This is a genomic window from Streptococcus sp. 22.1, assembly GCF_016648645.1.
GTDB lineage: Bacteria > Bacillota > Bacilli > Lactobacillales > Streptococcaceae > Streptococcus.
The window spans coordinates 1-53,437 of record NZ_JACLQK010000016.1; the positions used below are offsets into that span (position 1 = coordinate 1).

A 53,437-nucleotide genomic window follows, 5' to 3' on the forward strand; every position below is an offset into this window, starting at 1 on the left:
TCTTCATAAGTCAATTTCATAATAAAAACACCCCAAAAGTTAGATTTTTTCTGTCTAACTTTTGGGGTGCAGTTCATCTGAGTCTTTTTTTGCTTTAGGCTGGTTTAAGTTGAGTTTGCTATTCTATGGTTAAGAAAAAAGATACAGGAGTCAGACTATGGTTAAAAAGCGTTTTTTTTATAGGATTTAATGGTATTCTTCTAGCCTTATTTCTAGATATTTGTCTTTTAATTATCATTCGTACAGTGGATCATCACGGCCATTTTCAATCAGCAACAGATAAATGGGAAACTTTGCTTTATGTTTTAGGAATTTATTTTAGTTTTCTCCTTTTTGAAGTAATTTTTTATCTTATTCTGAAACACCGTAGAAATAAACAAGTTTTGGAACAGGTCTTATAAAGGCCTGTCTTTTTGTGTTCAGTGGTAGTGACATTTATGTCACTATTTTTTTGAAAAGGGAGAACTTATAATGACCTTATACCCAAATCCACTAGGTCTCCAAGACGACTAAATCTTTGTATAGTCCAAGTGGTTATTGCTGTATTTATTTTTGAAAAGAAAGGAGAAATAAGAATGCGAACTAAGGCATATGGTGAAGAGCTCAATGCTGAAACCTTAGAAAATGTTACAGGGGGTGGTTTTGTATCTAAACCTCAAACCTTACCTGAACGATTGGGTTGGAACAAATGGTGGTTGAAAAGAAGACCTCCTTATGGCGATTAGAAGTTACCATGAGTACCAAATATGGGAAAGAGAAATATGGATAAACAGAAGAATAATCTTATTAGAAGTTTAAGCATTGTTATCGTGATCGTCTGGCTATTTATTGTGATCATAAATGCTACACTAAGTTTCACCGAAGGCGTTGCCTTTATTGACCATTGTCTCGTTTGGTCAACTTTTTCACTAGCTTTTTCTTTGTTTGCGCTTAGAGTAGCGAGTAAGGATAAGGAGAAATGATTTTCTCTGCTGATTATTATAGTCTTAGGTTGAGTTTATTTGCTTAGCCTTTTCTTTTTATCTTTAATCCTATGGAATAGTGACATCTATGTCACTATTTTTTATTTCGTTAAGCTCTTATAATGAAGTCATAGCTTGGACTTAGTTGTTAAAGTGCTAATTAAATAGAAAAAGGAGAGAAACATGGTAATTAGTGTCATGGTACCCTTGCTTTTGTTAATGGGTAAAAAGTAAGATGTCACACGGTAAACAAATAAGGAGAATACATGAAGAAAATACAATTTATTTTGATGGCGAGTTTTGTTTTAGGTACTTGCCAGTTGGCGGTGCTTAGTGGAGCAGCGGATGAGTTAGATGTTAAGGAATCTACAGTCGAATTATCCAATAATTCTGTTGAGAATGGTGAAGTAGAGAATGTGGAAGTTTCTTCTGAAACAGCTTCTCAACAGGTAGCTGAGAAAGTTGAATCTATTAGTGAGACAAAGGAAAATTCGCTTCCTCAATCATTACAGACAGGAGTGGTTGAGACAGAAGTAAGGTCCGAAGAGATCTCGGTTGAAACTTATGAAAAGAATCTTGAAAACCTGAAGCCAGTCTCTTATAGTGATGTCACAAATATGTTGACTGAAGATGGCGGGGACCATATCCTTTATGTTGGCCGGCCAACCTGCTACTATTGTCGTCAAAATTCTCCGGTTTTGAAGGATTTCAATACCCTGATTGATGGTCAGCTTCTTTATTACAATACAGATTCAGATCAGTTGGACCGTGAGTCTCGTAAAATACTATTTGATAAGTTAGGAATTCCAGGGACTCCAAGTGTCATTCGTCTCAAAAATGGTCAATTGGTTTCTGGCTATCTTGGCAGTGCTCCAGATGCCCGAGCTATTTATCAGGCTGTTTTCAAGGAAGAAACTGAGAAAACAGAGGCACCAGAGGGAACAGAAGTAGTAGAGAAGGTGGAAAATCCCTTACCTGAGTCCCCTTCTGAAGATACTATCAAGGATAGTGATAAGGATGTAATTAATCATACTGAAGGGTCTGTTACTAGCCTAATGTCTCAAATTAAGCAAGTTTTTAGGAATCTAACAGATCTGCTTATAAGTCTTTTAGGGAAATTTATCTAACAGACTATTTTCTAAGTTGGAGAATAAAAGAATTTATCAAATATGATTTCATCTGACTTGGTCTAAGGTCATTTCTTCGTGTATCATAAGCGATTGGGCTAGTTATTTAAACAAAGAAAGGTAAATACATGACAGTACTAGCGGTGAAAGGCTTAACCTATAGTTTTGGAAAGCAAACCGTTTTGGATAATATCTCGTTCACGTTAGAGAAGGGGGATATTGCTGGTTTGATTGGTAATAATGGTGCAGGGAAGACGACCCTGATGAAACTAGTTTCGGGTATCTTGGCAGGACCCAAGGATATTATTGACTTAAAAACAAAAACAGTAGGAGCCTTGATTGAAGCTCCAGCCCTATATCCCAATATGACTGTTGAAGCTAACCTTAAATTTTATTGTAAATTGTACAGTAAAGATTACGCGTTGATTGACCGTTATAAAGACGAGTTGGAGGTGGCGGCCTATATTAAACGCAAAGCTTCCAAATTGTCTTTGGGAATGAAGCAACGTGTGGGTTTGTTTATCGCCTTAATTGCTTCAGATGAACTCATCCTTCTTGATGAGCCTACAAATGGTTTGGATCCTAATGGAATCAACAGTCTCCTCACATTAATTAAAAAGTTAGCTAAAAACCATGGTCTAACCTTTATTATCTCAAGTCATATCCTGTCTAATCTTGAACAGGTTTGTACGAAAAATTATTTGTTGAAGAATCATAAGCTGATTTACTTAGATGACAGTGATAATGTCAAATATAAGATTTATACTGAGGATTTAAGTTTGAAGTCATTAATGACCCTACTCAAATTAAATGGTATATCTTTTGAACGACAAAAGCATGACATCTTAGTCAAAGGGTTGGCAGCTGTTAAGCAGGTTATGGATCGGGAGGGGATTCCTTTTACTTATGAAAAAGAAGGATTAAGTGAGGTGCTATTCAATGAAAAGTAAATTGAGAACGGTATTTTTAAAGCAGGAATGTATGACAAGAAGCGTCTTTATTTGTCTTGGATTGGTAGCATTGATTGGTGCAATTGTCATCTTTTGTGATGGCTATAAGGGAGCTTACCTTGGGGCATCTGCGATTATTGCCAGTTATTCTTTTATCGTGGATATCGTCTTTGCTTATCTAGCAGTATCTAGTCTTGGACGAGAATTTCAGAATCGAACAATTAATATGATTCGGGTATCTTCCTTATCTGGATGTGAGGTCATTCTTCGAAAACTCTTAAGTTTCCTTGTGTTGTCTATAGTCGCCGCGACTATTTTGGTTTTAGAGTTAGCTTTTTATAAGTATTCTGTGCAACATGTGGAATTTCCTTTGTGGGATTATATCAGAAACATCTATATTGATTTTCTACTCTATGGAGCCTTTATTTATATGATTTCCTCTTTGCTTGTCTTGTTTGTGAAGAATACCTTAACGGCCTTTGTAACGGCTTACTTTGGAGTAACAGGAATGACTTTCTTCACGCTCTATTTGGCTAGTTTAGGGGATATCATGACTAAGCTGATGACTTATGTGCCATTTAGTTTTATGCGAGCAGTCTTTACTAGTGGTCAAGGGTTCTTTAATCTTCGCGAAGCCTTTGTTTTGTTTGTTTGGACTTTGGTTTTGCTCCTTTTTATGCCAACTATCTACGAAAAGCGAGCCTTTGTATAATGCTAATAAACTCAGAGTTTCATCTGGCTTTTTCTTTATGACATCAAAAAAACAATCTAAAATGTCAATTTAATCCTTTAAAGTCTGAAAATTTGGTATAATTAACCTAAAATACCAAAGGAGTAATTCATAATGCAACGTAGACTTGAACGATTTGATGCCAAACTTTCCCAATCAGGCCTTGATGCCTTGTTGGTGACAGGACAAAAAAATATCTATTATTTAACAGATTTCTGGGGGACAAATGCGACTGTCTTCATTACTAAGAATCGTCGCCTCTTCTTAACGGATTCACGTTATACCCTCATTGCCAAACAATCTGTGCATGGCTTTGATATTATCGAAAGTAAGGATCCACTTAAGGATATTGTTAAAATTATCGAGGCTGATAACCTTGAAACAATCGGTTTTGATAATCAGGTGTCATTTGCTTACTACCAAGGTCTTCAAGCGATTTTTGAAGGCTACACTTTGTCACCACAAAGCAACTTCATGGAAGAGTTGCGTATGATCAAGGACGAAAAAGAATTGGCAACTATCCGTAAGGCTTGTTCTATCTCAGACCGTGCCTTTACAGATGTGCTTGATTTCATTAAACCAGGTCAAACAACAGAGCTACAAGTAGCAAACTTCTTAGATTTCCGTATGCGCGAGTACGGAGCTTCAGGGATTTCCTTTGAGTCTATCATTGCTTCAGGCTACCGTTCAGCTATGCCTCACGGGGTTGCTTCAGAAAAGGTTATTCAATCTGGTGAGACCTTGACTATGGACTTTGGTTGTTACTACAACCACTACGTTAGCGATATGACTCGTACTATCCATATTGGTGACACTACTGATGAGGAGCGTGAAATTTATGATATCGTTCTACGTTCTAATCAGGCCTTGATTGACGCGGCTAAGGCTGGCATGACACGCCGTGACTATGATAAGGTTGCGCGTGATGTTATTGTCGAAGCGGGATACGGTGATTACTTTACACATGGTATCGGACACGGTATCGGTCTTGACATTCACGAGATTCCTTACTTTGGTAATTCTGATGAAACTATCGAAGCTGGCATGGTCTTGACGGACGAGCCAGGTGTTTATTTGGCTGATAAATATGGTGTTCGTATCGAAGATGACATCATTATCACAGAGAATGGTTGTGAATTGATTACCCTTGCGCCTAAGGAATTGATTGTTCTCTAAGATTTGGAGGAATACTTTATGCCAAACCGTTTATCTTGGCAAGATTATTTTATGGCTAATGCAGAGCTGATTTCTAAGCGTTCTACGTGTGATCGTGCCTTTGTTGGGGCTGTTTTAGTCAAGGACAAGCGTATTATCGCTACAGGTTATAACGGCGGGGTTTCTGAGACTGATAACTGTAACGAAGTAGGTCACTACATGGAAGATGGTCATTGTATTCGTACGGTACACGCAGAGATGAATGCCCTTATCCAATGTGCCAAAGAGGGGATTTCTACCAAAAATACAGAGATTTATGTGACGCATTTTCCTTGTATCAACTGCACCAAAGCTCTCTTGCAAGCTGGTATCGTAAAGATTACTTACAAGGCCAATTATAGACCGCACCCATTTGCGATTGAGTTGATGGAACAAAAGGGTGTTTCTTATTTGCAACATGATGTCCCAGAGGTTCACTTAGGAATGGATGACTAGTTTGTTCTTTGAAAAAAGCCTGAGGATTGGGTTTGAATCTATAAAACATTTGAGCCATGCTGTCATTTATGGTAGAATAAACTGATAATAATTTTTTACAAAGAGGTATTTAATAATGATTGAAGCAAGTAAACTCCGTGCGGGTATGACTTTCGTAACTAACGATGGCAAATTGATCAAAGTTCTTGAAGCTAGCCACCACAAACCTGGTAAAGGTAATACAATCATGCGTATGAAATTGCGTGATGTTCGCTCAGGTTCAACTTTTGATACTAGCTACCGTCCAGAAGAAAAATTTGAACAAGCAATCATCGAAACAGTACCAGCACAATACTTGTACCAAATGGATGATACTGCATACTTCATGAACACTGAAACATATGACCAATATGAAATTCCAGTAGCCAACGTTCAAGAAGAATTGAAATTTATCCTTGAAAACTCAGAAGTAAAAATCCAATTCTACGGAACAGAAGTTATCGGTGTGCAAGTACCAACAACTGTTGAATTGACTGTTACTGAAACACAACCATCAATCAAGGGTGCAACAGTTACAGGTTCAGGTAAACCTGCAACACTTGAAACTGGTCTTGTGGTTAACGTTCCAGACTTTATCGAAGCTGGTCAAAAATTGGTTATCAACACAGCTGAAGGTACTTACGTATCACGTGCCTAAGCCCGACTAAGTCTTTCAAACCATTGGTTTGAAGGCTTTATTTTCCAAACTAACGGAAAGGAAACATGCGATGACTACAGAAAATATCGGTGAAATTGTAATTGCCCCTCGCGTGCTCGAAGTGATTACAGGTATCGCTGCAACTAAAGTGGAAGGTGTTTACGCCCTTCAAAATAAAAATGTTACGGATAGTCTCAGCAAAACAAGCTTGGGACGTGGTGTTTACCTCCGAACAGAAGAAGATGGTACTGTAAATGCTGATATCTACGTTTCACTTCAGTATGGGGTTAACGTACCAGCGGTTTCAATTGAAATTCAAAAGGCTGTTAAAGCAGCTGTCTATGATATGGCAGAAGTGGCAATTTCAGAAGTCAACGTTCACGTTGAATCTATTGTTACTGAAAAGTCACAAAAACCAGACTTGGCTGAATTGTTTAACGAGGATTTTTTGAATGACTAATATCTTTAAAGATTCACGTCGTGACCTTCGTGAGCGTGCTTTTCAAACGCTTTTTGCCCTTGAATTTGGTGGTGAAGCTCTGGAACAAGCACATTTCGCTTACACTTATGACAAGCCAATTGACGAAGAAACTGAAGTTGATGTACCAGCCTTTCTCCTTAGCCTAGTAACAGGCGTCCGTGAAGAGTTGGCTCAACTTGATAGTCAAATTGAAGAAAAATTGAAAGAAGGTTGGAGTCTCTCACGTTTGATTGTGACAGATCGTACCCTCCTTCGTTTAGGACTTTATGAAATCACGTCATTTGAAGAAACACCAGGACGTGTGGCTATCAACGAAATCATTGAAATCGCTAAAAAATATTCTTATGAAACATCTGCTAAGTTCATTAACGGTGTACTTAGTCAGTTCGTGACAGATGAAGCATAAGCAAAAGAAGTTGAACACTATTTCAACTTCTTTTTTCTACAAATTTAACAAGAAAAAAAGTCGCAAGCGGAGATTTCTTGCGACTTTTATTTATATACTACCACCGGCAATCAAATTTACTGGAAGCACGTAATCACGATTAACTGTTTTGCCTTTAATTTTCTTGAGAAGAATTTCGACACAAAGCTTAGCGATTTCATCTAAAGGTTGTTGGATGGTTGCTAGCTCTGGGTAGAAGTGACGGATAAAGGCAGTACCGTCATAACCGATGATTTTAAGGTCATCAGGGATAGAAAGTTCCAATTGTCTAACTACCTTCATAACCAAGATAGCTGTTAAATCGTCCGAAACAAAGATGCCATCTGGCTTTTCACGAGAAATGATAGATTTGATTTCTAATTCTCGTCGCATGAGAGACAAATCGTTTGGAACGGGACAGATAATACCTTTTTTGTCCAACTCATAATTAAAACCTAGTTGACGAAGTCCTGTTGGAGAATCCGAATTATCATAGCCTGTAATCATGACAATGCGTTGACAGCCAGCCTTGACCATAGCTCTTGCGGCTAACTTGCCACCTTCAAAGTTGTCAGACGAAACAATAGGAATCTTTGGGGCGAGATTACGGTCGAAGGCAACGATGGGAGCTTCAACCTTCTCATAATCCTCAATACCAAGATTGTGACTAGACGAGATGATGCCGTCACATTGGTTGGCGGCAAGCATCTCCAAATAGTCTCTCTCCTTGTTAGGATCATGCTCACTATTACAAATAATGGTTTTATAGCCTTGCTTAAAGAGTTCATCCTCAAGACGTTCAATAAGTTCGGCATAAAATACATTGGAAATATTTGGGAAAATCAAGCCAACGAGTTTGGCCGACTTTCCTTGAAGACCTCGAGCTAAATTATTAGGTTTATAGTTGAGTTCTTGCATAGCAGCGTGAACTTTGTCAATGGTCTTCTGTGAGAGGTAGCCCTTTTTGTTTATGACGCGAGAAACTGTGGTTGGGCTCACACCAGCCAGTTCGGCAACGTCAGTAAGCTTTGCGACCATAAATCACCTTAGTATTTCAAGTCGAAGTAGTGTCCAGAAACGTTCCCTGATGTCACTTTGATACCAGTTTGTTCTGCACTTGGGAAGACGCGGCTAGTGAAGACTTTTTCACCTTTGTTGAAGAAAATTTCAACGATTGAATTGTCTACAAAGATGTTTGCTGTTGCAGCTTGACCGGCATCAAGAGTACATTCACGACTTGTGCCAAAGTCAGTCGCATATTGTTCACCAGCTTTAGAACGGTCAAGGATAACTTTTCCGTTTTCAGTATCAACTGTAAGTGACAAGCCATTTCCTTCTTGGTCTGCGAAGAGGACAAGTTCTGTTTGAGTGTTAGCTTCAAAGTTAAGTTCAAGCTCGTAAGTGTTAGTTGTTGCCGTTTTTTCAGAGAAATCTTCTTGGCTAGCACGTAAGCTTGTAATGGCTTCGACTGGATATTGGTAGAGTTTGCCATCTTTAATAGACAATTCTTTAACCAAGCTCATAGCCCCTTGGTAGTCGTATTTGTCAGTTGGATAGTCCACATCTGGAAGACCGATCCAGCTGACAATAAGGGCACGACCATCTGGAGTATTAAAGCCTTGAGTTGCATATGCTTCAAATCCGTAGTCCAAGTTGATAATTGGTGTGCCATCAACGAGGGCAGGTTTTTCTGTGTCGAAATCTTGGAAAATCTTATAAGTGTTAGGGTAGATGTTACCGTAGTCAAGTTCAGCTTTATCGAGACCTTGTGGGCTATAAAGAAGAACAGGTTTGCCATCTACAAAGACAAGGTTAGGACACTCAATCATGTACTCTGACCCAGTGCCACCAAAGTCAAGATTACCAACCTCAACCCAGTTTTCGACATCATTGTCTACTGCCTTGTAAAGTTTGATATAACCTTGTTTATCGTGGTTTTGAGCACCTACGATAGCGTAGAATTGTCCCTTGTAATCGAAGATTTGAGGGTCACGGAAGTGCCCAGTAGCGTCAGCAGGTTGTTTGATAAGAACCTTGTCGAATTTTTCGATTTTGCCGTCTTTATCCATCCAAGCGCCGATTTGACGTGGGTCACGAATCCAGTTTTCATCACGAACGTTCCCAGTATAGAAGATAAAGAGTTTATCACCGATTTGATAAGCAGAACCTGAGTAGGCACCGTGGCTATCATTTTCATGGTCTGGCAAGAGTTTGACACCAGTTTCTGTAAAGTGAACCAAATCTTCAGTTTCAGTATGCACCCATTGTTTCAAACCATGAGCAGCTCCAAATGGCCAACTTTGGTAGAAAAGTTGGAACTTACCATTAAAGTAAGAAAAACCGTTTGGATCATTAAGAAGCCCTGTTTCTGGTTCGATATGGTAACTTGCACGCCAAGGTGATTTAGCGACATTTTCTCTAATCTTTGTTTTTTCTTCGTTTGTCCAATCTGCGTATGGACGGTAACGAACTTCTGTTGGTAGATTCATATTTAGTAATCTCCTAATCTATTTGTTAGTAATATAGTAAACGTTTTACCTAGAAAAATCAACGATTTATCACAAAAAATAAAAAAATATGCTAAACGGTTGACATATGGCAGAAAGATGCTAAAATAGTTATCGTAAAGAAAAGCTAAACGCTTTCATACCAAATTTTATTAAGGAGAATTTTGCAAATGGATAACAAACAAATTGCAAAAGAAGTCATCGATGCCCTCGGTGGACGTGAAAACGTCAACAGTGTTGCTCACTGTGCGACTCGTCTACGTGTGATGGTCAAAGATGAAAACAAAATCAATAAAGAAAAGGCTGAGAACATTGAAAAAGTTCAAGGTGCTTTCTTTAACTCAGGTCAATACCAAATGATTTTTGGTACAGGTACTGTTAATAAGATTTACGACGAAGTCGTTGCTCAAGGTCTTCCAACAGCATCTAAAGACGAACAAAAAGCAGAAGCTGCTAAACAAGGTAACTGGTTCCAACGTGCTATCCGTTCATTCGGTGACGTTTTCGTTCCATTGCTTCCAGCAATCGTAGCGACTGGTCTTTTCATGGGTATCCGTGGAGCAATCAATAACGATACAGTTCTTGGTTTGTTCGGTACAACATCAAAAGCTTTTGCTGCTACTGATTTCTATACTTACACAGTTGTATTGACAGATACAGCCTTCGCCTTCTTCCCAGCCTTGATTTGTTGGTCAGCCTTTAACGTATTTGGTGGTTCACCACTTCTTGGTTTGGTTCTTGGTTTGATGATGGTTAACAACGCCCTTCCTAACGCTTGGGATGTTGCATCAGGTGCTGCTAAACCAATTTACTTCTTTGATTTTATTCCAGTAGTAGGTTACCAAAACTCAGTGCTTCCAGCCTTCTTCGTAGGTTTGCTTGGTGCTAAGTTCGAGCAATGGGTTCGTAAATGGGTTCCAGACGTTCTTGACCTTCTCTTGCGTCCACTTATCGTCTTCGCAGTAATGTCAGCTTTGGCCCTCTTTATCATTGGTCCTGTCTTCCATACTGTTGAAAGCTATGTTCTTGCTGCTACAGAATGGATTCTTAACTTGCCATTTGGTCTTGCTGGTCTTGTTCTTGGTGGAGTTCACCAAGTTATCGTCGTTACAGGGGTTCACCACGTCTTTAACTTGCTTGAAGCTAACCTCATTGCTAATACTGGTAAAGACCCACTTAACGCTATCATCACAGCTGCTATGACTGCCCAAGCTGGTGCGACACTTGCAGTGGGTGTTAAAACTAAAGATGCTAAATTGAAAGCACTTGCTTTCCCTGCAACTCTTTCAGCGGTACTTGGTATCACTGAACCAGCTATCTTCGGGGTTAACCTTCGTTTCGGTAAACCATTTATCATGGGTCTTATCGCTGGTGCTGCTGGTGGTTGGTTGGCCTCAATCCTTAACCTCGCTGGTACAGGATTTGGTGTAACAATCGTTCCTGGTACTCTTCTTTACCTTAACGGTCAAGTGCTTAAGTATGTGATCATGGTACTTGTAACACTTGCTCTTGGTTTTGCTCTTACTTGGATCTTCGGTTACAAAGAGGAAGAAGTTGAAGCTCAAAAAGAAGTTGTTGCTGAAGATATTGCATCTGCAGAATCAGCTCCAGTTGCATTGCAAGCCGAAACAATCGCTGCACCACTTAAAGGTGAAGTTGTAGCTTTGGAAAATGTTAATGACCCAGTCTTCTCATCAGGAGCTATGGGTAAAGGTGCCGCTATTAAACCTTCAGGAAACCAAGTAGTCGCACCATTTGATGGTGAAGTGCAAATCGCCTTCCCAACAGGTCACGCTTACGGTCTTAAATCTGATAAAGGTGCTGAAGTGCTTATCCACATCGGTATCGACACTGTCTCACTTGACGGTAAAGGATTTGATGCTAAAGTTCAAGCAAATCAACGTATTAAAAAAGGTGATGTCTTGGCTACCTTCGATAGCTCAGTAATCACTGAAGCAGGTCTTGACGATACAACTATGGTTATCGTTACAAACACTGCAGACTTCGAAGATGTTTCATCAGTAGCGACTGGTTCAGTTGCTGAAGGTGCAGACTTCATCGCAGTTAAATAATAAGCTAGAAAAGTCGAAGCCAATTCGGCTTTTTTAGTTAAATGGCTCATAAAGAAAAGTATGAAGCAGAGTAGTCTGTACCTCCTTAAACAAGGTCTCATTTAGATTGTCTTTTGCCTAGCTTTTATTTATAATAGTATAAATAGTTATTATTGATCATAAAAGGAGATAGCTTTACCTATGGCTAAACTTTACGGAAGCTTGGAAGCTGGTGGTACAAAATTTGTTTGTGCTGTTGGTGATGAAAATTTCCAAGTCGTTGAAAAAACTCAATTCCCAACAACTACACCTTACGAAACAATTGACCGTACGATTGAATTTTTCAAACGTTATGAAGATCAATTGGCTGGAATTGCAATTGGTTCATTTGGACCAATTGATGTTGATCCAAACTCTGAAACATATGGTTTTGTGACTTCAACACCAAAACCACATTGGTCAAATGTCGACCTTCTTGGTTTGATTGCTAAAGAGTTTAATATTCCTTTCTACTTTACGACTGATGTTAACTCATCTGCTTATGGTGAGACACTTGTTCGTAAAGGTGTTAAGAGTCTTGTTTACTACACTATCGGAACTGGTATTGGAGCCGGTGCTATTCAAAATGGTGAGTTCATTGGTGGTATGGGTCACACTGAAGCTGGTCACGTATATGTACCTCTTCACCCAAATGATGTTTCCAATGAATTTAACGGAACTTGTCCATTCCACCGTGGGTGTTTGGAAGGTTTGGCTGCTGGACCATCACTCGAAGCTCGAACAGGTATTCGTGGTGAATTGATTGATCAGCACTCTGACGTTTGGGACGTCCAAGCTTACTACATTGCTCAAGCTGCTGTCCAGGCAACTGTGCTCTACCGTCCAGAAGTTATCGTCTTTGGGGGTGGTGTTATGGGACAAGAACACATGCTTCGTCGTGTCCGTGAAAAATTCACAGCTCTTTTGAATGGTTACCTTCCAGTACCAGACGTGACTGAGTATATTGTGACACCTGCTGTTTCAGGTAATGGCTCTGCGACACTTGGTAACTTTGCACTTGCCAAAGATGTAGCTGACAAACACTCACGCAAATAAGCAAAATATGTAAAATCGCTTTAAGACATGATCTTAAGGCGTTTTGCTCTATACAGGAGGATGTAATGGAACCTTTATTTTTAGATTCGCCAATGCATGAAAAAATCTGGGGAGGTAATCGACTTAAGACAGAGTTTGGTTACGATATTCCCAGTGAACACACTGGTGAATACTGGGCAATTTCTGCCCATCCTAATGGTGTATCCTATGTCAAAAACGGGAAGTATGCTGGTTTTCATCTGGCAGAACTTTACAAGGATAAACCAGAACTTTTTGGAAATCCCAAGACTAGTGTTTTTCCTTTGTTGACAAAGATTTTGGACGCTAATGACTGGCTCTCAGTACAAGTACACCCTGATGATGCTTATGGACTAGAGCATGAAGGTGAGCTAGGAAAGACAGAATGTTGGTATATTATTGATGCTGAAGAGGGTGCAGAGATTATTTATGGTCACAAGGCTAAGACCAAGGAAGAATTGGCGTCCTTAATTGAAGCAGGTGATTGGGACGGACTTTTGTCGAAAACTCCTGTTAAAAAAGGTGACTTTTTCTTTGTACCAAGTGGTACCATGCATGCTATTGGTCCAGGTATCCTGATCTTAGAGACTCAACAATCTAGCGACACCACTTACCGTGTCTATGATTTTGATCGTAGGGATGATCAGGGCAATAAACGTGAGCTTCATATTCAACAGTCTCTTGATGTCTTGAATTTAGGGGACCCAGAAAATAGCGTCCCAGCAACTGTTAAGACCTTGCAATTAGAGTCGACTTGTTTGACATCAAACTCCTTCTTCACCGTATATAAATGGAAACTCAGTGGCTTGGTTGACTTCAAGCAATCAGCTCCTTATTTGCTTTGTTCAGTACTTTCTGGCAATGGGACTATGACTATCGATTCACGCATTTATTGTCTAAAAAAAGGTGATCACTTCATTCTTCCAAATGATGTGACAGATTGGGAAATTGATGGACAATTGGAGATGATTGTCAGTCACCCTAACGAGGCTTAAGTATGAGTAATGAAAAAGTTTTAGCTGCACTATTTGAGCGTATTGAAATCGGCAAATCCTATTATTTTGAGGGAGCTTACTATCGTCTGAAAGATTATGGAGATCACATTTATGGCTTACAACGGGCCATTCCGGGTATGTGCGGTGAAAAAACGGCCTCCCCTAGCATCAAATTTTACTGGAAAAATGGTGTCTTGGACTATCAATTCTACGTTGATTTTGAAGCTAGCCCTATGATAATGAAGGCCTATAGTAGCACCGACCATGTCTTCTTTGAGCAGGCTTTTGAAAATCTCTTGCATGATTTTGAGGATATCCTAGAGAGCCAAGAGAACTCTAAGAAGTAGTTTTAAAGCATTATTGTCGATATTTTCAGTGAATCTAATAAAAAAGTTTTCGTTTATTTGCAAATCCATTGTGAAAGCCCTTAAACTAGGGCTTTTTTCTTTGTCAATCCTTGAGTGATTTCTTGTTTAAAGGGGGCTTTTGTGGTAAAATATGGAGATAAAGACTGTCGAAAGGAAAAAAGATGGCAAATATATTACGCAAAATCATTGAAAATGATAAAGGCGAAATTAAGAAACTAGAAAAAACTGCCAAGAAAGTCGAGAGCTATGCTGATGCAATGGCGGCTCTTTCAGATGAAGAACTTCAGGCAAAAACAGAAGAATTTAAAAAACGATATCAAAACGGAGAAAGCCTAGACCAACTCTTGCCAGAGGCATTTGCAGTTGTTCGTGAAGGGGCAAAACGTGTCCTTGGACTTTTCCCATATCGTGTGCAAATCATGGGTGGTATTGTTCTTCACCATGGTGACGTCCCAGAGATGCGTACAGGGGAAGGGAAAACCCTGACTGCGACAATGCCTGTTTACCTAAATGCTATTTCAGGTGAAGGTGTGCACGTTATCACCGTTAACGAATACCTTTCAGAGCGTGATGCAACTGAAATGGGTGAGCTTTATAGTTGGCTTGGTTTGTCAGTAGGGATTAACCTTTCAGCCAAATCACCAGCTGAAAAACGTGAAGCTTATAACTGTGATATCACTTACTCAACCAACTCAGAGGTAGGTTTCGACTATCTTCGTGATAACATGGTTGTTCGTAAGGAAAACATGGTACAACGTCCATTGAACTATGCCTTGGTCGATGAAGTTGACTCAGTTCTTATCGACGAAGCTCGTACACCATTGATCGTATCAGGTCCTGTAAGTTCAGAAACTAATCAGTTGTATCATCGTGCGGATGCTTTTGTTAAGACATTAACAGAAGATGATTATGCTATTGATATTCCAACGAAAACGATTGGTTTGAATGACTCAGGTATTGACAAGGCTGAAGAATTCTTCAACTTGGATAACTTGTACGATATTGACAATGTTGCCTTGACTCACTATATTGACAACGCCCTTCGTGCCAACTACATCATGTTGCATGATATCGACTATGTGGTCAGTCCTGAGCAAGAAATCCTTATCGTTGACCAATTTACAGGTCGTACTATGGAAGGTCGTCGTTTCTCAGATGGACTCCACCAAGCCATTGAGGCAAAAGAAGGTGTGCCAGTTCAAGAAGAAACGAAGACATCTGCCTCAATCACTTACCAAAATATGTTCCGTATGTACAAGAAATTGTCAGGGATGACTGGTACTGGTAAAACTGAGGAAGATGAATTCCGTGAAATTTATAACATGCGAATCATTCCGATTCCAACCAACCGTCCAATTCAACGTATTGACCATGATGACCTTCTTTACCCTACCTTGGATGCTAAATTCCGCGCTGTGGTACAAGATGTTAAACGTCGTTATGAAAAGGGGCAACCAGTCCTTGTTGGTACGGTTGCCGTTGAAACATCTGACTTGATTTCTAAGATGTTGGTTGAAGCAGGTATTCCTCATGAAGTGCTTAATGCCAAGAACCACGAAAAAGAAGCGCATATTATCATGAATGCGGGTCAACGTGGTGCCGTTACGATTGCGACCAACATGGCCGGTCGTGGTACCGACATCAAACTTGGTGAAGGGGTTCTTGACCTTGGTGGACTCTGTGTCATTGGTACAGAGCGTCACGAAAGCCGTCGTATCGATAACCAGTTGCGTGGTCGTGCGGGACGTCAAGGGGACCCAGGAGAATCTCAATTCTATCTTTCACTTGAAGACGAATTGATGCGTCGCTTCGGTTCTGATCGTATCAAGCAAGTCTTGGAACGTTTGAATGCTGATGATGAGGATATTGTTATCAAATCACGTATGTTGACACGCCAAGTGGAAGCGGCTCAAAAACGTGTCGAAGGAAATAACTACGATACTCGTAAACAAGTCCTTCAGTACGATGACGTTATGCGTGAACAACGTGAAATCATCTACGCTGAGCGTTATGATGTTATCACAGCGGAACGTGACCTTGAACCTGAGATTAAGGCTATGATTACGCGTACGATTAACCGTACGGTAGATGGTCACAGCCGCAATGATCAAGAGGAAGCTCTTAAAGGTATCTTGAACTTTGCTCGTCAGGCCTTGGTTCCTGAGAATGCCATCTCACTTGAAGATTTACAAGAAGTGGGAGAGGTAACGAAACGTAGTGTTAATTATGACGCTATTAAAGTTTACTTGAATGAGTTAGCAGATGATGTTTATGATCGTCAAATCAAGAAATTGCGTTCAGAGGAAGCTATCCGTGAATTCCAAAAAGTCTTGATTTTGATGGTTGTTGATAACAAGTGGACGGACCACATCGATGCCCTAGATCAATTACGTAATGCCGTTGGTTTGCGTGGTTATGCACAAAACAACCCAATCGTTGAGTATCAATCTGAAGGGTTCAAGATGTTCCAAGATATGATTGGGGCAATTGAATATGATGTGACACGTACAATGATGAAAGCACAAATTCATGAACAATCTCGTGAAAATGTGAATGAACGTGTTTCGACAACAGCAACAGGCAATATCCAGGCCCACCAAGCAGATGCTAATGGTCAAGAAATTGACTTTAGTAAAGTTGGTCGTAATGACTTCTGTCCATGTGGCTCTGGTAAGAAATTTAAAAATTGTCACGGTCGTAAACAATTTTAGGAAAAAAATAGGTAATTATTATGGTTTTTAAAGCAGTAAGTGAAAAAATTGATTTTGATGCAGTTAAAGAATCAACTACATTAACAGGTGAAGCCCTTGCCAAGAAACAAGCTCGTGATAAAGAGCTTGAAGCAATCATCAAGGGTGAAGATGACCGTACGCTTTTGGTTATCGGTCCATGTTCATCTGATAATGAAGAAGCTGTTCTTGATTATGCTCACCGTTTGGCTAAACTTCAAGAAGAAGTTAAAGATAAAGTCTTTATGGTTATGCGTGTCTATACAGCTAAACCTCGTACAAATGGTGATGGCTATAAAGGACTTGTACACCAACCTGATGCTGAAGGGAAACCAAACCTAATTAACGGTATCAAGGCTGTGCGTAACCTTCACTACCGTGTTATCACTGAAACTGGTATCACAACTGCTGACGAAATGCTTTACCCAGAAAATCTTCCTTTGGTAGATGACCTTGTGTCATACATTGCCGTTGGTGCACGTTCTGTAGAAGACCAACAACACCGTTTTGTTGCGTCAGGTATTGATGTTCCAACTGGTATGAAGAATCCAACATCAGGGAACCTTAACGTGATGTTTAACGGTATCTACGCTGCACAAAACAAACAAAACTTCCTCTTTAACGGTGAAGAAGTTGAAACTCCAGGGAACCCATTGGCACACGTTATTCTTCGTGGTTCAACGAATGAATATGGTAAAAACGTGCCTAACTTCTACTATGATGATGTGCTTGAAACAATCGAACACTATGAACAAATGGGCCTTGAAAATCCATTCATCGTTATTGATACAAACCATGATAACTCAGGTAAACGTTACTTGGAACAAATCCGTATCGTTCGTCAAACCTTGATTAACCGTGATTGGAATGAAAAAATCAACAAAGTGGCACGTGGTTTCATGATTGAATCTTACCTTGAAGATGGCCGTCAAGATGCGCCAGATGTCTATGGTAAATCAATCACTGACCCATGTCTTGGTTGGGATAAGACAGAAGAATTGATTCGTGAAATCCACGATACTTTGTCAAAATAATAAGGTAACAGAAACCATATATGGGGAGTGAACCGTTTGGATGACCAAGCGGTTCGCTCTCTTTTCACAAAGAGAGGAAAATAAATGGGAATTCATCAAAATAGTCCGCTGATTGATGTAGCGGAAGTAAGGAAATTACACGCTCTTACGGGAGACGCTCTAGTAACTAAACAAGCTAATGATGAGGCCTTGGCAAAAATTATCAAGGGTGAGGACAAACGTCTTCTCTTGGTTATTGGTCCATGTTCATCTGATAATGAAGAAGCCGTTCTTGACTATGCTCACCGTTTGGCCAAACTTCAGGAAGAAGTGAAGGACAAAATCTTTATTGTTATGCGTGTTTATACAGCTAAACCACGTACTAATGGAGATGGTTATAAGGGGCTTATCCACCAACCAGATGCAGAGGGTGATGTAGACCTTCTTGCTGGGGTTAAGGCGGTTCGCCACCTTCAGTCACGTATTATTACTGAAACAGGTCTTCCCATCGCTGACGAGATGCTTTATCCGTCAAATCTTTCCTTCTTTGATGATTTGCTTAGCTACCACGCTGTTGGAGCACGTTCTGTTGAGGACCAAGAACACCGCTTTGTAGCTTCAGGTATTGATGTGCCAATTGGCTTGAAGAACCCAACGTCAGGGAATTTGAATGTCATGTTTAATGGTATCTATGCTGCGCAGAACCAACAGCATTTCCTTTACAATGGTGCTGAAGTTAAAACAGATGGTAACCCACTCGCTCACGCTATCCTGCGTGGTGCCAACAATGAAAATGGTCAGAACATTGTCAACTACCATTACGAGGACTTGGTTAAGGCTTTGGACAAGTATAGTGCACTTAATCTGGAAAATCCATTTATCCTTGTTGATACTAACCATGACAACTCAGGTAAAAACTTCATGGAGCAAGTTCGTATTGTGCGTGAAGTCCTTCTTAATCGTGAGTGGGATGAGCGTATCGCGGATACCGTGCGTGGCTTTATGATTGAGTCTTACCTTGAGGATGGTCGTCAGGACACACCTGAAGTTTACGGTAAATCAATCACAGATCCATGTCTTGGTTGGGATAAGACAGATAGCCTTATTCGTGAAATCCACAATCAACTTTCGTTATAATTATGATTTTTGGACATGGTATAGACTTGCAGGAAATTTCAGCTGTAAAAAAGGCTTATGACCGCAATCCACGCTTTGCAAAAAAGGTATTGACACCAAAAGAGTGGGAGCGTTTTGAATCCCTTTCTGGTAATCGTCAGATGTCCTATTTAGCAGGGCGCTGGGCCGGTAAGGAAGCATTTTCAAAGGCTTGGGGTACTGGTATTGGAGCAGTCGGCTTTAAGGATATTGAAATATTGACCAATGACAAGGGAGCTCCAGTGGTGACCCAATCACCTTTTGAAGGCAAGGTTTTTATCTCGATTTCCCATAGCGGTGATTTTGTTCAGGCAAGTGTCATTTTAGAAAAAAACTAAGAGATAGATGTTGGAAGAGGATAGCTTATGATTTCAAGTTTACATCGACCAACCTTGGCAAAGGTTGATCTATCAGCAATTTCAGAAAATATTGAACAAGTGGTTAGTCACATCCCTAAACAGGTAAAGACTTTTGCAGTTGTTAAGGCCAATGCTTATGGTCATGGGGCTGTTGCGGTGGCCAAGCATTTGTCTAAACAGGTAGATGGTTTTTGTGTTTCCAACCTAGACGAGGCACTTGAACTCCGTCAGGCTGGCTTAGAGCAACCGATACTTATTTTAGGAGTCGTCTTGCCAGACGAGGTTCCTTTGGCTATTCAAGAAAACATCACTCTGACGGTAGCTTCGCTTGAGTGGTTGGAAATAGCTAAGAAGCAAGGGCTTGATTTGACTGGTTTGACCTGTCATATTAAGATTGATTCAGGTATGGGACGCATTGGGGTGCGTAGCCAAGGAGATGCAGATAGTTTGATTGCTGGTCTGAAGTCACTTGGTGCGGATGTCGAAGGTATTTTTACACATTTTGCAACAGCTGATGAGGCAGATGATAGTAAATTCAAGCGTCAATTGGCCTTCTTCACGGATTTGGTTAATAACTTGGTGGACCGCCCTCGCTTGGTACATGCTAGCAACTCTGCGACAAGTATCTGGCATGCAGAAACAGTCTTTAATGCGGTACGTCTAGGTGTCGTCATCTATGGTCTCAATCCTAGTGGCAGTGCTTTAGACCTTCCCTATAACATTCGTCCTGCTTTAAGCTTGGAGACAGCACTTGTTCATGTTAAGACCCTGCCAGCAGGTCAAGATGTGGGTTATGGTGCAACGTATACGACGACAGCTGATGAGGTTATTGGAACCATTCCGATTGGCTATGCGGATGGTTGGACCAGAGATTTACAAGGTTTCCACGTTGTTGTGGATGGCCAGCTTTGTCCTATTGTTGGGCGTGTGTCTATGGACCAGATCACTGTTCGACTTCCTAAGGTTTATCCCCTAGGAACTCCTGTCACTCTTATGGGGGAAAATGGGGGAGCAAGCATCACTGCGACAGAGGTGGCTGAAAAACGTGGCACTATCAACTACGAAGTCCTTTGTTTGCTTAGTGATCGTGTACCTCGTAGCTATGACTAATATAAATAAAGAGAAATCCAGTTTGATACTGGATTTTTTGATTTTAGTGAAGACCATTTTCATGTGTTATAATAGCTGATAAGGCTTCCTCTTTCACGAGGAGAAGAACACGATAGAAATGATAGAGGATATGATTCGACTAGATTCACCAATTGCGGATTTGAAAGGTTTTGGTCCTAAGTCCGCTGAAAAATTTACCAAATTAGATTTGCACACGGTTGGGGACCTCTTGCTTTATTTTCCTTTCCGATATGAAGATTTTAAGAGTAAGTCTATCTTTGAACTGATGGATGGCGAAAAGGCTGTTATTACGGGAACGGTGGTGACCCCTGCTAATGTGCAATATTATGGCTTTAAACGTAATCGTCTGAGTTTTAAAATCAAGCAAGGAGAAGCAGTGATTGCCATTAGTTTCTTCAACCAGCCTTATCTTGTAGACAAGATTGAGATGGGGGCAGAAGTGGCTATTTTTGGCAAATGGGACCAGAAGAAGTCTGCAGTGACTGGCATGAAAGTCTTGGCTCAAGTTGAGGACGATATGCAGCCAGTCTATCATGTGGCCCAGGGTGTTAGTCAGGCCCAGCTGATAAAGGCTATAAAGGCAGCTTTTGATAGTGGGGCCTTGAATTTGTTGGAGGAGAGTCTCCCACAGGTGCTTATGGACAAGTATCGTCTCATGGGACGCCAAGAGGCTGTGCGTGCCATGCATTTTCCGAAAGATTTGGCTGAATATAAGCAGGCTCTACGTAGGACCAAGTTTGAGGAGCTCTTTTATTTCCAGATGAATTTACAGGTACTGAAGGCTGAGAATAAGTCCGAAACCAATGGTCTAGCAATTGCTTACGATGAAGCTAAAATCAAAGACAAAATTGCAGAATTACCATTTCCCTTGACAGAAGCCCAACAGCGCAGTTTATCGGAAATCCTAGCTGATATGAAATCTGGGGCTCATATGAACCGTCTCTTACAAGGAGATGTGGGCTCAGGGAAAACAGTTATCGCTAGCCTTGCCATGTATGGAGCCTATACGGCAGGCTTGCAGTCTGCCCTCATGGTACCGACGGAAATCTTAGCAGAGCAGCACTATCAAAGTTTACAGGGGCTTTTTCCTGAGCTAGAGGTAGTGCTCCTAACTTCTGGGATGAAGGCGGCGGACAAAAAAGTAGCTCTTTCCAAAATCGAATCTGGGGAGGCTCAGATGATCGTGGGGACTCACTCACTGATTCAGGATGCTGTGACTTATCACAGGCTTGGGCTAGTCATTACTGATGAACAGCACCGTTTTGGGGTTAATCAACGTCGTATTTTCCGTGAGAAAGGTGACAATCCTGATGTCCTTATGATGACAGCGACACCTATCCCTAGGACCTTGGCGATCACTGCCTTTGGAGAGATGGATGTGTCAATCATTGACCAGATGCCGGCTGGACGTAAGCCCATTATTACCCGTTGGGTTAAACATGAGCAACTAGATACCGTACTGACTTGGATCAAGGGCGAGTTGGACAAAGATGCTCAGGTCTATTTTATTTCACCTCTGATTGAAGAGTCTGAGGCTCTCGATTTGAAAAATGCGGTGGCCCTTCATCAGGAACTCACAGATTTCTTTGGTGATTCAGCTACAGTAGCTCTGATGCACGGTCGCATGAAAAATGATGAAAAAGACCAAATTATGCAAGATTTCAAGGATAAAAAATCTCAGATTTTAGTATCAACTACAGTTATCGAAGTGGGGGTTAACGTGCCAAATGCTACGGTTATGGTCATTATGGATGCCGACCGCTTTGGACTTAGCCAGCTTCACCAACTTCGTGGACGTGTAGGTCGTGGCCATAAGCAGTCCTACTGTGTTTTAGTGGCTAATCCTAAAAATGATACCGGGAAAAAACGCATGCAGGCCATGTGTGAGACTACGGATGGTTTTGTTCTAGCAGAAGAGGACCTTAAAATGCGTGGTTCAGGAGAAATCTTTGGAACACGTCAGTCAGGAATTCCTGAATTTCAAGTGGCTGATATTGTGGAAGACTATAATATCCTAGAAGAAGCAAGGCGTGTGGCCAGCCAAATTGTATCTGACCCTAACTGGCGCGAGAATCCTGATTGGCAGGTGCTAGGAGCTCATTTGAGAAGCCAAGGCGAGTTTGATTGAGGAGGGAACCCATGAAAAAGAAACGGTTAAAAATCGATTTTTTTGCTATCTTGCATCCCTTATTTCTTATGATGTTAGGTCTCCTGTTTTATTTTTTCGCCTTCATCTTGATTTGGTTTATTACCGAATTGGCAAAGCTGATAGAAGGAAAGACGGACTTTCATACCCTATATTTTTATTCACTTCTTATCTCTCTAGCTTGTTCGATATTACTGATTATGTACGTCGCGGGTTTTATAGCTCAGCTGATTATACATATACAGCATCAAAAGGAAAGGACGCTTTTGCCGGTCTGGTGTATGCTTACGGCTGTACTGATGCTTGTGCCCCTATTCGAAGATTTTAGTATCTTAGGCTCGTCCTGGAATTTTAAAGGGTATTTTCTTTCCATAGTTGCTTACATTGCCTATCTCTTTACAAAGCTACCCAAGGTTATTGAAAGTTACCGCTATCATGCGACAATTCGCTATGCCGTTTGGGTGGCTCTGGTCTTGGGGAATCTTTTATCCATGCTTTAGACAGAAAAACTCTCAGTAAACTTACTGAGAGTTTTAAGTTTCCTTCAAGCTTATTACAAGCTTTCTTTAAGTTAGGACACCTATAATAAAACCATCAAAACGAGATAGGTTTTGATAATAAAACGTTTTGGCTTAGCCAAACCATTCCTACGAAGGAGGACAAAACAATGACAGTAAAAATTAAAGTAACCTACAACCGAAATTTCCAGAAGCATCCTCAAGACTTTAAGGTTTATCAAAACTAGTATTGATGCTAGGAAGAGGCTAAATTTACCCATATTCTACAACTTTCATCCCTCATTTTCCAAAATCCCTTTTTTCCTTTTTTTCATAACGTAGAATCCCTCTTCTTAAACTCATAAAAAGTCTAGACGGAAGCATGACCAGTCTAGGCGATTAACATAAGTAAGCTAACCAGTTGAGATTTTCTTGACTGGTTTTTATTTTTTGAATTTTAGATAAAAAATATCGAAAAACGATAAAAATGTGTTGACAAGGAGAAATAAAGAGTGTAATATATAATTATCGATAAACGATAATAAGTTTTCGATAAAGATAATCTTATTCGCGAAAAAGAGAAATTATATACCAAAAACTATTTAATAAAGGAAATACTTATCATGAAAACACTTAAATCAATCATCAACGCAGTTCTTATTCTTCTTATGGCAATCTACGGTCTTGCAATGCTTGCTTTACTTATCCTTCCTTTTGTTGATGTGACTAATCTTTTCCCAGGTGCTGAGGTTCATTACCTTTCTGGATGGGGTTACTGGCTTGTATCAGAGTTACAATTTGCCTTCTATCTTGCCTTGATTTGTCTCCTTCGTAAAGAGTTTAAAGACTTTACTTGGAAGGCATTTTGGACAGAAGATTTTTCTCTCTTCTTGAAAAAGGCTGCTCTTCTAACCTTTGTGCCATCAGCCTTGAATATCTTCTTACAGTTGGGAACGACTAATCACCTTGTAGTGGACTTCAGCACATCAGTCTGGCTCCTCTTGGTCTCTCTAGCTTGTGATGCTGTTCGTCTTCGTAAGGGACAAACAGCTGTCAAATAATTGAATGTATCTTAGTTGAAAAGTAATAAAATCTTATCTATAAACTAGTATTTTATATTGATATTCGATATAATTGATACTGTTAATAGTTAGCTAATGATTTAGAATGAGGTCAAGGCCTCCTAGAGGCACCTTGGCTTTTTCTAGTCTATGCTCAAAGAAATCAAATGAATTTACAATCGAGGTAACACATGACAACTATCTTATTTTATTTTTTAATCATCCTAGCCTTGGCTGGCTCTAGTTATTATGGTTGGAGATCTGCCAAAAGTGCTAAAAATCGTCAGGAGACACAAGAACAAAAACGTCTGCGTAGTGTTCTCCTGTTCGTTAATGTCCTCCTTTTTGCGGGCTTTTTAAGTCTTGTTATTACCATTCTTAATGATGCCTTTATCTTGAGCGGTCATGAAGGACTCTTACAACAAGGTTTGCGTATGCTTCTCGGCTCAGGAGTTACTGTAACAAGCAAGGGCCCTAGTCTGACAATTTTTACAGCAATCATTGATTTCCTTCGTATGGTAGTCAACATAGGTTTCTTGTTGTGCCTACGTGCCTTTCTGATTAACCTTTATCGTTCTGATATTTTCATCGCTAAAAATGCTAAGTTGGTTCGTTGGTCAGCGCATTTGCTAGTCCTTGGGACCTTTATCAATAATGGTATTTTTACGTTTGGAACAGGCAACCAGAGTTATAGTTTCTTTAACATCAGTTATTTGCTAGTTAGCTTTGTCCTCTATGCTGTCGCTATGATTTTGACTAAGGCTAATGCCATTGCTGAGGAAAATGAGTATACGATTTAGGAGGGGCTTATGATTATTGTCAATTTGGACGTTGAACTTGCCAAGAAGAAGATGCGCTCGGGTGAGCTGGCAGAACGGATTGGTATTACCCCAGCCAATCTCTCGGTTCTTAAGACAGGCAAGGCCAAGGCAATCCGTTTTACGACTCTGGATGCCATTTGTAAGGAGTTAGATTGCCAACCAGGAGATATTCTTGAATATAGACCTGACGAAGAAAACTAAAAGCCTGAAGCAGTTCAGTCACCTTTCTGGTGACCATGCTTCAAGCTTTTTATTTTTTCTTCAACCATGCGACTAGCGCTAGACTGGCTAGCACGGTACCACAGACCATGGCGATATGTGTTTTTGAGATGGTTAGTTCATAGTGGAAATCTTTATTTTCCAATTTATCGGTTGCTTCAATGCTAAGTTTCATGTCTTATCCCTCGATATAATCTTTCAATTCTTGGCCTTTTAGTCCTGCACTAAGTGCAATGAGGAGTTTGAGGCGAGCTTTTGGTGCATTGAGTTCTTTAACAAACATAACGCCAGCTTCTTGGAGTTTGACCCCACCCCCTTCATAGGCGTAGACAGGTTCGGCGATACCGTTGAAACAGCGGGAGACGAGCACAACAGGGACTCCTTTGTCCATAAGCTTTGTGATTTCTCCTGCAGCTAGTGGTGGGAGGTTTCCAGCACCCAGGGCTTCGATGACGACACCGTCAATCTTCTCAGGATCCAGGAGACTGATGATACCATCTCCAATACCCATCCCTGCATAGGCTTTTATGATTGGTACTGTTCCTGTAATTTGTTCCAAATCAAAGCGAACACGAGGCTCAGCAGTTTTGAACCAGAGGATATCATGCTTCATGATGATGCCTAGTGGACCATGGGTTGGTGTGTGGAAGGTTGCCACGTTTGTGGTATGGGTCTTAGTCACATACTTGGCTGCATGGATTTCATCATTCATCACGACCAGGATTCCTTTGTCAGCGGCCTTGTCATCACTGGCAACACGTAGGGCTGATAGATAGTTATAGACACCGTCGCTTCCTAGCTCGTTTGACGAACGCATGGCACCAGTTAGAACGATTGGAATCTCAGGGACGGCCATGGTATCTAGGAAGTAGGCTGTTTCTTCCAGGGTATCTGTCCCATGAGTGATGACCACACCATCATATTGACCAGTTGTTTCCTTGATTTTTTTGTAAATATCCAGCATGTGGTAGGGTGTGATATGTGGGCTTGGGATATTAAGAAAATCGAGTACGGTTAGTTCTAAATTATCTAAATCAAGTCCCACATGGTTCATGGGATTATCAGCGTTTTGGCTGACCCTGCCATCATTATCCGCTGACATGGAAATGGTCCCTCCAGTGTGAAGGACTAGGATTTTTTTTATCATTTATACTACTCACTATCATATTTATGTTATAATTTATTTTAGCATAAAATGTTAGAAGGAGGGGAGCTCTGTGGCCATTAAAGCAGTCTTTTTTGATATTGATGGGACTTTTCTAAATGACCGAAAACGCGTGTCTAGTTCAACCAAAAAAGCCATCAGTCAAATGAAGGAAGATGGTATCTTAGTTGGTTTGGCAACAGGTCGTGGTCCAGGATTTGTCCAGCCTTTCATGGACAATCTGGGTCTGGATTTTGCAGTCACTTATAACGGTCAGTATATTTTGACTCACGACAAGATCCTTTATCAAAACCAGCTCCCTAAATCAACAGTCTACAACTTGATTCGCTATGCCACCAAGCACCGTAGAGAGATTTCTCTAGGGACTAGTACAGGTCTTGTTGGTTCCAATATTATCAGTATGGGGACGAGTAAGTTTGGGCAAATCGTTAGTCGTATTGTCCCTAAGTCCTGGGCTAAGATGGTGGAGCGTAGTTTCAAGTCTTTGATTCGTCGTTTCAAGCCACAAAGCATTGAAACCCTTAAAACTATCATGCGTGAGCCTATTTATCAGGTGGTTATGGTAGCGACGGTGGGCGAAACACAAGATATTGAAGAAAAATTTCCTCATGTGAAGATTACCCGCTCAAGTCCTTACTCAGCCGATATTATTTCAGCGGATCAATCTAAGTTGAAAGGTATCGCTCATCTAGGTGAGGTTTTTGGTTTCGAACTCAGTGAGGTTATGGCCTTTGGGGATTCGGAAAATGATCTAGAAATGCTGTCTGGCGTCGGCGTTGGTGTTGCCATGGGAAATGGTGAAGATGAACTGAAAGACCAGGCTACCCATGTCACTGATACTAATAACCAGAATGGGATTGCCAAAGCCTTGTCACACTACGGTTTGATTCACTTTGAAACAGAGAATTCATTTACCAGTGATGATGACAATTTCAACAAGGTTAAGGATTTCCACCATTTGATGGATGGCTCAACTACCGATATGCCTCGTGTTTACGGTATTGAGGAAGCTAGTCACCGTTCGGACTTCAAGTTGGAAGAAATTGTCGAATTCCTCTATGCTTCATCAGGTGGGGACAAGCGTGTCTTTGGTCAGGCTGTTCTGGATTTGCATGCTGCTCTTGACAAGGCAGCGCTTAAAGTTAGTTCTAAAGAGCACTCAGAGTCAACTATGGTTGGTCAGGTGGATGCATTGACTGACTTGCTTTACTTGACCTATGGCTCATTTGTCCTTATGGGTGTGGATCCTAAGCCTTTCTTTGATACGGTTCATGAGGCTAATATGGGTAAAATTTTCCCAGATGGCAAAGCTCACTTTGATCCTGTGACTCACAAAATTCTTAAACCAAGTGATTGGGAAGCGCGATTTGCACCAGAACCACACATTAAACGTGAGCTAGATCGTCAGATTCAAAAATCTCTACAAAGAAGTAAATAAGAAGTTATAAAGGTTTGGACAGTTTGCTCCAAACCTTTTTCTAATAAAAATGACATTTATTAATGGCTTTATTTGTGATAAAATAAAGTCATTCTATGTATTTTTAAGGAGATTATTATGACTAAAGCAGATTGGTTAGATTTTTTTGAAGCCATCAATGGTCGTTCAGCGACTGAAGAAGAAATTGCAGCAGCACTTGCAGCTGGTGAGTTCCAAGATGACGCCCCAGCAGTAGAAACTGCTCCAGTACAAGAAGCGCCAGTTCAACCAGCTTTTGCTAGTGCCCAAGAAACACCAGCACAAGAGGCGCAGCCACAACCAACTTTCGCTGGTGCACAAGAGGCGCAACAACAACCGACTTTCGCTGGTGCACAAGAAGCACAACCGCAAGCTCCTTTTGCAAATGCTCAGGCTGCTCAAGCACAACCAACCTTTGCAGGGGCTCAAACTGCTCCAGTACAAGGAGTACCAAATCAAGCAGCGCAACCACAAGCTGGTTTTGCCAATGCTCAAGCTGGTCAACAAACAGCTTTTGCTAACGGTCAACCTCTTCAACCAGGTCAAAATGTTCAATTTATCAATGGCCAAGCTGTAGTTGTTCCAGCACAACCATCAGCATTTGCGACAACTTTCAAAAACTATTGGACATGGTTGCTTAATGCATGGAGTCGTCCAGCTGACATGACAGATTATGGTAAGCACAATGGTTGGCTTAACTACATCTTCTTGTCACTCTTGACTGGACTTGCATTCTTTGCAATTTTGAGCGCTGTGGCACGTAAATTTATTAGCCCAGTTGTATCAACAACAAATGCATTGTCTAGTATGTTTGGTTCTTATGGAACAGATGCTTACTCATCTCCAGTTTCAAGTCATACATCTAGCATTGGTTTTGGAGCCTTCTTCGCAAGTATCCTAGCTGCCTTTCTCTTTATCTTTGCCTTTATCTTGGCAGGTTTTGTGACACGTAAGGCCATCTTCCGTGACCCTGAGACTACTTTCTTGAATAGCTTTGACCGTTTTGGTCGCTTGACATCATTAGCCTTGCCAATCTTGCTTGTAACAATCTTGTTGGGAGCTATTGGACTTGTTGCCTTCCCAGGATTCTTGTTCTATGTTGTTTACTTCTTATTTGCAATTGCTAATCTATTTACAATTGTTCCTGTAACAACAGCGTGGAAGGCTGATAAGTTCTATCAAATGATTTTGGCAGCACTTTTGAATGGTGTGATTTTGTCAATCTTGTTTGCAATTGTATTTGCTATCATGTCATCATTTACAGTAGGTCTTCTATTCTAAGTAAACCTCTGACGATTTTTGAAAAAGCAAGTTTATAGGAGTCTTTATGGCAACAAAAGAAAAGTGGATTGATTTATTTGAAAAGGCAGTTGGTCGTCCGCCCCATGCTTTGGAGATTGAAGAAGGCCAGAAAGCAGACTTTGACTTAAAGGCTATTAAAGGCATTTCGGCAATGGGCTTGGACCAAGCAGCCACTCCTTCTGAACCAACAGAAGAAGTTGATGAGTATGACGTTGCCGAGGAAGTGTTTGAAGATGTACCGTTTGGTGATGAAGAGGAAACGACTCCTTTAGAAACTGAGGAGCTTTCACCAGTACCTCAAGCAGATCAAGGTCAAACTGAAGAGAATTCAGAGGCCGCTTCTAAAGAAGCACAAGCCATCTGGATGAAGGCTTTTAAAACCTATGTTGGACGTCAACCTCTTCCTGAGGAATTCCTACTTGGTAAGTCTTCAGGTTATGATGTGTCAACCATCCATCAGTTTATCTCAGATGGTAAGGCAGCGAAACCAGCCAAGCCAGCCATGGCTAAAGGAAAGAAAATCTTGATTATTGCTGGTGTTGTTGCAGCAGTCTTAGCGCTAGCTGGTTACGGTTTTGGTTCTTATTACTACTCACGTGGTCAAGTAGCAGAGCGTTATGAAGCAGCAGCTAAGAAGAGTTTTAAAGATAGCTTGGAATACCAAGTATGGTCTGATACTAAAAAGGAAATTAAAACATCCGAAGTCAAGTACACAGACACTAAAAGTACACAAGCCTATAGCAAGAGCCAACTCCTGTCTGGTGAACGTATGCAAAAGGTTGGACGTCAGTTCCTTATTTTTCCTAAGTGGAGAGTCGTGGTAGATCCTGGAACGGTTGATTTAACCGTTAATACAGCTGATTTGAATGTGACTATTAACGGAGTTTCTTATGCTACTACAGATGGCAATAACTACACGGCTAAATTGAACCATCTCTATCCAGGAACTTACAATTTTGTGGCTTCTGGTAAGGTCAATGATCAAGATATCACGGTCTCATCTGAGGAAAATGTGACCTCTAAAACAGAAGTCAACCTTTCTGTAGAGTATCTTAGCTTTACCGTTAAGTCTAATCTTAAGGACGGAGACCTCTACGTTGGTGGTACCAAAGTTGGAACCCTTAACTCAGGGAAACTAGATGTTAACAAGGTAGCAGTAGCAGGTTCATCAGCTGTTTATGTTAAGAAGAATTTCGAAGATGGTAGCTCTATTAAAACAGAGACATTGTCTATTAAGAAAATCTCTGAAGGCCAAACGGTTACTCTTGATGCTGATGGTGTTCTTGACCGTGATACGGCAGATCGTCTCTTGACCGCTGCCTACGGTAAATTTGGTAGCTACGCATCTAATCACAACACGACACCAGATGGTGTATCCGACATTTTCCTTAATGGTACTGATGATACCATGTATAAGGATGTAACGGCTGATATTGATAGAAATACTACGGGTGCTAAAAACCGTGCCGCTGATAGTATTACTTTCTCGGACGTTGACGTCACAGAAGTCGTTCAGACTGGTGAGAAGACCTTCAAGGTGACCTTCACTGCAGTTTATGATTTCTACTATGGTTATGATTCGAAATTCAAGTCATCAGGAGATATCAAAGATAAAATCTCTTGGTCTTGTAATGTGGAATACGTTGGCGACGATGATAGTGATTCTAGCGGTAGCGGTTCTAACTACAGCGACTACCGTATCAATGGTAAGGCCGGTGAATCACAAAAAGTAAGTCGTGAAGATACTGTGAAATAACAGTTGCTTGCTCAGTTAGTTAGCATTGAACGGATTACGAATAGGAGGTTAGTCCTCCAGACTAAAAAATGAAGAACTTGGCAATTGCCAGGTTCTTTTGTTTGTCTGTTATTACCTCTTAGGGGCTAAACCGTGCCACTTACCTAAAAGGCCTTGTTTTGTGTAAAGCAGTTGTTATAATGGAAGCATCAAAAGGACAGGAAAGGAGTATTATGAAAGTTAGAATCGAATTGGACCCATCCATGGATGAGCCTGAAATCTTGATTCGAGCTCCTCGGTTAACACAGGAATTGGCCCAGCTCCAAGAATCTATTCTAAAGCAAAAGTTAGTTCCTTTAGCCTTTTACAAGGATCGAAGCGAATATTTTCTGGATTTGGCAAATATTCTCTTTTTTGAAACAGACGGGGAAAAGATTTTTGGACATACCAAGGATGAGGCCTATGAGGTGAAGCAAAAGCTCTACGAATTAGAAGAGTTGCTCCCGATTGCCTTTTGTCGGATTTCCAAATCGACGATTGTTAATGCTAAGCAGATTTATTCTTTAGAGAAGTCTTTTTCGGGGACTAGTACGGTGAATTTCTATCAGACCCACAAGCAGGTCCATGTATCAAGACGCTACTATCAAGTTTTAAAAGAACGACTAAACGAAATGAGGTAAGATAATGAGAAAAAAATTAATTGGGATCCTCTTGATCCTTTTGGCAGCTTTGGTAATTGTACAAGACTATTTTATAAAATGGGAAATTAGTATTTGGATGTTGGCCTGGGTAGTCTTATTGGCAATTTTGTCCCTATCTAGTCTTTTGAAGCGACATTTTGGTCTTGGTTTCGCCTATGGCATTGTGGCTCTATTTTCACTTAATGGACAGTTCCATTTTCTTCCAGTATCTAATTCGGTCCTTATCTTTTCTTCCATTCTTGCAGTTATTGGCTTGAACATTCTCTTCAATCCTTCTAGTAAAACAAAGAATCGCTTTGGACTGGGTTCTACTGGTTCAGACGCTAATAATGGTGGAAATGATATTGATGTCACTTTTTCAGTAGTGACCAAATATCTCAATGACCAGCAATTTACGCATGGGAGTGCGGAAGTTAGTTTAGGACAGGCTTCCGTTTATTTTGATAATTGCCGTATTGAGGGGCCATCTGCCCAGTTTGATGTGGACGTTTCTCTTGGAAGTCTTAGCCTCTATGTGCCCAGTGATTGGCGGGTACATGTGAATGTGGATAACTCTCTTTCAGCTGTACAGCATGAGGAAAATCCTAGCAACTTAACTAACAAGGACTTCTACATCAAAGGTGATGTTTCCTTGGGTAATTTAGAAATTATTTATGTTGGTGAGAATGCGATTGATTAAGTTAGTGGAGGGAACCTCTGATTAATATAATACCTATTGTTTTATCTCATCTCCTGTGATAAGATAGGCTCAATCTATTTTCAGGAGGGACAAGACATGGTTTCTACTATTGGTATTATAAGTTTATCTAGTGGGATTATCGGTGAAGACTTTGTCAAGCACGAAGTGGACTTGGGTATTCAACGTCTCAAGGACCTCGGACTCAAACCTGTCTTTTTGCCCCATTCACTAAAAGGATTAGACTTTATCAAAGAACACCCTGAAGCTCGTGCAGAGGATTTGATTCATGCCTTTTCTGATGATAGCATCGACATGATTCTATGCGCCATCGGTGGGGACGATACCTATCGCTTGCTACCCTACCTCTTTGAAAATGACCAACTACAAAAGGTTATCAAACCAAAGATTTTTCTCGGTTTCTCGGATACAACCATGAACCACCTCATGTTGCATAAACTAGGAATCAATACTTTTTACGGTCAATCATTTCTAGCAGACATTTGTGAGTTAGACAAAGAAATGTTGCCATATAGCCTCCACTACTTTAAAGAATTGATTGAGACTGGAAAAATCTCAGAAATTCGACCTAGTAACGTTTGGTATGAGGAACGGACTGATTTTAGTCCCAAAGCTTTGGGAACACCTCGTGTCAGCCATGCAAATACAGGTTTTGACTTGTTACAAGGAACTGCCCAGTTCGAGGGGGAAATTCTCGGCGGTTGCCTCGAATCCCTCTACGATATCTTTGACAACTCTCTACACGCAGATAGCACAGACCTCTGCCAAAAATACAAACTTTTCCCTGACTTATCCGACTGGGAAGGAAAGATTCTATTGCTAGAAACAAGTGAAGAAAAGCCTGAACCTGATGATTTCAAAAAAATGTTGCAAACTTTAAAAGAAACTAGGATATTTGAGGTCATCAGTGGACTCCTGGTTGGGAAACCTATGGATGAAACCTTCTATGACGACTATAAGGAAGCTTTAATGGACATCATTGATAGCAATATCCCAATTGTCTATAATCTGAATGTCGGACACGCAACTCCAAGAGCCATTGTTCCCTTCGGAGTCCACGCGTATGTAGATGCAAAGAAGCAAGTCATCCACTTTGACTATAACAAAGAAAGCTAAGATAAGACTCTCAGCTTTTTTTAGAAAGTAGGAGTATCTTAGTTGCTATAAAGCATGACACTTTAAGTGGATAATACTCCTGTATTTCTAAGTTCATCCAGTCTATCAGATTGATTGATACTCAAGGGGAGTGGGGCAAGGAACAATTTTTAAAAAGTTGTTCGGTCCTACTCCCTTTTTTCCTATTTTATAGTCTCTTTATTTGTGATAATATAGTATAGTGAAAAAAACTAGACTGGAATAACTTTACTCTTTTGGAGTTTTATGTGACAGCGATGAATGGAGACAATCTAAGCGGCTGCCTGTTTGGAGCTATAGCCAAGAAAACTCAAAATGAGGAATGAGGAATGAGGCTAGAAGGGAAATTGTTATGAGAAAAAAAGCGATTGGTATTGATTTAGGAACAACGAATTCCGTTATGGCTGTTGTTCGTGAAGATGTGCCAGAGATTATTCCGATGGGGACGAATGACGATCAGGTCTTACGTTCAGCGGTTTACTTCTCAAATATTAGTGGCCAAAACCATGTGTCTTTTGGTAAAGAAGCCATTGAACGTGGGACAGAAATCGGAAGTACAGAAAACTTTAAATTTGACTTTAAACGTGATATTGGGCGTCCAATTGCTAGTGATACCCCAGACCACACACGTGTCAATTCTATTATTCTTTCGGCCTTGGTTTTGAACGAATTTCGTAAACGTGCCTATGTCGTTGGTCAGGAAATGGGTCAGGCAGATGGTATCAAGGATGCTGTTATCACAGTACCCGCCTATTTTACGTCAGATCAACGTGCGGCAACTAAGAATGCTGGTCGTATTGCAGGGTTTAATGTCTTGCGTATTATCAATGAGCCTACAGCTGCGGCCATTGCCTATGCCCACACTAAAAATGCTCAAGGAAATGTCTTGGTCTTCGACCTTGGTGGAGGAACTTTTGACGTTACCATCATGCGCGTGGCTGATCATGCCTATGATATTTTGGCAACTGACGGGAATTCACGCCTTGGTGGGATTGACTTTGATAAGCGCCTTGTGGGCTACATCATGCAGGAGTTGGAAAAACAAGGAGTCAATATGACTAACCTTTCCGAGAAGGAAAAAATTCAACTTCAATATAAGGCTGAGCAGATTAAGACTAGTCTATCTGTGAATGACCAAGCTCTCTATGAGCACTATGTCAATGGTCAAGGTTACGGTGTCTTGATTACTCAAGCAATTTTCAATGAAATTACCTTGGACCTCCTCAAAGATACTGAAATCAAGGTACAATCTACCCTTCAAGCATCTGGCTTGAAATGGGAAGAGATTGACCATATTCTTCTTGTGGGTGGGTCAACACGTATGCCAATGATTCGTCAGATGATTCGTTTGATGAGTGGTTTGGAACCTAAGTTTGACCTTAATCCAGACACTATCGTGGCACAGGGAGCTTCTATTTTGGCTGACCTTATCGTCAATAATGAGGTTAGCTTCTCTGAACACCAGGATGGTAAGACAACTGAGACAGATAGAGTAGTTGTTAAGGATGTGACCTCTCAGGGAATCGGTCTGCTCTTCAAGAAAAATCCAAATAAGAACTACAGCTTTGTGGGTGACTACTATAATAGTGTCGTGGTTCCACGTAACTCGGTCTTGCCTTTGGCTGTTACTAAGGATCTCTTTGCGGTCGTGGATGGACAGAGCAAGTTCAAGCTTCGTATCACAGAAGGAAATTACGAGAATCCATTTGCTGTGAAGATTTTAGGACAAGTGGAAGGGCAAGTGCCACAACCTCGTCAGAAAGGCGAGCTCTTGGCACAAGTCACCTATGCCTTTGACTCAGAACAAATTGTTACCGTGACAGTATCGGATCCTCGAAGTAATACTGTTGTGGCACGCTTTTCAGTCAATGCACAAGTCAACCAAACCCAAGAAGTGGTTAAGGAAGATTTGTCAGAACTTCAAGCTATTTTTGCTAAATTCATCTCATGATAGACTACTACAAAGCAATTGATACAGAGACAGGACAGGAAGTGCCCTATTTAAGAGAGGTCAGCAACCGCATCTCTCCAGAGATGTCGGCTCAAGATTGTTTCGTGGCCCTTTCCTTTTTACGTGAGGAGCTGGAGGAGCTCTGGACAAATGGTACCTTGGATAAAGAAGGTGAGCGTTTGCGCAGTGAGCTCTACACGATTCGCTCAATCTTTTTCTCAGACCATGAGAAGTTACAATATGACCGAAAACTCAGACAGGCTCAGAGAAAGGCCTTGGAAGTTGAGAAGGGGACGACCACTGATACTAGCAATGTATCAGGTAAAAAGGAAATCCCTTTTGAACCTGTTGCGGTGACTCAGACTAAAGAGTCACCTCTTAAAAATTACCTCTTTGCAGCCTTCGCCTTTGTGGTTCTACTAAGCTTGATTCTCTTCTTCAATATCAATGTCATCGTTCTTATTATCGGAGCCATTCTAATTGTGGCTTTGATGTTACTTATGTCTTAGGAGATATTAATGGAAACCAATCAATTAACATTTGAACATATCTGTTTCAAATATAAGGGAAATGATAACCAGCTCTTTACAGATTTGGATGTTACTATGGAGACTGGCCAAGTTGTCGGTATCTTGGGTGCTTCTGGTTCAGGGAAAACAACTTTAACAGAGATTCTCCTAGGCCAGCTTAAACCGACTTGCCAACAATTTCGTATTTTAGAAAATGGCAAACCTGTGACTGCTGGTTCACGCTCTTGGTCCTATGTGCCCCAACAAAATCTCCTACGTGAGTACCTCAAGGTATCTGAGACCTTTGATTTTTATGCGGACCACCATCTGAAAGGGAGTGGTAAGCTGACTAAAAAGCATCGCATTGCAGGCATCATGGATGATTTAGGGTTGACGGAATTTGCCAATAAGAAGATCTCAGAGCTTTCTGGTGGACAAAAACGTCGTGTCTCTATTGGTATCGAGCTTCTTAGCCCTAGTCCCTACTTTATTCTTGATGAACCGTCTTCAGGTTTGGATGCCCTTAGTGATCGTAATCTCTTACGTACCTTGAAAATCTTGGCTAAATCAGCTAACAAGTCTATTGTGGTTATTACTCACAATACAGAAAATTTGGCTATTTTTGACAAGATCATCTTCTTGTCTAAGGGACGTCCGACATTTGCAGGAACCTATGAAGAGTTGCTTTTGGAATACAAGACTAGCGATCCTTATATGATTCGTAAATATATGGATATGAATATCGCAGATGTCTACCAAGAGCTCAATGCTTCAACACGTATTTACAAGATTTAGGGAGACTTATGAACGCAGCATTACGATTAAGTTGGTATAAATTTAAACACCACTACATGGATTTTGTGAAGGTTCTTCTGGGCATTGTCGCTTTTGAAGGCTTAATCCTCTATATCCAAGACAAGGGATTTTTGAAAGATTTCGAAACAACTCGAATGACCCTCTTTCTCTTGCTTTTCTCAACCAGTCTCTTGATTGTGGTTCAAAACAGTATTTATATTTCTAAGGAACGCTCGGTCCTCAACCGTGACTTTTTCTCAGGTTTGAGTCGTTCGGCCTTTGCCTTGGCTAGTATGGGGATTCACGCTTTCTTTGCTGTTTTGGAAACCATTGTCTTTATTCTATCTTACTCTGTCTTTAGTAAGTTCTTTGACAAGGAATTTCCAGATGCTGGTCATATTTTTGGTTCCTACCGTTGGGAAGTTGGGATTACAGTGCTCCTGGTTTTCTTGGCCTCGCATTTCATTGCCCTCTTTATTTCAGCTTTAGTTGGCAAATCTGAGATTACCTCTGTTATCCTAGCAGTCGTTGTGGGTATCATGCAATTTTCATTGTCGGGAACTATCCTGTCTTTGCCAAAGGCCATTGATTGGGTACAAAAATTTATCTATCTTGGTTATGGCCACAAGCTTTTTGGGATTTCTAGTGACTTGTCAGACTTGCCATCTAGCTTGGCTAAGTACGGTGTTCCTGTCCCTAAGAGCCAGTTGGAGGCCTTTCAAGGGTCTACAAGCGAATTCTGGGGTCAATGGTGGGCCTTGGTGCTTCATTGCCTCGTTTACGCCCTACTCTTTTTCGTCACACTTCAGAAGAAGGAGAAATAAATGCAACAATATGATGAATGGCTGATTGACTTCCAAGTGCAGCATGGTCGCAAGCCGAGCGATAAGGAAGTTGCTGAAGCTGCTAAGACTGGTTTTGCTCTTTCGAGTGGCTTGAGCAGACAGAAAAATTCTAAATTCAGACAAGTTTTGTCTAAGGTTGGTTTGGGTGATCTCAAGTTTAGCTGGTTTTTAGTTTTAGAAATCTTGCTCTTGATTTGTATTGCCCTCTTTGGCTATGTTGTTGGCTATCTATTTATCTAGGAGGACCTCATGAAACAGTTTAAACATAAAAAGTTTATCGGTTTAGCCTTGATTGTCTTTTTGGTCTTCATGGTACTTGGAAAATACACTCAGAGCACGGCTTTTACATCGTCTTCAAGAGTCTATGCCACAACCGTTGTTGATAAGAATACCGGGAACAAGGTGCGTTTTGAAGTTCGTAAGATCAAGGGAGACAAATACGAAGTCAAAAATACGGAGACCGGGGATACTTATCAGGCTAATGCCCAAGCCGGCGAAGACCGTTCTTTGAGCTTTAAATTGCCTGGAACTAACGGTAGCTCAGATGGTACTATCCGTATCACACCAAGTATGGTACCTGGAGGAGATGCGAAGGTTGAAATGACTGAATCAGACACCTATACTCAGGTTGAGGGAGGCTCTGAAGTCGTTGAGTCTAGCGAGGCTTCGTCTAGTTCTTCAAGTAGCCAAGTTAAAAGTATTATTAAGGATATTTTGGAATCAAGTAGTTCATCCTCTGGTAGTGATGCAAGCTCAGAATCGTCTTCTAACGATCCAAATAAGCCAAATGCAGATATCAAGACTAAGACTGATGTCAATGGTGATAAGGAAACCACTTATATTGCAGACTATTCGACTGAGGACATTAAGTCTATCACAGAAGCCTTTGGGAAATGGCTTTATCAGTCTGATTATGCCAAGGATGCTGTTTTAGTTCAAAGTAGCTTTGACAGCATCACCAAGGTCAATGATGGTAGTCCAACCTTCCTGTCATTTAAGGCACCTAAGGAAAAAGGTAGCAGCCAAACGATTACCATCCTTGCAAATCTCATCAATGCGGATGGCTATGAACATATTACTGGTGTTCCGAGTGGTATCATCAATGGCAAGGAAGTCTCAAACTATGATTTCAAGGATTATAAAAACACGGTTGATTCCTTTGCTTTAGGGATTAATGACAATAGTGGTAAGACCGCAGACTATAGCCCAAGATCATCCTTCCGTCTTTATACCTTGAAGGATAAGAAACATGCTATGTATGAAGACGATGCTGCTGAACAAAAAGCCCTCTTTAAGGACTTCTCAGCTGATGATAAAACTGGTGGCAATTATAATGGCTACAACAAGCTCTATAAGGATTTGGTTGACCAAGATAAGGATTCTTACCAAATTGTTCTCGGATCTAATGGTACTGTTTATTATGTGACTAACTACTGGAAGGGCAATTATGATAAGAAGGCTGTTCAGACCTATAAGGTGGCACCAGACGACATGCAAGAGGCTTACCAAGAATTGCTTAAGCATTACTCTAGTGCTGGTACGTCTGAAAGCTCAGAATCTTCAAGTTCTTCACAAACATCAGAGTCATCATCAAGCTCATCAGAGGCCAAAACAGAATCGAAAACTGAAACTAAGACCGAACAAACAGGCATGGATGTTAATGCTATCAAGGATAATAACTTCCAAAGCCTCGAAGGGACTTGGAAGAATGGGAATGGCTTAAGTCTGAATTTTTCTAAGGACAATTTAACAGCTCCTGAGAATTATGTTGTTGAAAATACAAATGGAAAACTTGAGAATGGCTATCTCACATCAAGTTTAAGAATGGGTATTTCCGGAGCAGCGATTGTCTTTATTCCTAAGGGAGTAACGCTTCCGACAGTACAGGGATTTGTGGACGGTTCAGATAATACTAAAGACCGTATTTTGATTACCCAGTCAGCATCACCACAATCTGACGCTAAACAATTCTACTATAAAGCTGATTAGACCTGACAAGGGTGAAAGTCTTAAAAAAAGTAATGTTATAACCTAAAAGTTGAGATAAAATTATCTCAACTTTTTATGTTACATTTGTAACTTTAATTTAATAGTAAGTCCATCTTATATAAATAAATGGATTCTTAGAGGTATTATAGACTTTATTAGAAATTTAATTATTGTGAAAACTTACAAAAAGCTATATAATGAGTAGTGTTGTAAAAAGGGCTTCCTAGGGGATTTTTGAGGAAGTTTCTTAAATCAGATTAAAGGGAGAGGGGGAAAAGAATGACTTTTATTATTGAATCGCTATTTGCTGTTTTTAAAGATTTTCATTGGCTAGTATCTATAGACACACTCTTGATTTTCTTTGTCAATTATCTGATGTTTCATGCAGCTGGTAGGGTCAAGATTTCTTGGAGGCTACTTTTATTAGGTGGTCTTTTGTCAGTTGTTTTGACTCCCCTTCTTCCTATGGGATTCAAATTTTTACTTAATCCTCTCATATTATTTTGTTTTAGTTATTACAAACGTCCAGACTTGCCATGGATAGAGCCGGTATTTAATAGCTTTTATGCCTGGGGAACAACTAATATCATTATACGGGGCTTGTCATTAATCGTCTTTCCTTTACTTTTGGGAGCCGACTTGACTAGCCGTATTCCAGAATCTTTAACGGAGTTTATCTGTGTGGTAGTTACCTATCCTATTTACCTCTTGGTTCACCGTTTTATTGGTTATGAATATTTGCAGGTCGAGGAAAAGGAGCGTTTGCGCATACACTTCACCCCTATTGTTATTGGGGTTAGCTTTGCCTTTCTTTCATATGGGCTTTTAAATGAATTCATGCCTTACTTTGCTAGTATCTGGCCTGTGGAAGTGGTTAACAATTATGCTAAGTTGGTCGTTCTATTGGCAACAGGCGCCTTCTTTATCGTTGTTTCCTATGCCAATCAGTGGATAAAGGATGAACTTTTTCTGGAGTTGAAAGAGGAGCAGGAACGTCATTTCCAGAGTTTACAGGAATCTAGTAGGCATATCCTCCATCTTTATCAGGAGTTATACCGTGATGGAGTGCCTAAGGTAGTTGTACCTAAGAAGGCTAAGACTGTTCTGGCTACTAGTCAAGAGGGAGACAGTCAAAACCTATCTGAGGAAGAAGTTCCCTTCAGCAAGGTTATGCCAGATATTCCCAACCTGCTTTCTCAATTGTTACGTTCCGTCATTGAGAGTAAGTATATGGAGTTTCATGCTGTCGGAATTGATTTTATCATGGAGGTTCCAGACCCTATATCCCCATCCCATATTGATATAGTGGATTTATCAGCTGTCCTAACGACCTTCTTAGACAATGCCTTATTGAGAGCTCATGGTCAAGATAATAGCTTAGTTCGTCTGTCTTATTACCAAAGTGGTGAGGTTCAGGTCCTCTCTGTAGAGACAACCCTTTCGCAAGACAGCGCTAAGGCACCTCACAAGGCGTACGAGAATCATCTGTCAATCAATGAACAGATCGAAGATATTATGGAGCGTTACCCTCAGTCTAAACTTAGCTTTAAGAATGATAAGTTCATCTATAGACAGCAATTTGAATACTAAACAACTTGTAAAAAAATATATAGAAAGGAGATTCGATGTTTGAGTCGTTTTTGGGAATAAATTTTTTAAATCTCTATAATACAGATGCCTTTCTAGCCATTCAGATTATTATAACGCTGACGATAAACTGTGCTATTTTCAAACGAATGACAGACATTCGTATCTCCTGGACGGTGTTTCTGACCTTAGCCCTGCTAGATGTGGTCCTTCAGTATAATATTAAGAGTATGAACATGATTGCTGATGTCTTTATTCTGATGGTTTTGGCTATTCTGGCTAAAGGAAAGACTTGGACGGTAACGCAGTATGCTTTTCATACCTTGTTTCCAGTGGTGACGTCAGATTTACTTTATCGTTTATTGGGACTCTTCTTTATTCCCCTTCTCTTGAATCTCCCTGTCGCTGAGGTAGGGTCGAATGCTCTTTTCTATCTCTTATCTTACGGTTTGATTTTGCCACTTTATTTTGTTTTTGACCGTTTCTTGGGCTTGGATTTGAAGCGTTGGAAGGTCTATAGTGATGACTCTTTTCATAATCTCCAGATTTCTAGAAGAGTTGCTCTAGCAATGGCCATTTATTTATTGGGAATCTTTCTCAGTGTGAATTTAGATGACTGGTTACCTGGTTATTCTCCAGATTTGGAATTGAGATTTCGTATGTTATGGGTTCTCTTATCTGCAGTAGCCTTTATTTTCCTAATTGCTCATCTTAATCAACTATCTAGGCAGTATTTGGAAGAAAGTTTGGCCATGGAGGAAAAACGGCATTTGAATAGTTTGACCAAGGCCAACCAAAAGATTGATCTTCTCTACAATGAATTGTTACAATACAGACAGTCTTATCAGACGGTTGTGGAACAATTTTCAGAGGAGGTGCGTGACCAGGAAGAGGCTCTTGCTGAACAGGTGTATCAGAATGTTCTTAGAGAGAGTGCCAAGGAGTTTGAACGTTTCCGTGTCATTGATAATCCTAAGCTAGAAAATATTCAATCCTTGCCCTTACGTAGTCTTCTTTCGGCTCGTATGATGGAGGCTAAACGTAGTAATATTCCAGTGACTTGTGATATTCCTGAGGAAATTTCAGGCTTTACCATGAACGTGGTTGACTTGACCTTGCTGGTGTCCATTTTCTTTAGTAATGCGATTGATGAGAGTGAGCAGGTACCTGCCAGTCAAATCAATTTTAGTTTCCATCGCCATGATAAGGATGGGAGCTACCATTTCGTCATGGAAAATAGGACGCAAGAAGAAAAAGTTGACCTTGATGCCATTATGCAGGAAGAAAATCAGAAGAAGACCTCTGGTCTTAACCTTCACTCAGCCAAGGATATTCTTAGGAAGTATAGTGATGCCAATCTGATTACAAGCAGTGGTGATTACCTCTTCAAACAGGAATTGATTTTTAAATAAATATATGGAGCTAAATCAAAGGATTTGGCTCTTTTTTTCGTTACAGATCCATAAAGTAGGGCTCTTTGCTGTTGAGCTTAAGCTTATGTCCGGCCCATAGGACAGAGGGCTAGAAAGGGATAAGGGAGGAGTCTGATTGTTGCTTCATTCTGTGTTATAATAGCAAGGATTAGTGGTTGTTAGCGCTAAGTGAATGGCAATTCTTGCTTAGCCTAACGACTGGTGTAGAGACAAGAAAGGGACGTCTTATGAAATTACTTTATACGGATATGTCTCAGGATTTAACTGAAATTCTGACGGAGCAGGCAACTAGCTATGCTCAAAAGGGAAAGAGGGTCTTTTATATTGCTCCTAATGCCCTATCATTTGAAAAGGAGCGTAAGGTCTTGGACTACCTGCCTCAGTCAGCGTCCTTTGAGATTACGGTGACGCGTTTTACTCAGATGGCTAGGTACTTTATTCTCAATACGAGTAACCCGAAAACTCAGCTGGATGATACTGGTCTGGCCATGATTTTTTATAAGGTCTTGTCACATATGGGCGATGATGAGCTCAAGGTTTATGGTCGTTTACGCAAGGATAGTAACTTTATTAATCAATTGGTGGACCTTTACAAAGAGTTACAGCAGGCTAATATGACAGTTCTGGATTTGCAGCATTTGGATCAGGCGGAGAAACAAGAGGATTTGGTAAGGATTTTCAGTGCGGCTCAGGATCTCTTGTTGGCGGGAGATTTCGACAATCAATCCAAACTCAGTGCCTTCTTCAAGGAGATTACCTCAGGCCACCTCGATAAGGCCTTGAGTAACACGGTTTTGGTCATTGATGGTTTTACGCGTTTCTCAGCTGAGGAGGAAGCACTGGTTGCACTCTTGAATGATAAGTGCCACCAGATTGTCATTGGGACCTATGCCAGTCAAAAAGCTTATAAGGCTAACTTTGTTTATGGCAATGTTTATCAGGCTTCAGTGGATTTTCTGAAGACTTTGGCTCAGACTTATAAGGTGACACCTGACTACGTGACGACAGACAAAGAGGGCAATCCTTCTTTTGCACGTATTAGTCGTCTTTTAGAAAGCCGTCATGATTTTAGTACGGTGGATGAGAAGGTTACTGATCAAGACAAGCAAGCCTTGCAGGTCTGGGAAGTGGTCAACCAAAAGGAAGAAGTGGCTCAGGTTGCCAAGAGTATTCGTCAGTTGCTGGCGGATGGCAAGCGCTACAAGGATATCTTGGTCCTGCTTGGTGATGAGGAGAGTTATAAGCTTCAGGTGGGTCAGATTTTCCGAAAATTTGATATTCCCTATTATTTCGGTAAGGAAGAAACCATGTCTAGCCATCCTTTGGTGCAGTTTGTGGATTCGCTAGAGCGTATCAAGCGCTATAATTATCGTGCCGAGGATTTGCTTAATCTCGTAAAATCAGGTCTCTATGGCGGTTTTACTCAAGAGGACTTAGACCTTTTTGAGTATTATGTCAATTTTGCAGATATCAAGGGGCGTCACAAGTTCTTGTCTGATTTTACGGCCAATAGTCGTGATAAGTATGATTTAGACCAGCTTAATGCCTTGCGCTCACAACTGGTAGAGCCTTTGGACAAGTTACTTAACAGTCGCAAACAAAAGGGTTCTAGTCTGCTTAAGAAACTTGCGGTCTTTTTAGGGACTGTACAAGTGCCAAATCAGATGGCTGCTTTGACTGTCAAGGCCAGTGAAGCTGAAAAAGAACAGAATGAACAGGTCTGGAAGTCTTTCACCCAACTCTTGGAGCAGGTTGAGACTATTTTTGGGGAAGAAACACTGTCAGTGGATGACTTTTTGTCAATTTTGCGTTCGGGAATGTTGGCTTGTGATTACCGTACGGTCCCAGCCACTGTTGATGTGGTCAATGTGAAGAAATACGATTTGATTCAACCACATTCAGCTCCTTATGTTTTTGCCTTAGGCATGACTCAGTCGCATTTTCCAAAGGTTGGGCAAAATAAGAGTCTCCTGTCTGATGAGGAGCGTAATCGTATCAATGAGGCGACGGATGAGCATAGGAGTTTGGATATTGTTACGCAGAGTAATAGTCAGCGGGGGCATTTTGTGGCTATGTCGCTTTTCAATGCGGCTAGTGAACAATTGGTGCTTAGTCAGCCACAAATTCTCAATGAGACGCAGGATGACATGTCGGTTTATTTGAAGGAACTTCTTGACCTTGGTCTTCCTTTGGTTGAAAAGGGACGTAATCGTTTCGAGGCTAAGGGTGACCAGATTGGGAACTACAAGGACCTCCTATCGACTGTCATTGCCCTTAACAGTAGCCATCTAGATGCTGATTTGGACAAGGAAACGCAGACGTTTTGGTCAGTTGCTGTGCGTTATCTCCGTAAGCGACTTGATAAGGACCAAGTCTTGATTCCAAATGTGATTGACGATGTGACGACGACCAAGGTGGATGATCAGGTCATGCAGCTGGTCTTTCCGGGGGAAGAACCACTAAAATTATCAGCTTCGGCTCTGACGACCTTCTATAACAACCAATATCTTTATTTCTTGCGTTATGTTTTGGGACTTGAAGAGTTGGAATCCATCCATCCAGATGCTCGACACCACGGGACTTATTTACACCGTGTCTTTGAGCGTGTGATGGGTGATTCTTCGTCAGAAAACTTCGATGATAAATTGGAAAAGGCTATTGCTCAGACCAATCAGGAACAACCCTTTGAAATTCTCTATACCGAGGACCAAGAGAGTCGCTTGTCTCGTCAGATCTTGGAAGATATCGCCCGTTCAACTGCCAGTGTTTTGCGTGACAATGCGGCGGTTAAGGTTGAGCGTGAGGAAGCCAAGTTTGACTTGCTTTTAGCAAATAGCATCAAGATTACAGGGATTATTGACCGAGTGGACCGTTTAACGGATGGGGCTCTGGGTGTCGTTGACTACAAATCAGGTAAAAATGTCTTTGACATTCAGAAATTCTACAATGGCCTCAGTCCGCAATTGGTGACCTATCTGGAGGCCCTTCGACAAACCTATAAGGTCGATGCTGACCAGCTTTTTGGTGCCATGTATCTTCACATGCAGGACCCACAGCTTAACTTGGCTCAGTTTGGTCTGGATAAGCTAGCAGCTCAGGCTCATAAGGAATTGACCTATAAGGGGCTCTTTGTGGCTTCAGAAACAGAGCATCTGGCTGGTGGAAACTATGATTTACAAAAGACTGTCACCTATGATAAGGAGTACCTAGAAACCTTGTTAGACTACAATATAAAACTCTTTACAGATGCTGCTGAGATTATTCGAAGTGGGAATTTTGCGGTCAATCCTTATACCGAGGATGGCAAGTCTGTTCAAGGGGATCAAATCAAGTCTATTACTCATTTTGAGGCCGACCGCCACATGGGACAGGCTCGTAAACTCTTGCGTTTACCAAGTAAGGGCAAGAAGGAAGCCTATTTGGAGCTGATGACAAAAGACGAGGACAATAATCAGATGCAAGTTGCTGAAAATATCATCCCCTTTCCAGTCACTGATCAAGCTGTAAAAGCAGACAAAAAAGACCAGGAGGACAACCATGTTGACTAAAGCTTTTTTAAGTCCAACAGAGATTAAGGAACGCATTGCCCAAGAAGCAGCTTCTGACAAGGAACGCAAGTTAACACCTGAGCAGATTGAAGCCATTTACAGTAATGGTAGCAATATTCTTGTGTCAGCTTCGGCCGGATCAGGAAAAACCTTTGTCATGGTTGAGCGTATCCTTGATATGATTGGACGTGGCGTTGGTATTGACCAACTCTTTATCTCAACCTTTACGGTAAAGGCTGCAGGTGAGTTGAAAGAGCGTCTGGAAAAGCGTCTGACAGAGCAGTTGGGAGAAGTTGAGACGGATGAAGAGCGTGCCTTTCTTTCAGACCAGATTGCCAAAATTGGGACGGCTGATATTGGAACCATGGATGCCTTCACCCAGAAATTGGTCAATCAGTATGGCTATCTCCTGGGGGTGTCACCTATTTTCCGCATTATGACAGATCCTGCTGAGCAGACACTCATGAAAAATGAGGTTTATACCGATCTTTTCAATGATTACATGCAAGGGAAGGATGCCCAACTTTTCCAAAAATTGGTCCGCAACTTCGCTGGAAATGGTAAGACTAGTAAGGCCTTCCGTGATCTAGTTTACGATGTCTATAACTTTTCTCAGGCTACTGCAGGTCCTGAAAAATGGCTACGTCAGAATCTCTTAAAAGGGCAGACGGGTGCCAAGCCAGACAAGGCTAAAGTTGAGCTTTTAGAGGGTCTCAAAGATGGCTTGTTGGCTGATTTCTTAGCCTTCTTAAGAGACCATTTAGGTCTAGCTCAGCGTGAATTTGCCAAGGCCAAGTATCTGAATAATGTGTCAGATGCCATTAGCCTTCTGGAGGGAGCCTTGGCCAATGACCAAACCGATATGGAGGACTTGCTCAAACAACTCTTGACTCTGTCAGGAGGGACTGGCTTGACAAATATGACCCGTCCTAAAGACGAGGAACTCAAGGCCTACAAGGAAGCTTACAACAAGACCAAAAATGAGTTTGTGGCCCAGTTGCGTGAGACTGATACCCAACTAACGGTCCTCGAGGTTTTGACCAAGCATAATGATGACATCCTACCTCTGTTAGAGCTGCTTCAGGCCTTTGTGCTTGATTTTTCAGATCAGTATTTACAGGCCAAGATTCAGGAAAATGCCTTTGAATTCTCAGATATTGCCCACTTTGCCATCCGTATTTTGGAGGAAAATCCAGAGGTGGCAGCCAGCTACCGTGACCGTTACCATGAAGTAATGGTAGACGAGTATCAGGACAATAGCCATACCCAAGAACGCATGTTGGAGCTCCTCTCTAACGGTCACAACCGATTCATGGTGGGAGATATCAAGCAATCCATCTATCGTTTCCGTCAGGCGGATCCTCAGATTTTTAATGGCAAGTTCCAGCTCTTCCTTGAAAATCCAGATGCAGGTAAGCTGATTCTCCTTAAAGAGAACTTCCGTAGCCAATCTGAAGTTCTTGATGCGACCAATGGTGTTTTCAGCCACCTCATGGATCAGGAAATCGGGGACATCCTCTATGACAAGACACACATGTTGGTAGCAGGTAGCGAGAAGCAAAAAGAGCCCCATCCTGAAAATGAGACTGAGGTTCTGATTTACAATAGTGATGAAGCAAGTGTGACTCCTGACGAAGAAGGTGCTGATCAACCTATCAGTAGTGGTGAGATTTCCTTGGTTATCAAAGAAATTATCAACCTTCATAAGCAGGGTGTACGTTTTGAGGACATTACCCTCCTAGCACCAACTCGCAACACCTATCTGGACTTGATGGCAAGCTTCGAGGAGCACGGAATTCCTTTGGTTCCTGACGAGTACAAGTCAAGTTACCTAGAGTCGCTAGAAGTTATGATTATGTTGGATACCCTTCGTACCATCAATAATCCTCTTAATGACTATGCCCTCGTTGCCCTCCTTCGTTCACCGATGTTTAATTTCAACGAGGATGATTTGGCTCGTATTGCTGTTCAGGCTGACGAAGGACAGTTCTATGACAAGCTTCTTGTAGCTTGCACTAAAACAGGGCTTCATCCGGAAGTTGTCACACAAGGACTTGATGCCAAGTTGACTCTTTTCACTGAGACTCTGGCAGATTGGCGTGATTACAGTAAGTGGCACTCGCTCTACGACCTCATTTGGAAGATTTACGACGATCGTTTCTATTATGATTATGTTGGCAGTCTTCCACGAGCTGAGCAACGCCAGGCCAATCTCTACGCCCTTGCTTTGCGTGCCAATGCCTATGAAAAGACTGGTTTTAAGGGACTTTCTCGTTTTATTGGTATGATTGATAAGATCATTTCTAGCGGTAACGACCTAGAGGAAGTGACAGACTTGGTTCCCAAAAATGCCGTTAGCCTCATGACTATTCACAAGTCCAAGGGGCTAGAATTCAAGTATGTTTTTGTCTTGCAGATGAATCGCAAGTTCATTGGTCACAGTAGGGATGGACTAAGTGGTAAGTATATTATCAACCGTGAAAAAGGACTTGGCATTAAGTACCTAGCTGACCTTAAAGACCAGATAAACACCAATTTGCCCAAGTTAAATGTTGTTCTAGAGACCCTAACCTTCCAGGAAAATCGTAGGGAAGAGCGCAGAGCAAGTATCTCAGAAGAGATGCGTCTGCTCTATGTTGCAATGACTCGTGCAGAGAAAAAACTCTACCTAGTTGGTAAGGGGAGTAAGGAAAAATTAACCCAGCAATTTGGTACGGATGTCGAAAATAATCGCTTACCAGTAGCTCTACGTGACCAAATCGCTACTTATCAGGATTGGGTTATGGCTTTGGATACCGCCTTTATGAGAAAGGATCTCAAGTTTACTGTTCGCTTTGTTGAGGCTGAGGAGTTGACGCCAGAGGCTATTGGTCAGGTTGAAGTTCAAGCAGCAGTAAATGCTGATGATTTATCTAACAATCGCCAGACGGAAGACATTAAGCGTGCTCTAACTGTCTTAGAAAGTGTTGAAAAACTCAACCAACTTTATGCACCAGCGATTGATCTACCATCTGTGCGTACGCCGAGCCAGCTCAAAGCCTTCTACGAACCTGTTATGGATACCGAAGGGGTGGATATTATGGACAAGAAAGAGGAAGTGCAACCTCTTGAGACTACCACTACCTTTGAGCTTCCAGACTTTGGGCAAAAAACTAAGGTCACTGGAGCTGCAGTTGGGTCAGCCACCCATGAACTCATGCAACGCTTGATTCTTTCTGACAAGGTGACCCTCCAAGATTTGACACAGGCGTTGAGTCGGGTATCGGCAGATGATCAAGTTAAGGCGCGTGTGCAGTTAGAAAAGTTACTAGGCTTCTTTGACACCGAACTTGGGAAGCTCATTCTAGCTAACCGTGGTAAGTTGCGTCGTGAAGCACCATTTGCTATGTTGGCAGAAGATCCCGCTAGTAAAGAAGATTTTGTCGTCCGTGGTATCATCGATGGCTACCTTCTTCTTGAAGACCGTATTGTCCTCTTTGACTATAAGACGGACCGCTTCACTCATCCTAGTGAACTTAAGGAACGTTACAAAGGTCAAATGAGCCTCTATGCTAAAGCACTCAGCCAAGCCTATCAAATAGATAAGATTGATAAATACCTTATTCTCCTAGGTGGAAAAGACTTGGAAGTCGTAGAAGTATAAGCTATAGCCTAACCATTCTTTCATGGTGAAAGAGTGGTTTTTTGTGTCTTAATCCCACCAAAAAAGACCGGTGTGCACACACCAGTCTTTTCGATAGATTTCCATCAGTATTGTAAGTTCGTTAAAATATTAGAGGATGGAAATAGTTATGAAAAAAAGTATCTTGTAGGTTGCTTAGGCCTACAAGGGCTATTATAACAAACTCATCTTAGTCTAAACAAGGTTAGAAAAATTAGAATTAACTGCCACAAACATTACTAGTTTTTAATAGTTAGGATCCATAATAGCAATAAATAGAGATAAAAACCGTCAGCATGAGACTAACGGTTTTAGTTTATTTTAATCCTAATATCAACTAATCAAAGGAACCACCCAATTGACCCAGGCCCAGGAAATAGGCATAACCAGAATCATGGCTGGAATCATATCTGCTGTTGGGAATTGACGCAGTTTCATAATACGAAAACCGGTCGCAATCATGAGAAAGCCCCCGCAAGCCTTAAAGTCTCCAATCATGGCTTTTGTTGTTAGAGGGAGAATGAAACCAGCACTCACAAAGAGGAGGAAGAAAACGATAAATTGTGGAATGGCAATCATGGAGACGATGTAGCCTAGACTACAAGAGAAAATCATAGCCGTAAAGAAATCTAGGATAGATTTAGAAATTAAGATAGAAGCATCGCCTGTCATCCCAGACTCAAGACTCCCGTAAATTCCTGTACCACTCGCACAAAAAAGGACGATAACTGTCAAGAGCTGCGCATAAAATTCATCGTGAGCTAACCCTGTTTGCTTGCTTGGTGTAATCTTGGACAAGCCTTTTTCCATAAGCCCAGCTCCCTTGTTGATGAGGTTTCCAAATTTTAGGGCCAGCCCAAGGATGGTACCGATAACTACTGCAAAGATAACCGCAGGCATATTAACCATATTCATAATAGCGCTAATCCCCATTACCATAGAGGCTAGACCAAAGATAAGGTTAAGATTTTCCTTGAAATCGTCTCTGAGATAGTCCCCGAAGAGCCCTCCAGCGATTCCTCCTAAGATAATAGATAGCGAGTTGATGATAATTCCAGTTGGCATCAGTGATTTTCCTCCTATTTATTCTAAATACTATAAGTTTAGCATTATCAAAGATCGAATGCAAAATTGTCTCGTTTTTACAAACGTTTTCTTGAAATTGTATCTTTGAAATGATACAATAAATGAGAAGGTAAGGAAATAGCCTTATCTAAATCTATTGCCAGTGTTCTTAGAGTATTGTTCATAAAAAACAAGGTAACAACTCTAATTTATAATCTAATATAAAGTGTAAAATGAGACTATTGTTAAATAGATTCTCAAGAAAGGATAAAAGATGATTCGTTTTGAACACGTAACGAAACGTTATGAAGATAAGGATGCTCTCTCAGATCTTAACCTCGAGATTCGAGATGGTGAGATTTTTGGTCTGATTGGTCACAATGGGGCTGGTAAGACCACGACTATTTCCATTTTGACGTCTATCATTGAAGCTAGCTACGGTGAAGTTTACGTCGATGATATGGCCCTCAGCCAACATCGTGATGCTATCAAGAAAAAAATCGCTTATGTGCCAGATTCACCAGACTTATTCTTAAATTTAACTGCTAATGACTATTGGTACTTTTTGACACGTATCTATGATTTGGAAGCTAGTCAGGTTGAGGAACGTTTGACTAATCTTATGGCTACCTTTGACTTGACGGAAAGTCGCTATAACCTCATTTCTTCCTTCTCTCACGGTATGCGTCAGAAGGTTGTCGTTATCGGTGCTCTTCTGGTAAATCCGCAGATTTGGGTTTTGGATGAGCCTTTGACTGGTCTGGATCCACAGGCATCTTATGATTTGAAAGAAGCCATGCGTAACCACGCTAAGGAGGGTAATAGTGTGCTCTTTTCAACCCACGTTCTAAGTGTAGCTGAGCAGCTCTGTGATCGTATTGCTATTTTGAAGAAAGGAAAACTCATCTTCCAAGGGTCTCTAGCGGAACTTAAGTCTCAGTACCCTGACAAGGATTTGGAAACTATTTATCTGGAAATGGCTGGACGTAAGATCGAGGAGGTGTAGTCATGAACTGGAACCATGTTTGGGAGCTTTTTAAAATTAATCTCCTCTATGCAAATCCTCAAGCAGTAACTAACCTACAGAAACGTCAGGAGAAAAAGAAAAAGGCTAATTTCTCCATCGTTAATGCCATGCTTAGACAACAACTCTTGATTTTAATTGTTTTTACGGTTGTATATAGCTATCTTTTTGTAGGTGTCGATTATAAGGCCAATCCTGGAGTCTTAACCCTATATCTTTTGACATTTTCAGTCATGGGGCTTCTCCAGACTTTTACGGCTCTCTATAGTACCTTTTACGATAGTAAGGATAGCAAGGCTTATCTGCCTCTTCCCTTAAAGCCATCAGAAGTCTTTTTGGCCAAGACCTTGTCAGGTTCTATGGTTGGGATGACCTTCATGGTACCTATCCTTAGTCTTCTCATTCTAGCTTACTGGCAATTTATTGGCCCGCTGGGGATAGTCGTGGGGTTTCTATCCTTTATCGTTTCTCTCTTTATCAATCTCGTTTTTTCAGTGATTCTGTCTAATAGTGTTGGAACGCTGATTGTTCGCAGTTCTCGTCAAAAGCTCTATTCGACTATTTTGATGACCCTGTCAACCCTATTGATTATGTTCCCTATCATGATGGTTGGTTTTCTTAATGGTTATGTTAAGGGTGCTGGACATATCGATTTTCCTTTGTTGCCTTATCTAAGAGGTTACTATGATGTGGTAGCTGCTCCTCTATCTCCGGAGGCTCTACTAAATTTTTATCTTCCTCTTATCTCAGTGCTTATCTTGGGTCTTTGGTTTTATAAAGTCAGAATGCCTCGTTATTTCCACGAAGCCATTTATAACAAAAAGGCTAGAAAGACTCAGGTAAAAGTTGTTACTCGAAGTCAAAGACAGGTCTTGGTTCGCCATCATTTATCTACTTTGGGAAACTCAACCCTCATTATCAATACCTATGTGGTACCAGTATTATATATGATCATGCTGGGCGGAGGTGCCTTCTTTTTGAAAGATTTAGGTCCAGACTATTTCGGGCTCATGCTTTTAGTCGGAATTGCCTTTGGTTTCTTTTCAGCGCAACCAACAAGTTTTCTTGGGGTGGCAACTTCCTTAGAGGGAACAAACTTTGACTTTATCCGTAGCCTGCCAATCAATACGGGTGACTATCTTCGTCAAAAGTTTTGGATTTTCTATGGCTTGCAAGTCGGTGTATCCCTCTTACTAGGAGGACTTGGTTTAATATTCCTTGCACATCTCCATCCTATTTTGGTGGCAAGTTTCGCTCTTGGTTTTCTCGTAACAACCTATCTTGTAGGTGGCTATTTCTTTGAACGTGACCTTAAATTATTGGAAGTGAATTGGCAGGAAGTCACTCAGCTCTTCAATCGGGGTGGCGGACAGTGGCTCTATATGGGTATCTTTATTCTTACAATTTTCATCGCTGCCTTGCTAGGAGGTATTGTCTTCTTTGCAAGTAAGTTCTGGATTGCCCTAGTAGTCAACGCTATAGTATCTGGGCTTATAGCTTTAATTGCCCTAATCGTTTATCTCTTTGTTGACCGCAGACGTTGGAAACGTATTAGAGCCATATTTTTTGCCTAGAACAAACTGTTTAAAGAGGGCTCTTTGTCAACTGTAGTGGGTGACGAAAAGCTAACATCTAGAGAGGACCTGATAGGTCTTCTCTTTTTTTATGTTCAGAG

Annotated in this window: 47 protein-coding genes; 42 read left to right on the top strand and 5 right to left on the bottom strand. The window is 41.0% G+C overall.

Annotated features, from left to right (window positions below; all coding sequences use genetic code 11):
• Positions 1-125: 125 nt before the first annotated feature.
• The 10 genes from H7U04_RS08045 to nusB all read left to right on the top strand — a co-directional run bounded on the left by H7U04_RS08045 (position 126) and on the right by nusB (position 6,982).
• Positions 126-401: a DUF3923 family protein gene (locus H7U04_RS08045; RefSeq protein ID WP_081371119.1), complete on the top strand. Its 276-nt coding sequence runs from the start codon at positions 126-128 to the stop codon at positions 399-401.
• Between the two features lie 174 nt (positions 402-575).
• The gene (locus tag H7U04_RS08050) at positions 576-725 is read left to right on the top strand and encodes a hypothetical protein (protein WP_171966959.1); all 150 of its coding nucleotides are present in this window, start codon (positions 576-578) and stop codon (positions 723-725) included.
• A gap of 503 nt (positions 726-1,228) precedes the next feature.
• Complete coding sequence (locus tag H7U04_RS08060) at positions 1,229-2,089, top strand: thioredoxin family protein (protein ID WP_070437967.1); 861 nt, start codon at positions 1,229-1,231, stop codon at positions 2,087-2,089.
• 128 nt (positions 2,090-2,217) lie between these two features.
• Positions 2,218-3,039: an ABC transporter ATP-binding protein gene (locus H7U04_RS08065; protein ID WP_175057794.1), complete on the top strand. Its 822-nt coding sequence runs from the start codon at positions 2,218-2,220 to the stop codon at positions 3,037-3,039.
• A gap of 31 nt (positions 3,040-3,070) precedes the next feature.
• A complete protein-coding gene (locus H7U04_RS08070) occupies positions 3,071-3,751 on the top strand; it encodes a hypothetical protein (RefSeq protein ID WP_260315553.1) in 681 nt (226 codons plus the stop codon).
• Positions 3,752-3,883: 132 nt separating this feature from the next.
• Complete coding sequence (locus H7U04_RS08075; RefSeq protein ID WP_014635041.1) at positions 3,884-4,945, top strand: M24 family metallopeptidase; 1,062 nt, start codon at positions 3,884-3,886, stop codon at positions 4,943-4,945.
• An 18-nt stretch (positions 4,946-4,963) separates the two neighbouring features.
• Positions 4,964-5,419, top strand: a complete 456-nt coding sequence (locus H7U04_RS08080; protein ID WP_002884736.1) for a deoxycytidylate deaminase — start codon at positions 4,964-4,966, stop codon at positions 5,417-5,419.
• A gap of 115 nt (positions 5,420-5,534) precedes the next feature.
• Positions 5,535-6,095 carry an elongation factor P gene (gene efp / locus H7U04_RS08085; RefSeq protein ID WP_002884532.1) on the top strand — a complete coding sequence of 187 codons (561 nt, stop codon included), beginning with the start codon at positions 5,535-5,537 and terminating at the stop codon, positions 6,093-6,095.
• Positions 6,096-6,165: 70 nt separating this feature from the next.
• The gene (locus tag H7U04_RS08090; RefSeq protein WP_002884704.1) at positions 6,166-6,555 is read left to right on the top strand and encodes an Asp23/Gls24 family envelope stress response protein; all 390 of its coding nucleotides are present in this window, start codon (positions 6,166-6,168) and stop codon (positions 6,553-6,555) included.
• Complete coding sequence (gene nusB / locus H7U04_RS08095) at positions 6,548-6,982, top strand: transcription antitermination factor NusB (RefSeq protein ID WP_201059637.1); 435 nt, start codon at positions 6,548-6,550, stop codon at positions 6,980-6,982. The genes H7U04_RS08090 and nusB overlap by 8 nt, the downstream gene beginning before the upstream one ends.
• 90 nt (positions 6,983-7,072) lie before the next feature.
• On the opposite strand, the gene H7U04_RS08100 is transcribed toward nusB, so the two are convergent.
• Both H7U04_RS08100 and H7U04_RS08105 read right to left on the bottom strand, forming a co-directional pair.
• Complete coding sequence (locus tag H7U04_RS08100) at positions 7,073-8,038, bottom strand: LacI family DNA-binding transcriptional regulator (RefSeq protein WP_201059639.1); 966 nt, start codon at positions 8,036-8,038, stop codon at positions 7,073-7,075.
• An 8-nt stretch (positions 8,039-8,046) separates the two neighbouring features.
• Positions 8,047-9,489: a sucrose-6-phosphate hydrolase gene (locus H7U04_RS08105; protein WP_201059641.1), complete on the bottom strand. Its 1,443-nt coding sequence runs from the start codon at positions 9,487-9,489 to the stop codon at positions 8,047-8,049.
• A 188-nt stretch (positions 9,490-9,677) separates the two neighbouring features.
• Between H7U04_RS08105 and H7U04_RS08110 the strand changes: the two genes are divergently transcribed.
• The 14 genes from H7U04_RS08110 to H7U04_RS08175 all read left to right on the top strand — a co-directional run bounded on the left by H7U04_RS08110 (position 9,678) and on the right by H7U04_RS08175 (position 25,147).
• On the top strand, positions 9,678-11,579 hold the full coding sequence (locus H7U04_RS08110) for a sucrose-specific PTS transporter subunit IIBC (protein WP_002884626.1): 1,902 nt from the start codon (positions 9,678-9,680) through the stop codon (positions 11,577-11,579).
• A 180-nt stretch (positions 11,580-11,759) separates the two neighbouring features.
• Positions 11,760-12,653 (top strand): fructokinase ScrK, encoded by an 894-nt coding sequence (scrK, locus tag H7U04_RS08115; RefSeq protein WP_004183453.1) that lies wholly within the window; start codon positions 11,760-11,762, stop codon positions 12,651-12,653.
• A gap of 65 nt (positions 12,654-12,718) precedes the next feature.
• Positions 12,719-13,666 (top strand): mannose-6-phosphate isomerase, class I, encoded by a 948-nt coding sequence (gene manA, locus H7U04_RS08120; RefSeq protein WP_060971692.1) that lies wholly within the window; start codon positions 12,719-12,721, stop codon positions 13,664-13,666.
• Positions 13,667-13,668: 2 nt separating this feature from the next.
• Positions 13,669-14,013, top strand: a complete 345-nt coding sequence (locus tag H7U04_RS08125; protein ID WP_241672425.1) for a hypothetical protein — start codon at positions 13,669-13,671, stop codon at positions 14,011-14,013.
• Between the two features lie 182 nt (positions 14,014-14,195).
• The gene (gene secA / locus H7U04_RS08130; RefSeq protein WP_004183450.1) at positions 14,196-16,745 is read left to right on the top strand and encodes a preprotein translocase subunit SecA; all 2,550 of its coding nucleotides are present in this window, start codon (positions 14,196-14,198) and stop codon (positions 16,743-16,745) included.
• A gap of 20 nt (positions 16,746-16,765) precedes the next feature.
• Positions 16,766-17,797 carry a 3-deoxy-7-phosphoheptulonate synthase gene (locus H7U04_RS08135; protein ID WP_002891816.1) on the top strand — a complete coding sequence of 344 codons (1,032 nt, stop codon included), beginning with the start codon at positions 16,766-16,768 and terminating at the stop codon, positions 17,795-17,797.
• Positions 17,798-17,881: 84 nt separating this feature from the next.
• Positions 17,882-18,913 (top strand): 3-deoxy-7-phosphoheptulonate synthase, encoded by a 1,032-nt coding sequence (locus H7U04_RS08140; RefSeq protein ID WP_073689905.1) that lies wholly within the window; start codon positions 17,882-17,884, stop codon positions 18,911-18,913.
• A 2-nt stretch (positions 18,914-18,915) separates the two neighbouring features.
• Positions 18,916-19,269 (top strand): holo-ACP synthase, encoded by a 354-nt coding sequence (acpS, locus tag H7U04_RS08145; RefSeq protein WP_002891813.1) that lies wholly within the window; start codon positions 18,916-18,918, stop codon positions 19,267-19,269.
• Between the two features lie 27 nt (positions 19,270-19,296).
• On the top strand, positions 19,297-20,400 hold the full coding sequence (gene alr, locus H7U04_RS08150) for an alanine racemase (protein ID WP_110980997.1): 1,104 nt from the start codon (positions 19,297-19,299) through the stop codon (positions 20,398-20,400).
• Between the two features lie 118 nt (positions 20,401-20,518).
• The gene (gene recG / locus H7U04_RS08155) at positions 20,519-22,549 is read left to right on the top strand and encodes an ATP-dependent DNA helicase RecG (RefSeq protein ID WP_257056747.1); all 2,031 of its coding nucleotides are present in this window, start codon (positions 20,519-20,521) and stop codon (positions 22,547-22,549) included.
• An 11-nt stretch (positions 22,550-22,560) separates the two neighbouring features.
• The gene (locus H7U04_RS08160; protein ID WP_080610880.1) at positions 22,561-23,067 is read left to right on the top strand and encodes a hypothetical protein; all 507 of its coding nucleotides are present in this window, start codon (positions 22,561-22,563) and stop codon (positions 23,065-23,067) included.
• A gap of 620 nt (positions 23,068-23,687) precedes the next feature.
• Positions 23,688-24,125, top strand: coding sequence for a hypothetical protein (locus H7U04_RS08165; RefSeq protein WP_060971687.1), 438 nt, complete (start codon positions 23,688-23,690; stop codon positions 24,123-24,125).
• A gap of 191 nt (positions 24,126-24,316) precedes the next feature.
• Positions 24,317-24,925, top strand: a complete 609-nt coding sequence (locus H7U04_RS08170; protein ID WP_110981089.1) for a DUF2975 domain-containing protein — start codon at positions 24,317-24,319, stop codon at positions 24,923-24,925.
• Between the two features lie 9 nt (positions 24,926-24,934).
• Complete coding sequence (locus H7U04_RS08175) at positions 24,935-25,147, top strand: helix-turn-helix domain-containing protein (protein WP_002884695.1); 213 nt, start codon at positions 24,935-24,937, stop codon at positions 25,145-25,147.
• Positions 25,148-25,196: 49 nt separating this feature from the next.
• Here the strand turns inward: H7U04_RS08175 and H7U04_RS08180 are convergent, their stop codons facing one another.
• Both H7U04_RS08180 and H7U04_RS08185 read right to left on the bottom strand, forming a co-directional pair.
• Positions 25,197-25,340, bottom strand: a complete 144-nt coding sequence (locus H7U04_RS08180) for a hypothetical protein (RefSeq protein ID WP_171966960.1) — start codon at positions 25,338-25,340, stop codon at positions 25,197-25,199.
• A gap of 3 nt (positions 25,341-25,343) precedes the next feature.
• Positions 25,344-26,309 carry an asparaginase gene (locus H7U04_RS08185; protein WP_201059658.1) on the bottom strand — a complete coding sequence of 322 codons (966 nt, stop codon included), beginning with the start codon at positions 26,307-26,309 and terminating at the stop codon, positions 25,344-25,346.
• 73 nt (positions 26,310-26,382) lie between these two features.
• On the opposite strand from H7U04_RS08185, the gene H7U04_RS08190 reads away from it, so the two are divergent.
• The 16 genes from H7U04_RS08190 (at position 26,383) to addA (ending at position 49,655) form a co-directional block, all read left to right on the top strand.
• Positions 26,383-27,768 (top strand): Cof-type HAD-IIB family hydrolase, encoded by a 1,386-nt coding sequence (locus tag H7U04_RS08190; protein WP_049545361.1) that lies wholly within the window; start codon positions 26,383-26,385, stop codon positions 27,766-27,768.
• Positions 27,769-27,885: 117 nt separating this feature from the next.
• Positions 27,886-29,067 carry a DUF6574 domain-containing protein gene (locus H7U04_RS08195; protein ID WP_201059643.1) on the top strand — a complete coding sequence of 394 codons (1,182 nt, stop codon included), beginning with the start codon at positions 27,886-27,888 and terminating at the stop codon, positions 29,065-29,067.
• Between the two features lie 46 nt (positions 29,068-29,113).
• Positions 29,114-30,844, top strand: coding sequence for a zinc ribbon domain-containing protein (locus H7U04_RS08200; RefSeq protein WP_201059645.1), 1,731 nt, complete (start codon positions 29,114-29,116; stop codon positions 30,842-30,844).
• A gap of 212 nt (positions 30,845-31,056) precedes the next feature.
• Positions 31,057-31,503: a LytTR family DNA-binding domain-containing protein gene (locus tag H7U04_RS08205; RefSeq protein ID WP_037598460.1), complete on the top strand. Its 447-nt coding sequence runs from the start codon at positions 31,057-31,059 to the stop codon at positions 31,501-31,503.
• 4 nt (positions 31,504-31,507) lie between these two features.
• Positions 31,508-32,203, top strand: a complete 696-nt coding sequence (locus tag H7U04_RS08210; RefSeq protein ID WP_060972531.1) for a hypothetical protein — start codon at positions 31,508-31,510, stop codon at positions 32,201-32,203.
• 96 nt (positions 32,204-32,299) lie between these two features.
• Positions 32,300-33,337 carry a S66 peptidase family protein gene (locus tag H7U04_RS08215; RefSeq protein ID WP_060972532.1) on the top strand — a complete coding sequence of 346 codons (1,038 nt, stop codon included), beginning with the start codon at positions 32,300-32,302 and terminating at the stop codon, positions 33,335-33,337.
• Positions 33,338-33,707: 370 nt separating this feature from the next.
• The gene (locus tag H7U04_RS08220; RefSeq protein WP_022495864.1) at positions 33,708-35,306 is read left to right on the top strand and encodes an Hsp70 family protein; all 1,599 of its coding nucleotides are present in this window, start codon (positions 33,708-33,710) and stop codon (positions 35,304-35,306) included.
• Positions 35,303-35,815 carry a hypothetical protein gene (locus H7U04_RS08225; protein ID WP_201059647.1) on the top strand — a complete coding sequence of 171 codons (513 nt, stop codon included), beginning with the start codon at positions 35,303-35,305 and terminating at the stop codon, positions 35,813-35,815. Before H7U04_RS08220 ends, H7U04_RS08225 begins: the two co-directional genes overlap by 4 nt.
• A gap of 9 nt (positions 35,816-35,824) precedes the next feature.
• Entirely contained in the window at positions 35,825-36,610 is a 786-nt protein-coding gene (locus H7U04_RS08230) for an ATP-binding cassette domain-containing protein (protein WP_002891779.1), read from the top strand.
• Between the two features lie 8 nt (positions 36,611-36,618).
• A complete protein-coding gene (locus tag H7U04_RS08235; RefSeq protein WP_201059649.1) occupies positions 36,619-37,434 on the top strand; it encodes an ABC transporter permease in 816 nt (271 codons plus the stop codon).
• Positions 37,435-37,695 (top strand): hypothetical protein, encoded by a 261-nt coding sequence (locus H7U04_RS08240; RefSeq protein WP_002884593.1) that lies wholly within the window; start codon positions 37,435-37,437, stop codon positions 37,693-37,695.
• Between the two features lie 9 nt (positions 37,696-37,704).
• On the top strand, positions 37,705-39,444 hold the full coding sequence (locus H7U04_RS08245) for a DUF6287 domain-containing protein (RefSeq protein WP_201059651.1): 1,740 nt from the start codon (positions 37,705-37,707) through the stop codon (positions 39,442-39,444).
• Between the two features lie 279 nt (positions 39,445-39,723).
• Positions 39,724-41,034, top strand: a complete 1,311-nt coding sequence (locus H7U04_RS08250) for a hypothetical protein (protein ID WP_201059653.1) — start codon at positions 39,724-39,726, stop codon at positions 41,032-41,034.
• Between the two features lie 35 nt (positions 41,035-41,069).
• A complete protein-coding gene (locus tag H7U04_RS08255) occupies positions 41,070-42,443 on the top strand; it encodes a GHKL domain-containing protein (protein ID WP_070839219.1) in 1,374 nt (457 codons plus the stop codon).
• Positions 42,444-42,691: 248 nt separating this feature from the next.
• Complete coding sequence (rexB, locus tag H7U04_RS08260; RefSeq protein ID WP_201042926.1) at positions 42,692-46,012, top strand: ATP-dependent nuclease subunit B; 3,321 nt, start codon at positions 42,692-42,694, stop codon at positions 46,010-46,012.
• Positions 46,002-49,655, top strand: coding sequence for a helicase-exonuclease AddAB subunit AddA (gene addA / locus H7U04_RS08265; RefSeq protein ID WP_110981192.1), 3,654 nt, complete (start codon positions 46,002-46,004; stop codon positions 49,653-49,655). The genes rexB and addA overlap by 11 nt, the downstream gene beginning before the upstream one ends.
• Positions 49,656-50,006: 351 nt before the next feature.
• Here addA and H7U04_RS08270 read toward each other — a convergent pair whose 3' ends face one another.
• A complete protein-coding gene (locus H7U04_RS08270; protein WP_037599106.1) occupies positions 50,007-50,738 on the bottom strand; it encodes a DUF554 domain-containing protein in 732 nt (243 codons plus the stop codon).
• A 274-nt stretch (positions 50,739-51,012) separates the two neighbouring features.
• Between H7U04_RS08270 and H7U04_RS08275 the strand changes: the two genes are divergently transcribed.
• Positions 51,013-51,744 carry an ABC transporter ATP-binding protein gene (locus tag H7U04_RS08275; protein WP_002891761.1) on the top strand — a complete coding sequence of 244 codons (732 nt, stop codon included), beginning with the start codon at positions 51,013-51,015 and terminating at the stop codon, positions 51,742-51,744.
• 2 nt (positions 51,745-51,746) lie between these two features.
• Complete coding sequence (locus H7U04_RS08280; RefSeq protein ID WP_073688448.1) at positions 51,747-53,336, top strand: DUF4231 domain-containing protein; 1,590 nt, start codon at positions 51,747-51,749, stop codon at positions 53,334-53,336.
• Positions 53,337-53,437: the final 101 nt, after the last annotated feature.

Excerpts from the sequence above, each read along its gene's own strand:
- H7U04_RS08045 (WP_081371119.1), top strand. The coding sequence starts at position 126 with ATGGTTAAGAAAAAAGATACAGGAGTCAGACTATGGTTAAAAAGCGTT.
- H7U04_RS08050 (WP_171966959.1), top strand. The coding sequence starts at position 576 with ATGCGAACTAAGGCATATGGTGAAGAGCTCAATGCTGAAACCTTAGAA.
- H7U04_RS08060 (WP_070437967.1), top strand. The coding sequence starts at position 1,229 with ATGAAGAAAATACAATTTATTTTGATGGCGAGTTTTGTTTTAGGTACT.
- H7U04_RS08065 (WP_175057794.1), top strand. The coding sequence starts at position 2,218 with ATGACAGTACTAGCGGTGAAAGGCTTAACCTATAGTTTTGGAAAGCAA.
- H7U04_RS08070 (WP_260315553.1), top strand. The coding sequence starts at position 3,071 with ATGACAAGAAGCGTCTTTATTTGTCTTGGATTGGTAGCATTGATTGGT.
- H7U04_RS08075 (WP_014635041.1), top strand. The coding sequence starts at position 3,884 with ATGCAACGTAGACTTGAACGATTTGATGCCAAACTTTCCCAATCAGGC.
- H7U04_RS08080 (WP_002884736.1), top strand. The coding sequence starts at position 4,964 with ATGCCAAACCGTTTATCTTGGCAAGATTATTTTATGGCTAATGCAGAG.
- efp (WP_002884532.1), top strand. The coding sequence starts at position 5,535 with ATGATTGAAGCAAGTAAACTCCGTGCGGGTATGACTTTCGTAACTAAC.
- H7U04_RS08090 (WP_002884704.1), top strand. The coding sequence starts at position 6,166 with ATGACTACAGAAAATATCGGTGAAATTGTAATTGCCCCTCGCGTGCTC.
- nusB (WP_201059637.1), top strand. The coding sequence starts at position 6,548 with ATGACTAATATCTTTAAAGATTCACGTCGTGACCTTCGTGAGCGTGCT.
- H7U04_RS08100 (WP_201059639.1), bottom strand. The coding sequence starts at position 8,038 with ATGGTCGCAAAGCTTACTGACGTTGCCGAACTGGCTGGTGTGAGCCCA.
- H7U04_RS08105 (WP_201059641.1), bottom strand. The coding sequence starts at position 9,489 with ATGAATCTACCAACAGAAGTTCGTTACCGTCCATACGCAGATTGGACA.
- H7U04_RS08110 (WP_002884626.1), top strand. The coding sequence starts at position 9,678 with ATGGATAACAAACAAATTGCAAAAGAAGTCATCGATGCCCTCGGTGGA.
- scrK (WP_004183453.1), top strand. The coding sequence starts at position 11,760 with ATGGCTAAACTTTACGGAAGCTTGGAAGCTGGTGGTACAAAATTTGTT.
- manA (WP_060971692.1), top strand. The coding sequence starts at position 12,719 with ATGGAACCTTTATTTTTAGATTCGCCAATGCATGAAAAAATCTGGGGA.
- H7U04_RS08125 (WP_241672425.1), top strand. The coding sequence starts at position 13,669 with ATGAGTAATGAAAAAGTTTTAGCTGCACTATTTGAGCGTATTGAAATC.
- secA (WP_004183450.1), top strand. The coding sequence starts at position 14,196 with ATGGCAAATATATTACGCAAAATCATTGAAAATGATAAAGGCGAAATT.
- H7U04_RS08135 (WP_002891816.1), top strand. The coding sequence starts at position 16,766 with ATGGTTTTTAAAGCAGTAAGTGAAAAAATTGATTTTGATGCAGTTAAA.
- H7U04_RS08140 (WP_073689905.1), top strand. The coding sequence starts at position 17,882 with ATGGGAATTCATCAAAATAGTCCGCTGATTGATGTAGCGGAAGTAAGG.
- acpS (WP_002891813.1), top strand. The coding sequence starts at position 18,916 with ATGATTTTTGGACATGGTATAGACTTGCAGGAAATTTCAGCTGTAAAA.
- alr (WP_110980997.1), top strand. The coding sequence starts at position 19,297 with ATGATTTCAAGTTTACATCGACCAACCTTGGCAAAGGTTGATCTATCA.
- recG (WP_257056747.1), top strand. The coding sequence starts at position 20,519 with ATGATAGAGGATATGATTCGACTAGATTCACCAATTGCGGATTTGAAA.
- H7U04_RS08160 (WP_080610880.1), top strand. The coding sequence starts at position 22,561 with ATGAAAAAGAAACGGTTAAAAATCGATTTTTTTGCTATCTTGCATCCC.
- H7U04_RS08165 (WP_060971687.1), top strand. The coding sequence starts at position 23,688 with ATGAAAACACTTAAATCAATCATCAACGCAGTTCTTATTCTTCTTATG.
- H7U04_RS08170 (WP_110981089.1), top strand. The coding sequence starts at position 24,317 with ATGACAACTATCTTATTTTATTTTTTAATCATCCTAGCCTTGGCTGGC.
- H7U04_RS08175 (WP_002884695.1), top strand. The coding sequence starts at position 24,935 with ATGATTATTGTCAATTTGGACGTTGAACTTGCCAAGAAGAAGATGCGC.
- H7U04_RS08180 (WP_171966960.1), bottom strand. The coding sequence starts at position 25,340 with ATGAAACTTAGCATTGAAGCAACCGATAAATTGGAAAATAAAGATTTC.
- H7U04_RS08195 (WP_201059643.1), top strand. The coding sequence starts at position 27,886 with ATGACTAAAGCAGATTGGTTAGATTTTTTTGAAGCCATCAATGGTCGT.
- H7U04_RS08200 (WP_201059645.1), top strand. The coding sequence starts at position 29,114 with ATGGCAACAAAAGAAAAGTGGATTGATTTATTTGAAAAGGCAGTTGGT.
- H7U04_RS08205 (WP_037598460.1), top strand. The coding sequence starts at position 31,057 with ATGAAAGTTAGAATCGAATTGGACCCATCCATGGATGAGCCTGAAATC.
- H7U04_RS08210 (WP_060972531.1), top strand. The coding sequence starts at position 31,508 with ATGAGAAAAAAATTAATTGGGATCCTCTTGATCCTTTTGGCAGCTTTG.
- H7U04_RS08215 (WP_060972532.1), top strand. The coding sequence starts at position 32,300 with ATGGTTTCTACTATTGGTATTATAAGTTTATCTAGTGGGATTATCGGT.
- H7U04_RS08220 (WP_022495864.1), top strand. The coding sequence starts at position 33,708 with ATGAGAAAAAAAGCGATTGGTATTGATTTAGGAACAACGAATTCCGTT.
- H7U04_RS08225 (WP_201059647.1), top strand. The coding sequence starts at position 35,303 with ATGATAGACTACTACAAAGCAATTGATACAGAGACAGGACAGGAAGTG.
- H7U04_RS08230 (WP_002891779.1), top strand. The coding sequence starts at position 35,825 with ATGGAAACCAATCAATTAACATTTGAACATATCTGTTTCAAATATAAG.
- H7U04_RS08235 (WP_201059649.1), top strand. The coding sequence starts at position 36,619 with ATGAACGCAGCATTACGATTAAGTTGGTATAAATTTAAACACCACTAC.
- H7U04_RS08240 (WP_002884593.1), top strand. The coding sequence starts at position 37,435 with ATGCAACAATATGATGAATGGCTGATTGACTTCCAAGTGCAGCATGGT.
- H7U04_RS08245 (WP_201059651.1), top strand. The coding sequence starts at position 37,705 with ATGAAACAGTTTAAACATAAAAAGTTTATCGGTTTAGCCTTGATTGTC.
- H7U04_RS08250 (WP_201059653.1), top strand. The coding sequence starts at position 39,724 with ATGACTTTTATTATTGAATCGCTATTTGCTGTTTTTAAAGATTTTCAT.
- H7U04_RS08255 (WP_070839219.1), top strand. The coding sequence starts at position 41,070 with ATGTTTGAGTCGTTTTTGGGAATAAATTTTTTAAATCTCTATAATACA.
- rexB (WP_201042926.1), top strand. The coding sequence starts at position 42,692 with ATGAAATTACTTTATACGGATATGTCTCAGGATTTAACTGAAATTCTG.
- addA (WP_110981192.1), top strand. The coding sequence starts at position 46,002 with ATGTTGACTAAAGCTTTTTTAAGTCCAACAGAGATTAAGGAACGCATT.
- H7U04_RS08270 (WP_037599106.1), bottom strand. The coding sequence starts at position 50,738 with ATGCCAACTGGAATTATCATCAACTCGCTATCTATTATCTTAGGAGGA.
- H7U04_RS08275 (WP_002891761.1), top strand. The coding sequence starts at position 51,013 with ATGATTCGTTTTGAACACGTAACGAAACGTTATGAAGATAAGGATGCT.
- H7U04_RS08280 (WP_073688448.1), top strand. The coding sequence starts at position 51,747 with ATGAACTGGAACCATGTTTGGGAGCTTTTTAAAATTAATCTCCTCTAT.